We start from the raw sequence: 50,192 nt of genomic DNA on the forward strand, positions 1-50,192 counted from the left end.
TGTACAACTTTTTAATACTCATACGGTTATTTATTTAATTCCGCCAACGGGTTAACTTAGTAATTCTTTTGTAACCAGACTCCCAACAGTTTATCAGCTATTTCATAGTGATTTTGTTCCTGCGAGACTAGATTCTTTTCCAGTAACCCCTTGAGTGCAGCTTGTACGGAACTCGGAGTACTTAGCTTGTATTTTTTTATAAACTTTCCTGAAGTGACTCCGGTTGCTTTTTGTTCTTTTCCGATAGCAATCAGTACTTCTTTCTGTTTTTCCGGAAGGCGGGAGAAAATCTCCTGATATGTGAAGTCCTGCATCTGCAGGATATTGGTCAGGGCAATACTTTGGAGGGAACGATCACACACTTCCCCTTTTCCGGTCAGTATATATAATTCATTAAACATGAGTTGTACATACCAGGTATGTCCTTCAAAGAAATTATATACTTCGTCTATCAGTTCTTCTTCAATACGTTTCTTATTTTCAAGGAAAAGCCTTTCAACAAATGCCCTGTATGCCGTAAGTGGAATGCTCTTTAGTTGCATCATATTGACACTTTGATAAAAAGGTCGGGCCGGGCTGTTGAACATATTCATCATAATGTGTTTCTGGCTTCCGGCAAAGATGAAACGAGCATTTTGGCAATGCTGGACTTTAGTTCTCAATATGGCTTCTACATTCTTCTCTGTGTAATTGCCTATTTGCTGAAATTCGTCAATGGCTACGATACAAGGTTTATCAGCCTGTTCTAAATAAGCGAAGATTTCATCCAGTGTTGTTTCTGCTGTATGGATGTCTCCTAATCCAATATCGAAGGTGGGCTCTCCCGTAACAGAATCCAACTTAAAACCTGCGCGCAGCGAGGAAATGACGGAGAAGAAACGTTCGATAAACCTCATTCCTTTGGGTTTGAGTTTCTCGAAAATCTCTTTTCCCAAAGCGAATACAAATTCCCTAAGGCTGGCTGTCGCATAAATATCAATGAAGAATGTATAGTAATGCTCTTTGATCTCATCCTGATAAAAGCAATGACGAATCAGGCCTGTCTTTCCCATGCGACGCACAGAAATGATAACGACATTTCTTCCATTGGTTATGTTACGTATCAACTGTTCTGTTTCCACTTCGCGGTCACAAAAGTAATGGGGAGATAGGTATCCGCCTACGATAAAAGGGTTATTAACGATTGCCATACTGATTATCATAAATACAATTATTACAAATATAATAATTATGTTTATAATAAATCCGGTTTACCTCCTTTTTTTAATAAACATTGTTTTTCTACCTGCAATAATTTTCTCCTGAAAGCCGGAAGTTTCTGAAAGACTTTTATCTTTGCAGATATAATACATACGGCACTATGAAAAAAGTTATTCTGATTTTTGTGACAATCGTCCTTTCTGGTCTGCTTTATGCAAAAGATAATAAGAGTACCGATGCGTTACTTCGTGAGATTGATGGTATCATTAAAAACCGCCAGACTTATGGAGCGGAAAAGGAGGCACGAATTGCTGACTTGAAGAAATTGCTGGTTGAGGCTGCTTCCGATGAGCAGCGATATGGTTTTTGCGGACGTCTTTTCGATGAATACCGGGCTTATAATCTGGATTCGTCTTTTGTCTATGCCCAAAGGAAAGAGGAACTGGCACACCGTTTAAATAAACTGGACTACTTGGATGATGCTGCCATGAATATGGCGGAAGTGATGGGAACTACCGGAATGTATAAAGAAGCGTTGGAGTTATTGGGAGGAATCGACAAGAGAACACTGCCCGACTATCTATATGGCTATTATTATCATCTATATCGCACTATTTATGGATTGATGGGTGATTATGCCGTTACGGAGAAAGCCAAGAAAGAATATTACCGGATGACGGATTTATACCGGGATTCCCTATTGCAGATTAATGCTTCCGACTCTCTGGGGCATGCATTGGTGATGGCAGATAAGTACATCGTTCATGCCCGATACGATGAAGCGATTGATATGCTGATGGAATATTACAGTAAACCGTCTTTGGATGACCATGCACAGGCAATGATTACTTATACCATTTCCGAAGGCTATCGGTTGAAAGGAGATAAGCAGGGGCAAAAACATTACCTGGCTCTTTCGGCCATTGCCGATTTGAAATCAGCGGTGAAAGAATATGTATCTTTGCGCAAACTTGCTTCTCTTGTTTATGAAGCAGGAGACATCGACCGTGCCTACAACTATCTGAAATGTTCCCTGGAGGATGCCACCCTTTGCAATGCCCGTCTTCGTACTTTGGAAATCTCGCAGGTCTTTCCTATCATCGACCAGGCCTATCAATTAAAAACCAAACGTCAGCAGCAGGAGATGAAAATTTCGTTGATATGTATCAGTCTGCTTTCCATTTTCTTGCTGGTTGCCATTTTCTTTGTCTATAAACAGATGAAAAAGGTAGCTGCCGCACGCCGCGAAGTGGTGGATACCAATACGCTCCTGCAAGAACTGAACGAGGAACTTCACGATTCTAATTCGCAGCTGAAAGAAATGAATCATACGCTTTCGGAAGCCAACTATATCAAGGAGGAATATATCGGGAGATACATGGACCAATGCTCCACTTATCTCGACAAGATGGATTTATACCGTCGTTCCCTGAATAAGATTGCTGCTGCCGGAAGGGTGGAAGAACTATATAAGGCTATTAAATCTTCCCAATTCCTTGATGAAGAACTGAAAGAGTTTTATGCCAACTTTGACGTGACTTTCCTGCAACTCTTCCCCAGTTTTGTGGAGGAATTTAATGCCCTGCTTACCGAACCGATGCAACCCAAACCGGGAGAACAGCTGAACACCGAACTTCGTATCTTCGCTCTCATCCGCCTGGGGATTACGGACAGCACTAAAATAGCGCAATTCCTTCGTTACTCTGTCACTACCATTTATAATTACCGGACCCGTGTCCGTAACAAAGCTGTGGGTGAAAGAGATGAATTTGAGGCTAAAGTAATGCAAATAGGGAAGGTGGAAGAATAAGAAAACCACTACTTTTTTTGTCTGACTTCTATTTTGTAACGTTCTTATATTTAGAGGTTTATACTGTGAGATACTGTGTAAATCACTATATTTTTGCTATCTGCTTTAAGAAGCAGTATGAAATGTGGATACTTTTGTTTCACGGTCATTTCAGCAATGACACAGAGAGTAAAACAAAAGTAACCCTAATATTAACTTTAAATTAATGTACATGAAACAGAGTATGAAGTCGAAAGGCTTTGAACGCCGCCTCTTATTAATAATGTGGGGCTTGTTCCTATCTCTTAGTGCATTCGCACAACAGATTTCAATAAAAGGACATGTCGTAGATGCCACGGGCGAACCGGTGATCGGTGCCAGTGTGGTAGAAAAAGGTACAACGAACGGTACAATTACCGATGTAGACGGTAATTTCTCATTAAGCGTTCCGACTAACAGCACGCTGACTATCTCTTTTGTCGGCTATAAAATGCAGACAGTTCCGGTGAACGGGAAAAACTCTTTGAAAGTAACCTTGCAGGAAGATACGGAAGTATTGGACGAAGTTGTAGTAGTGGGTTACGGAACGATGAAAAAGAGCGATCTGACCGGAGCTGTATCTTCTGTCGGAGTGAAGGACATCAAAGACTCTCCGGTGGCCAATATCGGTCAGGCAATGCAGGGAAAGGTGTCCGGCGTGCAGATTATCGATGCCGGTAAGCCGGGTGATAATGTCACCATCAAAATCCGTGGCTTGGGAACAATTAATAACAGTAACCCGCTGATTGTCATTGACGGAATACCTACCGACTTGGGATTGTCTGCTCTGAATATGGCCGATGTAGAACGGGTGGACGTATTGAAAGATGCTTCGGCAACAGCTATTTATGGTTCGCGTGGTGCGAACGGTGTGGTGATGATTACTAGCAAACGTGGTGCCGAGGGTGCCGGAAAGGTGACGGTAAACGCTAACTGGGCGATTCAGAATGCCACTAAAGTGCCCGATATGCTGAATGCTGCGCAATATGCTGCTTTGAGCAATGATATGCTGTCTAATAATGACGATAATACGAACCCTTATTGGGCAGACCCTTCTTTATTGGGAACAGGAACGAACTGGCTGGATGAAATGCTGCGTACGGGAGTGAAGCAAAGCTATTCGGTTAGCTACTCCGGTGGTACGGAAAAAGCACATTACTATGTGTCCGGTGGTTTCCTTGACCAGTCCGGTATTGTGGAAAGCGTTAATTACCGTCGTTTCAACTTTCAGGCAAATAGCGATGCTCAAGTTAATAAATGGTTGAAATTCACTACCAACCTGACATTCAGTACGGACGTGAAAGAAGGAGGAACTTATAGCATCGGTGATGCAATGAAAGCACTCCCCACCCAACCGGTGAAGAATGAGGACGGCAGTTGGAGCGGTCCCGGACAGGAGGCGCAATGGTACGGAAGCATCCGTAACCCGATCGGTACACTGCACATGATGACCAATGAAACAAAAGGATATAACTTCCTGGCAAACATCACCGGAGAGATTACCTTTACCAAATGGCTGAAGTTGAAAAGTACATTCGGTTATGACGCCAAATTCTGGTTTGTCGACAACTTTACTCCGGCTTACAACTGGAAACCGAATCCGGTAGAAGAATCTTCACGCTATAAGAGCGATAACAAAGCATTTACCTATTTGTGGGATAATTATTTTGTATTCGACCACACTTTTGCGCAGAAACACCGGGTAGGGGTGATGGCAGGTTCTTCCGCCCAGTGGAACAACTACGATTACCTGAATGCTCAAAAGAATATCTTCATGTTCGATAATATCCACGAGATGGACAACGGTGAGAAGATGTACAGTCTTGGCGGTAGCCAGAGTGACTGGGCACTGCTTTCTCTGATGGCACGTCTCAACTATTCTTACGAAGATAAATACCTGCTTACAGCTACTGTGCGTCGTGACGGTTCTTCCCGTTTCGGTAAGAACAACCGTTGGGGAACCTTCCCTTCCGTTTCGCTGGCATGGCGTATTTCCCAGGAGAACTGGTTCCCGAAAGACAACTTTCCGGTGAATGACCTCAAACTGCGTATCGGATACGGTGTGACCGGTAATCAGGAAATCGGTAACTACGGATTCGTTGCTTCCTATAATACGGGAGTCTATCCTTTCGGTAATAACAACTCCACCGCTCTGGTATCTACTACTCTCTCTAATCCGAATATTCATTGGGAAGAAGTGCGCCAGACCAACTTCGGTGTAGACATGAGCCTGTTCAATTCACGTGTCAACCTTTCGTTGGACGCTTATATCAAGAAGACAGCAGATATGTTGGTGAAGGCTTCCATTCCTATCACCTCCGGTTTTGAAGATACTACCGAAACTTTTACCAATGCCGGCAAGATGCGCAACAAAGGGGTGGAGATGACCTTGCGTACCATTAACCTGAAAGGGCTTTTCTCTTGGGAATCTGCTTTGACAGCCACTTATAACAAGAACGAAATTCAGGACTTGAACAGCGAAACTCCGATGTTCATCAACCAGATGGGGAACTCATACGTGACTATGCTTAGAGCCGGTTATCCGATTAATGTATTCTACGGATACGTAACCGACGGACTTTTCCAGAACTGGGATGAAGTAAACCGCCATGCTACCCAACCGGGAGCCGCTCCGGGCGATATCCGTTTCCGGGACTTGAATAACGATGGAGTTATCAACGATGAAGACCGTACCGTTATCGGCAACCCGAATCCGAACTGGTTCTTCTCTCTAAGCAATAATTTCTCTTATAAGGGATGGGAACTCTCTGTTTTCCTGCAAGGTGTATCGGGAAACAAGATTTATAACGCCAACAATGTAGACAACGAAGGAATGGCAGCCGCTTACAACCAGACCACAGCCGTACTGAACCGCTGGACGGGAGAAGGAACAAGCAACTCCATGCCGCGCGCTATCTGGGGAGACCCGAATCAGAACTGCCGTGTATCCGACAGGTTTGTGGAAAACGGTTCCTACCTCCGTCTGAAGAACATCACGCTTTCGTATACACTGCCCAAAAAGTGGATGCAAAAGATTCAACTGGAAAATGCCCGCATCTCTTTCTCTTGCGAGAATGTGGCGACTATCACCGGATATTCCGGCTTTGACCCGGAGGTTGACGTCAATGGTATCGACAGCAGCCGTTACCCGATCTCACGTACGTTCAGCATGGGTTTGAACTTTAACTTTTAAATCAGGAGGAAGAATATGAAAAAGATAACAACTTTGGTCTTTATGTTTGCCATGCTGGCATTGACCTCATGCAACGATTTCTTGGATAAATATCCTAAATATGGCGTCGATCCCGAATCGGAAGTAACGAACGAGATTGCCGTGGCACTGACTACTGCCTGCTACAAGACTCTTCAGTCATCTAATATGTACAACCAGCGTATCTGGAGCCTCGATATTATCGCAGGTAACAGTGAAGTAGGCGCCGGAGGGGGAACCGACGGACTGGAAACAGTGCAGGCTTCCAATTTCATAGCCCAGAGTGATAATGGCTTTGCTTTGTATGTATGGCGTTCTCCGTGGGTAGGTATCGGACGTTGTAATATTGTGCTTTCCAATCTGCCTTCGGCAGCTATCTCCGATGAGGTAAAGACCCGTTGTATGGGTGAGGCTTATTTCCTGCGTGCACATTATTATTATATTCTGGTTCGTCTGTACGGAGGTGTGCCTTTGCGCTTAACGCCGTTTGAACCGGGAGAATCTACGGATATTGCCCGTAATACGGTAGATGAGGTATATGCCCAGATTTTTTCTGACTGCAAGAATGCGGTAAACATGCTTCCTCCGAAAAGCAGTTATGGAGACAGCGATAGAGGACGTGCCTGCAAAGAAGCTGCAATGGCGATGCTGGCGGATATTTACCTGACATTGGCGCCCAATCATCGGGAATATTATAATGAAGTAGTAACTCTGTGCGACAACATTGCTGCGATGGGATACGATTTGACCCAATACAATTATGCCGATAATTTCAATGCCACTATCAATAATGGTGCGGAATCCCTTTTCGAAGTACAATATTCCGGTAGTACAGAATATGATTTCTGGGGCGGTGATAACCAATCATCCTGGCTGTCGACTTTCATGGGACCTCGTAACTCAAGTCTGGTGGCCGGTGCTTATGGATGGAACCTGCCTACAGAAGAATTTTTCAAGCAATATGAGGACGGTGATTTGCGGAAAGACGTAACTGTCTTATATCAAGGTTGTCCTGCTTTTGACGGCATGGAATACAGACGTTCCTGGTCGAATACAGGTTATAATGTGCGCAAGTTCCTTGTGTCGAAGACTATTTCTCCGGAGTATAATACCAATCCCAACAACTTTGTAGTATACCGTTATGCGGATGTCTTACTGAAGAAAGCGGAAGCTTTGAACGAGCAGGGACATCCGGATCAGGCTGCCGAACCATTGAATATCGTTCGTAAGCGTGCCGGACTGACAGAGCTGCCGACCACTTTGACGCAGACCGAAATGAGAGAAAAGATTATTCACGAACGCCGGATGGAGCTTGCCTTTGAAGGACACCGCTGGTTTGATATGATCCGTGTGGATAATGGAAATTATGCATTGACATTCCTGAAATCCATCGGTAAGAATAATGTGACCAAAGAACGTCTCCTGTTGCCTATTCCGCAGACAGAGATGGACTCCAATCATCTGATGACTCAAAATCCCGGTTATTAATCCGTTTTATAATCATTCATTTAGATAAATAATATCATGAAGAAATATATATATCAGTTGTTATGCTCTCTTTTCATCGGCGGAACGATGGTTGCCTGTGCCGAAGATTATATGGAGACAAATAAAGGACATGATACCCTCACTCTTTCGGTGAATCAGCAGGACTTGGTGTTGAACGAAAAGAACCATAGTCAGGAAGCACTCGCTCTCTCATGGACTACCGGAACGAATTATGGAAGTGGTAACCGTATCTCTTATACGCTGGAACTGGCGAAAGCCGGAACGGACTTTGCAAATGCTTATTCGGTAGATTTAGGTACGGGAACGTATCAATGGACTAAGAAAGTGGAAGAACTCAACCAATTCCTGAATATGCGGTTCGGTATCGGTTATGCTGTGAAAGCGGAGTTGGAGGCACGTATCACAGCGGTTGTTGCCGGAATGGAAGAGCAGAAACAAAGTGCGACGACTGCTTTTACAGTGACTACGTATCAGCCGGTTACTACTACGCTTTACCTGATTGGTGATGCTGCTCCGAATGGATGGGCTGCCGACAATGCGACAGCGATGGAGCGTACGGATAACGGACAGTTTACATGGACAGGAAAACTGAACGCCGGATCATTGAAATTTATAACGACATTGGGACAATTCTTGCCGTCGTATAACCGTGACGCCACTGCAGTGGAAGCACTCAAGCTGACCTACCGTACATCGGGCGACCAGCCGGACGAGCCGTTTGTAATCGACGAAGGGGCAACCTATATTGTAAAAGTAGACTTGCTCAATCTGACGTTGACACTGACTGAAACGGAAGATATCGGTTGGAGATTTGACGAGTTCTTCATTGTCGGTTCGTTTACCGGAAATGGTGGCTGGGGATTTGAGGCACTGTCTAAAGATGCTGTTCAGATGGATTTATTCCATTATGGGGCTGTGATTCCTTGGAAGGCAGACGGAGAATTTAAGTTTAGCTCTGTGGCGGATTTCGGCCAGTCGGATGCTTTCTTCCATCCTGCCGTAGCAAATGCTCCGTACACTTCGACGTCAGTAGTGCTTGGAGGCGACGATAATAAATGGCAAATGAAAGAGGCTGAATGTGGCAAACCTTATAAAGTATGGTTCTATACAGGCAAAGGAAAAGAAAAGATGCTGATGCGTCCGTTTATTCCTTACGCAGGATTATATCTGGTGGGTGAGGCAACTCCGAACGGATGGAGTCTGGACAATGCTACACCGATGACTAAGAGTGTCGACAGTCCTTGTATCTTTACATGGAGCGGTACACTGAAAACCGGTGAGATGAAGATTTCCTGCGATAAGAAGGCTGACTGGAACGGAGATTGGTTTATGGCGGATAAGGACGGTAAAACTCCGACGGGTGAAGTGGAAACAGCATTGTTCGTCACTAAATCGGATGCAGAGTTGAGTAGTATGTATCCGGATGCAGATTTGGGTGGTCTGGACTATAAGTGGAATATTCAGGAGGCCGGTTCTTATCAGATTACGATTGACCAGTTGAAAGAGACGATCTCGATTGTGAAACAATAAAACAAGAATTCAAGATGAAAAAAATAATATATCTGGTAGCTGCTTTCCTGTGTATGGCTTGCAGTGATGATAATGAGTCGAACCAACAGAATGGAGGAGCTTCGGGCGGTGTTACCGAAGTGACTCCGGTAACATCGGATTTGAGTGTAGACCTGTCGACAGATAAGGCTTTCTACAAACCGGGGGAGAAAGTGGTATTTACAGCGGATGATGTGTTGCCTGCCGGAACTAAAGTTCGTTATCGTCTTTCGGGTGAAACGGTGGGAGAAGAATCGGTAAATGGTACGAGCTGGACATGGCAACCGCCTACCACTGATTTTAAAGGGTACATGGCAGAGCTTTACCGTCAGGAGAATGGAACGGATGTAATAGTCGGTACGATTGCGGTAGATGTATCCAGTGATCCGGCACGTTTCCCGCGTTATGGTTTTGTCGCTGATTTCAGTCAGGAGAAGACAGCCGAAAAGACACAGGAAGAGATGGAGTATCTGAACCGTCATCATATCAACTGGGTGCAGTTCCAGGATTGGCATAATAAACATCACTGGCCGTTGGGAGGTACACGTACACAGTTGGATGAGGTATATATGGATATCGCTAACCGGGAAGTTTATACAAGTTCGGTGAAAAATTACATTGAAGCGCAGCATCGTTTCGGTATGAAGTCTATGTTTTATAATCTTTGTTTCGGAGCGTTGAAAGATGCTGCTACGGATGGAGTGAAGGAGGAATGGTATCTGTTTAAGGATGCTTCTCACACTACTAAGGACAGCCATGACCTGCCGGGCGGATGGAAAAGTAATATCTATCTGGTAGACCCTTCTAACAAGGAATGGCAGAAATATCTGGGCGAAAGGAATGACGATGTATATGCAAACTTCGCTTTCGACGGTTATCAGATAGACCAGTTGGGACGACGTAGCACGCTTTATAATTATAGTGGTATTCCTGTTAACTTGCGTGAGGGATATGCCTCTTTTATAGAGGCAATGAAGCAGGTGCATCCGGACAAGAGTTTGGTGATGAATGCGGTGAGCCGTTACGGTGCCCGTCAGATAGGGGAGACGGATAAAGTGGATTTCTTCTATAATGAAGTATGGGCGGATGAGGCTGATTTTACCAATCTGAAAGCTATTCTTTATGAAAATGGAGTATATGGCGATTATCAGTTGAATACGGTTTTTGCAGCTTATATGAATTATAACAAGGCGGATAACCGGGGGGAATTTAATACACCGGGTATTCTGCTGACGGATGCTGTCATGTTTGCTTTGGGCGGTTCGCATTTGGAACTGGGAGGCGATCACATGTTGTGCAAAGAGTACTTCCCGAATGAGAATCTGACAATGAGCGAAGAACTGAAAACAGCGATGGTTCATTATTATGACTTCTTGACTTCTTATCAGAATCTGCTTCGTGACGGAGGTACGGAAAATAGTATCACCATGAATTGTACCAACGGGGAAATGAGGTTGAATGTATGGCCTCCCCAACAAGGTTCGGTCACTACTTATGCCAAGCAGGTAGGCAACAAGCAGGTGATACATCTTCTTAACTTCTCGCAGGCAAACAGCCTTAGCTGGAGAGATGTGGACGGCACGATGCCGGAACCGACCTTGATAACGAAAGCTGCTTTACAAATGAATCTGCCGGCCAAAGTGAACAAGTTATGGGTAGCTTCACCGGATGTACATGGAGGCGCTTTGCAGGAACTGGCTTTTACGCAGGAGAACGGGGTCGTTTCTTTCACATTGCCGTCCCTGAAATATTGGACAATGATTGTGGCTGAATAAAACTAATTGCGCATGCTTGCTGAATAAATCGGCTGTGGCAGAATAACTAAAATGATAGGTATGAAGATTAGATATAGGTTATGGGTGTGGGTATTGTGCCTGATGTTTCCAACATGGGTATGGGCGGAAAATGCGGTACATACATGCACTTCTTTTACACAACAAGGACGTCAGGTGACTTTTCACCTGACGGACAGTGCTGCGTTGCAGCTACAGCTTTGTAGTCCTTCGGTAGTCAAAGTTTGGTTTTCGCCCGATGGACAACTGCAACGAAAAAATGCCTCTTTTGCGGTAATTAATGAAGAGTTGGAAGATGTAGGGACCGTCCATGTAGACGAACAGGCAGCCTGTTACGAGATCTTTACTCCGAAATTGCGTATTCGGGTAAATAAATCTCCGTTGAGTCTTCAGATATTTGATAAGTATCAGAAACTCCTGTTTAGTGATTATGCCGACAAGGGGCATGTGAGTGAAGGAACAAAGAAGACGGAATATAAAGTGCTCCGTCGTGACGAGCATTTCTTCGGACTGGGAGAAAAGACAGGAAAAATGGACCGTCGTGGCGAATCTTATAAGATGTGGAATAGCGACAAACCCTGCTACAGTATAGTGGAAGATCCGCTCTACAAGAGTATTCCTTTCTTTATGAGCAGCTATCGGTATGGTATTTTCCTTGATAACACCTATAAGACGGAATTCAAATTCGGAACGGAAAGCCGTGATTACTACAGCTTTGAAGCGCCGAACGGGGAAATGGTATATTACTTTATCTTCGGTAAAGACTATAAAGAAATCATCAGCCAATACGTCGGACTGACCGGAAAACCTATCATGCCGCCGAAATGGGCATTGGGTTTTGCTCAATGTCGCGGTCTGTTGACAAGTGAAAAGTTAAGCCGTGAGATAGCCGAAGGCTACCGGAAACGGGGAATCCCTTGTGATATTATCTATCAGGACATCGGCTGGACAGAATATTTGCAGGATTTCGAATGGCGCAAAGGAAACTATGAAAACCCCAAAAAGATGCTTTCGGATTTGAAAGAGATGGGTTTTAAGGTAGTCGTATCTCAAGACCCGGTAATTGCACAAGCCAACAAAAAACAATGGGAAGAAGCAGACCGCCTGGGCTATTTTGTAAAGGATAATACGAGCGGTAAAAGCTACGATATGCCCTGGCCGTGGGGTGGGAACTGCGGAGTGGTAGATTTCACCCTGCCTGCCGTAGCCGACTGGTGGGGAACTTATCAGCAGAAACCGATTGACGATGGTGTCTCCGGCTTCTGGACAGACATGGGCGAACCTGCCTGGAGTAACGAAGAACAGACGGAACGCCTGGTGATGAAACATCATTTGGGTATGCACGATGAAATCCATAACGTCTATGGTCTGACTTGGGACAAAGTGGTAAAGGAGCAATTTGAAAAGAGGAATCCGGACCGTCGTGTTTTTCAAATGACTCGTGCTGCTTATGCCGGATTGCAACGTTATACGTTTGGCTGGACGGGTGATAGCGGAAACGGAGACGACGTACTGCAAGGTTGGGGACAATTAGCCAATCAGATTCCTGTAATGCTTTCCGCCGGATTGGGATTAATCCCGTTTTCTTCCTGTGATATCACCGGTTACTGTGGGGATATTGAGGATTATCCGGCTATGGCGGAACTCTATACCCGTTGGATTCAATTTGGTGCATTTAATCCTTTGAGCCGTATTCATCATGAGGGAGATAATCCGGTGGAGCCGTGGCTTTTCGGACCGGAAGCGGAAAAGAACGCGAAAGCGGCTATCGAACTGAAATATCGTTTGTTGCCGTATATCTACACTTACGCCCGCGAAGCGTATGATACAGGATTGCCTATCATGCGACCTCTGTTTCTTGAATATCCAATGGATATGGAAACATTTTCTACGGATGCCCAATTCCTGTTCGGTCGTGAATTACTGGTAGCTCCTGTGGTGAAGAAAGGTGCCCGCACAAAGAACGTGTATCTTCCCGAAGGTACATGGATAGACTACAACAACAAGCAGACGATCTACGCCGGAGAGCAATGGGCTACCGTTGATGCTCCCTTGTCCTCTGTTCCTATGTTTGTGAAGCAAGGTTCCATCATCCCCACCATGCCGGTGATGAACTACACCCATGAGAAACCGGTATATCCACTTACTTTTGAAATCTTCCCCGCACAGGAAGGCGCACAGGCAGCCTTTACCCTTTACGAAGATGAAGGAGAAGACTTAGGATACCAGCGTGATGAATTTGTCAAAACACCGATTATTTGCAGCACTCTGGCAAATGGATATGAACTGACTGTCTCTGCTCGTGAAGGAAAAGGATACACTGTCCCCGGTCCGAGAAATCTGTTGTTCCGTATTTATTCTGCGAAAGCCCCGAAAGAGGTAACTGTCAAAGGAAAGAAGATAAAGAAAACTAAACCGGAACGTTTGGAAGATAATTTAGAGAATGATACTGAAACTGTAGCGTGGGATTGGGATAAGGAAGCAGGTGTCTGTAGTGTGAGAATACCTGATAAAGGTGTTGATGAACAGTTGATGATTACTTTTAAATAAACAGGGAGCTGTTGGCAAGCTAATATTCAAAGTTTTTCTTTCGTTTTATATGGATAATGTGTAGATTCGCATGAAACTCATATCAGAAATGTGTAAGTTATCACATTTCTGATATCAAAAGTGTGATTCATTATGAGAAGCTTTTCCAACCCGTTTACCGGATTCGGTATTCAATGCTGAATTTGAAACAAGATGGTAATTTGATTAATATCTCCCTGTTTTTGGCGGATAAGACAAAAGAGCTATTGAAGGATAAAAGTTGAGAGAGCCTTCTGAAGGAATCAGTAGCCTTCTTAAAAAACGGTGATTCTTAAAAAAGGAATATTTAATCATTGGAAGAAGGACCTGAATTGCAGTTTGGTAAAGAAAAGCAGGAAAATGTCCTGCATTTGTAATTACGCGATTCTCTATTTCTGCTGTTTCGAAAATATGCCAATCAAGCTGCGATAGATTTATTTATGCAGTTTATTTTCCGGTTCGTCATTTTCTAATTGGCCATTTCCTTGTATAATATTAAAAATAGAACATTGAAAGTATATATTATTAAGTGTATAATTATTTAAAAGACGCTTATTGATGGAAGGGCGTTCGGTGCTGAATGTTCGGCTAAAGACGGTGGGTGCTTATAATGTAGTATGGATGAAATGCAATTATATAAACAATATCAATAAGTGATTTTTCATTTTGAAGTGGCAGATTGAATAGCGTTTGTTCAAGTTGGAAGAACTTTCCTTTTTAATCAATAGTTAGTGCTTCAGGTAATACAACTTTCTTTTCTTAGTCTTTTTTGCTTATGTTTTTGGAATAAGGTCTTATCTTTGTTCCCGTCTGAAGAAAAGAACGAACTGTTTAGGCTGATAGTTAATATAATATTGAACCATTGAAAATAAATAAAGTCATGAAAAAGATTTGCTTTCTTCTCTTTTTGCTTTGTACTTGCATTGCTCAAGCACAAAATGCTTATTGCACAGACAAAGATATATCTTATGTCTCTGGTTCCGAAACGGATACCTATCGTCTGGAACGTTGTAAACTGGATATTTATTATCCTGAAAACAAGAAGGATTTCTCAACTATTGTCTGGTTTCACGGTGGTGGTATGGAAGGTGGAAATAAATTTATTCCCAAAGAATTGAGAGAACAAGGGTTTGCAGTAGTGGCGGTGAATTACCGTTTGAGTCCGAAAGCAAAAAATCCGGCTTACATCGAAGATGCGGCTGCGGCTGTGGCATGGGTTTTCAAGAATATTGAAAAGTATGGCGGTCGTAAGGATCACATTTTTGTTTCCGGTCATTCTGCGGGAGGTTATCTTTCGTTGATTCTGGCAATGGATAAGAAATACATGGCAGCATACGGAGCAGATGCCGATAGTGTAGCTGCTTATCTTCCGGTGAGTGGTCAGACGGTGACACATTTCACTATCCGTAAGGAACGCGGTTTGCCTGACGGTATTCCGGTGGTTGATGAGTATGCTCCGGTAAATAAGGCTCGTAAGGAAACAGCTCCTCTCGTGTTGATTACGGGGGACAAGCATCTGGAGATGGCGGCAAGATATGAAGAAAATGCGCTGCTGGAAGCTGTCTTGAAAAGTATAGGTAACAAGAAGGTGACTTTGTACGAAATGCAAGGATTCGATCATGGTCAAGTACTCGGCCCGGCATGTTATCTGATTGCAGATTATGTGAAGAGATTCAAATAATATAGTTATAAATAAGAATAGATTGGAAGATGAAAACACGCAGTGATGCTTTTCAGTTTGAGAAAGAATTGGATTGGGAGAAACCGGCTCCGGGAATCCGCCGCCAGATAATGGGGTATGACGGGCAACTGATGATGGTGAAAGTGGAATTTGAGAAAGGTGCCGTCGGTTCTATGCATCAACATTATCATAGCCAGGCTACTTATGTTGCAAGCGGCAAGTTTGAATTGACCATTGGCGATCGGAAAGAAATTCTTTCTACAGGTGACGGTTATTATGTGGAACCTGACCAGCCTCATGGATGTGTTTGTCTGGAAGCAGGTGTATTGATTGATACATTCAGCCCTATGAGAGCTGATTTCTTAATATAATATCTGGCAGGAAGTCAGATATATGTGGTATGAATTTACCACATATATGGTATTTACCCTGAACAGAATCCGCACTATCTTTGTCATATATTAAAACAAGAGAAATTTAAAACAGATATATATGGAAAAGATAGCAAGAAAATTGACGGATTTGGTAGGTAATACTCCGTTATTGGAACTTAGTAACTATAATAAAGGTAATGATCTGAAAGCCCGTCTGATTGTAAAGATTGAATCTTTCAATCCGGCAGGAAGCGTGAAGGACCGCATAGCATTGGCCATGATTGAGGATGCTGAAACGAAAGGCATTTTACAATCCGGAGCAACTATCATTGAACCGACCAGCGGAAATACCGGTGTGGGATTGGCTTTTGTTTCAGCCGCTAAAGGCTATAAGTTAATTCTGACAATGCCCGATACCATGAGTATCGAACGACGCAATCTTCTGAAAGCCTTAGGCGCGGAATTAGTGTTGACTCCTGGTGCGGATGGCATGAAAGGAGCCATTGCCAAAGCAGAAGAACTGAAGGCTGTCACTCCGGGAGCTGTCATCTTGCAACAATTTGAGAATCCTGCTAACCCCGCCATGCATTTACGAACTACTGGTCTGGAAATATGGAGAGATACCGAGGGGAAAGTCGATATCTTTGTGGCCGGAGTAGGTACTGGCGGAACAGTTAGCGGTGTAGGGGAAGCGCTGAAGATGCGTGATCCGAGTATAAAGATCGTGGCAGTAGAACCTTTTGATTCTCCGGTACTCTCGGGAGGAAAACCAGGTCCGCATAAGATTCAGGGAATCGGTGCAGGGTTTGTTCCTAAAACGTACAAGGCTTCTATCGTAGATGAGATTATTCAGGTGCAGAATGACGATGCCATTCGTACGAGTCGTGAATTAGCCAAACAGGAAGGTTTGTTGGTAGGCATATCTTCAGGCGCAGCCGTATATGCTGCTACGGAACTGGCGAAGCGACCGGAAAATGCAGGGAAAATGATTGTTGCATTATTACCTGATACAGGCGAACGTTATTTATCTACCATTTTGTATGCTTTTGAGGAATATCCTTTGTAATAATGCCGCTTTCCTTCAGATAAAAACAACCGCTCCTTTGGGCTCAAACGATTGTCTTTTTTTTGTAGACATACGGTCGTTTGGATCAAGAGGAGCGGTTGTTTAAATTTGGTTGAACAGTCTCAAACGGCTGTTCAACCGGTTAGATGATAATTTGAGTTCACCACAAAGTAACGCAGTGTCTCATAGAGTTATTGTCTGGAGTGTATATATTAATAATGCGCATTTATTTATAAATACCTACTTATAAATGCCTACTTATAAGTAATAGTCAATACTTGATTTCCGCATTGCATACGGAAATCTCCTTGTTCCAGTACCCATTGCCCGTCGGAATTGACAAAAGCCAAGTCGCTGCCTTTGATGGATAGAGTGACAGTTTGGGTTTCACCCGGTTGCAGTTCCACCTTTTTGAAGGCTCGTAACCGGCGGTTTTCGGGAGTAAGCGAAGCCACAAGATCACTGCTGAATAGCATGACAACTTCTTTTCCGGCATATTTACCGGTATTAGTTACATCTATGGAAAAGTGCAAATCATCTCCTGTGGTAAACGAAGATTTGTCCGTTTGGAAGTTGCTGTATTCGAAAGTGGTGTAGCTCAATCCGTATCCGAAAGGCCATTGAACAGAGACTACAGCATTGTAGTCGTAAGCTCCTTCCATTTTGTCCATCTCTTCACTCACCCGATAATCGTAGGTAGTCAGTGCTGCTTCGTGTCGCGGATATGTGTAAGGCATCTTGGCACTGGGGTTCACGTCTCCTGCCAGAATGTTCGCTAATGCATCGCCACCATAGTTTCCGGGTAATAGAATGTCAATAACAGCATCAGCCAATGGCTCCAACTCGTTGATAATGCGGGGACGACCCTCATTGAGTATCAGGATGATCGGTTTTCCCGTAGTGGCAAGTGCCTTTACCAGTTTGCTTTGGTTGGCAGAGATGGTAAGTTCGGAAAGATTACCGGGTGTTTCGCAATATGAATTTTCACCGATGCAGGCGATAATAATATCCACGTTGCGGGCGGCGGCCACAGCTTTCTCAATCTCCGGTTCATTTTCTTCCATGTAAGCACCTTCGGGTTTGTAGGTTACGCCTTGTTCCAGACGGACATGATCGGCTCCGAATTTGTTGCAGATTGCTTCGTAAATGGTGTTATATTTGTCGGCAAATCTGTCGGTCAGATGTCCTTGCCACGAATAGCTCCAACCGCCGTTCAAGCAACGCATAGAGTTGGCGTTCGGACCGGTTACCAGTAGCTTTTTCCCTTGAGGAAGCGGAAGAATATTATCTTTATTTTTTAGCAATACTTCCGATTCTTCGGCTGCATGAAGTGCGATAAGTGCATGCTCCTTGCTGCCGAAAAGAGGATAATCTTTCAATAAAGTGTTCGGATGATCGAACAGACCCAGACGGAATTTAAGTCTAAGCACCCGGCGGACGGCATCGTCAATACGGCTCATGGGCACTTTCTTCTCTTGCACTAACTCTTTTAGTAGTGTACAATAATTGAGATCATACGGTTCCATAGCCATGTCTATACCTGCATTGATTGCCATTTCGATGGCTTCTTTCTTGTTTGCCGCCACATGTTCGCGGGTATAAAGATTGTTGATGTCCGCCCAGTCGGTGATTAACATTCCGTCCCATCCCAAGTCTTCTTTCAACCATTGTGTAAGGAGTTCGCGGTCGGCGTGCACAGGCTTTCCGTTGATGGAACCACTGTTGACCATTATAGTCAGTGCACCAGCTTCCACACAAGCCTTGAACGGTGCAAAACATTTCTCACGCAGTTCGGAAACCGATATATAAGCCGGTGTGCGGTCTTTACCGGTACGTGGCATGCTGTATCCCATGTAATGTTTCACGGAGGTGGCGATTTGGTCGGCGGGAATATGGTTAGGATCATCTCCTTGGAAGCCTCGGACAGCAGTGCTGCCCATAATGGCATTGACTAAACAGTCTTCTCCATAATTTTCCCATACACGTGACCAACGGGGATCACGTGCCATATCGACGGTGGGGGAGTATGTCCAGGGACAATTGCTAGCCCTTGTCTCATAAGCTGTTACACGTGCCGCTTCGTAGGTCAAATCCGGATTGAAGGCAGCACCCATATTGATATTTTGAGGGAAGAGCGTGCCGCCCAATGTATAGGTAGTACCATGATTCTGATCCAGACCGTAGATACATGGAATACCAATCTCCGTCATCGACAGTTCTTGTATTCGACCGATAATCTCGTTCCACTTTTCAGGGCTTTGTGCTACCGGGCCGGGAGCATTGAGAAACGAACCTACCTTGTATTCAGCAATCGCTTTATGGAGTTTTGCCTCGTCCAATTGGAATTCTCCATTTATCGTCTCTCCTAATACATCAATAGCAAGCTCGGTCATTTGCCCTATCTTGGCGTCAAGATCCATCTTTGATAGAAGCTCTTCCACTTGTTGTTCTATTTTTGCGTCTTCAGGAATGGCAGTGGGAACTGCCTGTTTGGAACAGGCAGTCATTGCGATAGATGCGGTCATTAATATAATATTTCTTAGTTTCATTATGATTTGTTTTTAAGTAGCATCGTTTATGTAATCTGTCATTCAGAGGGATTTAACCCGAAGAATGACAGATACTTATGGTATGAATGATTTTTAAACTTACTTAGGAACATTATTTCACGGTTACCAGATCTACATAATAGCCATGTCCTACACATAAGAATCCGTCTTGAGCTTGAATCAAATCCAACATGGCTTGGGTCAGCTTCAGTGTGTATTCTCCATTTTCCGAAAATTCTATTTTATCTGCGAGGCCTGTCCACTGACCTGTGGTAAGCTGTATCTGATGATATTCGGCAGTAGGCTCTATGGAGTAGACTACTTTCAGTGTCGATCCAGCTGTGATACCGGCAAACACGTCCTTTGGAATCAGACCGAAACTCTTGTTGGGGTCACCGTCCGGTTTATCCCACGAAACGTAATGGTGCCCTGACCAAAGTGTTATTTCGGTAGATACGGTAACAGTCTGTTCGGTAGTCGTAACATTGTCGTTTAAGAACTGCACAGCCTCTCCGCTACGGGTTTTGCCTGTCAGCGTATAGCTTCCATCAGACAAATCCGGACAAGTCAGCGTAACTTCCGTAGAAGATTGATTGCTGAATTGAGACACCGTCTGTCCGCCGATGGTTAGAGAAGCGATGTTTTCAAGATTGATACCGGAAATGGTCCAATCTTCGTTGGCAGTAGCCCGGTTAGCCCCCGAAATGACAAGGGAAGCATTGGTCACTTTCACCATGTCGGCTCCATATTGATTGCCGTCGGCATCTTGCAGAACGATACGGTAATCACCTTCGCTTACGCCTGTCGGAACGATGTATTCCAGATAGTTCTCGTCTGCCGATTCAACATAAGTAGGATCGGTAATCGTGTTTCCTCCCAGGAGGATGGCTGTTACGTTCTGTAAATTACTGCCATATAAACGGGCAGTCTTACCGGGAGATACAATTCTCTCAAAGGCTACTTCTTTAGATTGAGGGTCATCAGCCAATGGGTTGACCACCACTAATCCTTCACGGGAAGTCTTCTTCCCTTTCACAGTTTCCACTTCTATTTTCAAATTATACGTACCGGCTTTCAGACTACGGTTGATTTCCTTGTCGGAGTCGGTACCCGATTCTACTTCCTGCCCATCAATGAACCAGGTTACTGTGGTGTAATCTTTCGGAGTCACGGTCAGCGCGATGGATAAGTCCGCATCCCGGCTGATGTTGGCGAATGTAGCCAATTGGCCGTTCGTTCTGTCAGGGAACACTGGGGCAAGGATATGCGGATCATCATTTTCCGTCACCGTAGCGAACGGTTCTTCCTCGGTGCATGCAGTAAATGTGGAGTCTACAGCGAGTAGGGCAAATAGTGCAATATATATCTTTTTCATAATGGATGATTGTTTAATAGTTAGTTTTCAGTATCCCACCACAGAAGGCTGTGCCAATTGTCTGTTCCTCCCATGCGCTCGATGGCTTCATTGTAGCTTTTCTTATTATAGGAAGATTCCAATACAGGATAGCAGAGACGTACCGGAATTTCCGTTCCACCGGTGAGGTATTGTCCGAACCCATATTCTGCCGGTGATTTCAACTTCGGATAACCGGAACGACGCACGTTTGCCCAACATTCGGCAGGATTGGTGAAGTGAAGAATCCAGGCCTGTGTATTGATAGCTTCAAGTTTCTGATTGTCCGTATGTCCGAACGCCCCTTTATCTTGAATGAATGTATCAAACTCTGCATCAGTAGTAGCCGTGCAACCGTAGTTGTCTGTCAGGAAATCCATAGCCGCACGCACTCCTTGTTTGTAAAGATCTTCTGCCAAAGCACTGCCAACGTTCCATTTTTTCACAGTAGCTTCCGCCATCAGCAACTTCACTTCTGCCGAGGTCATCACTACGCCCGGATTGTCGCTTTTTAGGAAATTATTGGCAAGTTTGGGTTCCACTTCACGAGCCATGGTTGCTGTAACGGAAGGGTTGTTAACGGCTAATTCCGCACAAATATCGCTGTCGTACCCTGTAGGCCATGGTTCCCACGAGTAGGCACCCGGGTCGCGCGGACTGAAAGCAATCCCTTTTTCAATCATCTCCTGGGTGATGTCGATACGATTGTCGGGACTGGTGGCACTCATCAGCCCGTCATAATAACAACGGGAAATTTTGAATGTACGAGGGTCACTGGAATTGTATAACTGATTAAAGAAAGTGGAACAGAGGTAACTTGGATTATTAGCGGGGTCGTTGCCGAATAATAACTGTGACAATGAATTTCCGCGATAATCAGAGTAAGCTTCTTGTCCGAAACTAAATGCGATTGTCATGTATTTGATGAGCGCATCGCTTGAGGCGTCCGTTATCACACCCCCATTGGCAGCCAAAGCGTTTTCAAATTCCGTTTGTGCCTTTGTAGGATTGACATTGGAGATTCGCATGGCAAAACGTAGGCGAAGCGAGTTTGCCAGTTGTTGCCATTTAGTTACATCACCGGCATAGATGAGGTCACCTGTCACTTTATCTTTGGTCGGATCGATTTTATTGACGGCATCTTCCAGCTCCAGAAAGAAAGCGTTGTAAATATCTTCCTGTTTGTCATACTTCGGATTGAACTTTCCTTCGAGGAATCCCAGGCCGGCTTCACTGAAAGGAGCGTCTCCGTAAGTGTCGGTGATGATAGACATAAGATAAACCCGATAAATGCGGAGCACAGAGTTGATGTTCACTTTCTCTGCATCTTCGGCTGTGCGATATTGAGCATCAATGATATTCTTCAGGGATTGAGTGTAGAACGATGTCCAGATACGGCTCATTTCATTATTATCTAGCGTATGGCGTCCGCCGTAGTTGGTGGTGTTCCAACATCCCATCAGTTGTTGGGTGAATGCATAATGGTAGTTACGGTAGATTTCCATCATACTAAGGTCTCCGTACGTTTGCAGTTGGGCAGTGGTGAGCTGCGCATTCGGGTCGATGGTAGCGGCCTTGGAAGGGTCGGTATTCATGTTTTCCATGTATTCATCGCTGCAAGAAGCGAAAAACAGGGCACATGCCATCGTGATGATTGTGATGTATTTAGATTGTCTCATGATATATCTTTTTAGAATTTCACATTTACATTAAAACCATAGCTTCTGCGTGAAGGCAACGAACCGTATTCAAGTCCCATACCGGTGGTATTGTTGTAGTTGGAATCCGGGTCGATATTCGGGATATTCTTCCATACGATGAACGGATTGCGGGCAACGAACGAAACGGTCAGTCCGCTTACTACATTCTTCAGCCAGGATTTGGGTACATTGTAACTCAACGTCAGCTCACGGCATTTCACGTATGAGTTGTCGTAAATAAACATAGAAGGTGCATTACGGCAAACGCTCATCCAGTAGTCTTCCGGATTGATGTAGATGTCGTTGGGACGATATGTTCCATCACCGTTGTCGATGACACCCGGAGCAACGAATCCGCCTGTCGGCTTCCAGTTATCGGCTCCTTTTGCAATGCCGGCTGCCAATCTTTCTTCTTCCGAGCGATACCAGGCGTCGCGTCCTGCCAATGTTTCCGGACTTTTACCCGATTCGTAAGCAGCACGGGCAGACATAGAATAGAGGTCGGCGCCTACTTTCACATCGAATACCGCTACCAGCGAAAGATTCTTGTAGGTAAAGTTGGTGAGTAATCCACCTGTCCAGTCCCAAGAGGCATTACCCAATACGTGGTTGCTCTTGTCATATTGCGGCAGACCGGTTTGCGGGTCAATCAGAATATCTCCCTTTTCGTTCCGTTGGAAGTCCGGGCCTACAATAGAACCAAAGTTCTCGCCTACCTTAGCGGCCACCTGAACGTCGAGCCAAGATGCTTTTTCCAGTTCAAACATATCCGATTCGCCATCCAGTTCTTTTACTTTGTTGCTGTTTTTGGAGAAGTTCAGATTAATGTCCCAGGAAAAATCGCGTGTTTGAATCGGTCGTGTGCTAAGGGCAATCTCAATACCTTTGTTTTCTATCTTACCGGCATTAATCAAGCGATAGTTATAACCGGTTGTCCAGGAACTTGCCATTCCCATAATCTGGTTTTTACTGATTTGAGAATAGTAGGTGAAATCCAGTCCGATACGGTTCTTCAGGAATTTCAATTCCAATCCCATTTCCACGGAGTTTGTTTTGGTTGGTTTCAAGTCTTTGTTGGGGATGGTTCCGTTATCGATATATCCGATGGTATATCCGGGATAAGCATATTTGGATTTCGTATAGACGAGTCCCAATTGATAAGGATCGGTATCGCTACCTACTTGGGCCCATGACATACGCACCTTTCCGTAAGGCAGGAGGTCGCCCAGTTTTGTCAGCTCGGAGAATACAAAGCTACCGGAGAAAGAAGGATACACATACATGTTGTTGCCAGTGGGAAGGGTAGACGATTGGTCGCCACGCAACGTAGCATCGAGGTAAAGCATGTGTTTCCATCCCACGTTCACTGCTCCGTAAACCGAATTAATCTGCTTGCGGTAACTGCCGGGCACTACACTGATCTCGTTGAAGCTCGTCAATGAAGGGACATCGCGTATCTTCATGTCTTGAGCGGTGGTAACGGTGGTCTGGTTGTTCACCTTATATACATTGCCGCCTAGCGTAGCGTTGAAATCGAAATCACCCCAATGGTTGTTGTAGAGAGCCAACACTTCAAAGTTGTACATGCGGTTGCGGAAAGCACTGTTTTGAAGTCTTCCGGCTTCGAATCCGGGAGTGGTAGGCGCTTTGTAATCATCGAACGTGAACCAGTTGAGTTCGGCGCCCAACGTTGCCTGAAGTTTCAGATGTGGGTCGATGTTCCATACGGCCTTGCCGTTCATGCGGAACAAGTCTTTCTTGGATTTATTGAAGTTCTTATAGATATCCCAGTACGGATTCACGTTGTAGGGATCCATACCGTTCCAGTTGGAGTATTCGCCGTCGGCAGTCTGATAGGTTCGCAACCATTCCTGGTCGTAGGTGGTGGCAAGGGTCATCAGGTTTTTACCGATATTGGACTTGCTGTCGCCCAGTGCCGGACGGTTTTTCACGTCTTCCCGTGTATAGTTGACACTGAAATCCAAGTCTACCTTTCCTGCAGACGTATTGGCGCGCAGGTTGAAAATGTCACGGCTCATGTGCGTCTGGGGAACAATGTCTTTATTGCGCATATCCGTATAGGTAAAGCGAATTCCGGTTTTTCCGCTGTTCACACCTATGATGGCGGAGTTGGTGGCGGTGATACCTGTGCGGAAGAAGTTGGACGTATTGTCGGGGACAATGAGGAAAGGGCGTTCTACGCCGTCGAAATACTTCAACATGTTTGAACCGTCCGCTTTGGGGCCCCAACTTTTGTTTGTGTTGGATATGGCATCATAGCTATAAGTACCGTTGCTTCCCATACCGTATATCTGTTGCACTTCATCCCATTTGGCAAGTTGGGTGTCGAAAGTCAGCGTTCCGTTATATTCCACACTGACTTTATCCTTGTTGGCTCGCTTGGTTGTAATCAAGATAACACCGTGGCTGGCACGGCTACCATAAAGTGCAGATGCCGCAGGGCCTTTCAATACCGACATGTTTTCTACGTCATCGGCATTGATGCTCGAAATACCGTCGCCCAAGTCGAAGCCTCCGTTTGTACCGGCACTGCCGAAATTGGTGTTGTCCAAAGGTACACCGTCCACTACATAAAGAGGCTGGTTATTGCCGGTCATTTCGGTACTGCCTCGCAGAATGACACGTGTAGAACCGGAAGGACCACCGGCAGTCTGGCTGACTACCAAGCCGGGCACACGTCCTGCCATGGAGTTGATGAGATTCGTCTCTTTGGCTTTGGTCAAGGCTTCACCTTTCACTTCATCAATGCCGTAGCCCAACGCTTTGCGCTCTCTCTTGATGCCAAGGGCGGTGACTACCACTTCATCCAATGCTTTGGCATCCTCTTTCAAGGTGATGTTCAAAGGACCTCTTCCCGCTTTTACTTCTTCGGATTTATAACCCACGTAGCTGACAACGAGCGTAGCTCCCGCTTTTACATTCAAACTGAAATTTCCATCCAGATCGGTAATCGTTCCGTTGGCAGTTCCTTTCTCCACTACGGAAGCCCCAATGATGGGACCTGTGGCATCGCTCACTTTTCCGGTTACCTTGTTGCTTTGTTGTTGAATAGCCTGGGAACTTGGTTCCGTTGCTGCATACACTTGCTGGAAACTTCCCGCTATCCAAAGGGCGAGTGTTCCGCAAAACAGTAGATACTTACATTTTTCCATATTCATAGCATGTATATTTAAGATTCCTATAATATTTTCACCCAGTCGATGTACATATTCACTTTCTGACCGTCTTTCAGGCCCGTCAGTTTATTAATGTCGGTAATTCCTGTAAACGCACCTCCCACGGCGAGGTTGAACAGAATGTAGAAGTTATCGTGGAAGTATGTGTTCGAGCTAATGTCGAACGTATGAAACTTGACGTTGTCGATGGATATTGTCAGGTTGTTTTCATCCCAATCCAGAGAGTAGGTGTGATAATTGCCGTCTTGCAGGCTGTTGGCCACATTGGCTTTGTAGTATTGCTGTTCGTGAGCCGCTACGCTGGGACCATAGTGAATGGCGGTGTTCACTTGTTTTTCCGAATCGCCCGCAGCCATTCCGCTCTGTTCTCCCATTTCCATAATATCAATCTCCCCGCATGCCGGCCATTCTTTGTCGTTATCTCCCATCATCCAGAACGCAGGCCATAGTCCGCCGTTGGTTTTGGGAAGCTTGATGCTTGCTTCTATCTTGCGATACTTGAAACTCTTTTTCCCTTTTGAATTGATCCTGCCGGAATAGATTTTATTCCCTTTGCGTTCGGCGGTAAGAATCAGAACCGATTTATCCCCGTCCTTTCCAACCGATACATGGGCGGCATCGTATGCCTGTAGCTCTTGGTTGGTCCAACCGGGTTCATGAGTCTCTTTCGTCCATACTTTTTCGTCGAAAAAGTTGAAATCGTCTTTAAAAAGAATGTCTTGTGGATTTTCTTCCGGTTCCGTTACAACCGAATCCGATGAACAGGATTGTTGTGCGAAGCAAACGGATAAAAACAGGAATAGTGCTACTTTTTTCATCGTTTTAGCATTTTAAAGGTTAAACGTAATATGTGCTTTATACTTGTAAAGCTTGGTGCAAAGATGCTAATATCCGGCTGAAACGATGGTCAGATTGCTGACATATTAGGTTTGATTGCTGACAAATCTGCTGATTTTTATCGAACTGACGTTATCTTACCCATTCTTTTTCGAAGATTGTTTCTGTGCGGAAATGATCCCAAGATACTATTGCTGACAATAACTCGTCAATATGCAGCTTTTATTTCTTTCTCTTGCTTATATTATTTTTTCAATTGCCTAAGGAGTTTTCGTTTGACAGTTGTTGAACGAACGCTTGACATATGTTGAACTATCGCTTGACATATGTCAAACGAAAACTTGTTAGGCAATGAAATAACTATCAATAGGTAAACGATTGCTTAAAAATAACTAATAAAATCATTAGTGGCAATTGGTTCCAAACCATGCAGTTTTTAGTTCGGAATTTAATTCAGACAGAAGAACATAAGAACAAAAAATAAAATAGCCGTTCAATAAGCAACAGAAATAATTTTCAAAGCGCAGCATTTATGTTCTTTTGTTCTTATGTCTAAAAACAATTTAGCTCATTTCTATATCTTAATGGTTATCTACTTCCCACTATATTTACTTGGCTGCATCCCGAATTGTTTCTTGAACAATGAACTGAAATACTTCGTGTTGACAAATCCGGTTTCGGCGGCGACATCAGTTACGCTTTTACCTTCTTTCAGCAGTTCGGCAGCTTTTTGTAGCCGGATGATACGAATAAACTCTTGCGGCCCTTTTCCCGTCAGTGATTTAAGGCGACTGTAGAATAGTGTCCGGCTCATTGCCATTTCATGGCACAAGAGATTGATGTTGAAATCGGGTTCATCCAAATGTTCAAGAACAAACTGGGTAGCTTGCATGATAAACCGGCGGTCGCCCTCGGCCATTGTTTCGCTTGCTGTCGTTACGTTTTTGTTGTCGATACTTTCATTGTTTTCATTGCTTTCATTGTCGTCACGTTTGCCGCCCGCCTCTACTTGAGCGATGGCTTGCCGCATGAAAAACTGCCGTTGCCTGTTTCGATTGTCAATCAATCCTTGTACTTTCAATTTCAGTATCTCTGTACTGAATGGTTTGGGAATATAATCATCCGCGCCTTTCTTCAATCCTTCCACTATTGCTTCGTGGTTAGCCTTTGCCGTCAGCAGAACGACGGGAATACCTGATGTGTCAGGATTTTCCTTGACCATTCTGCAAAGCTCGTCACCCCGTATGCCGGGCATCATGACGTCGGAGAGGATGATGTCCGGATATTCATTGGCGAGACAGGCGATAGCTTCGTGTCCGTCGGCAACATCAATCACCCGATAGAGGTGTTCAAAGGTCTGGCGGAGGTAGTGACGGAGAGTTTCGTGGTCTTCTACAATGAGCAATGTATTCCGGTCGTCCGGATCTTTCATTTTATCCGTTTCGGGGCTGTTATTATCCGATGTGCCGGCAAGGTGTTCGAGGGATGATTCGTGCGACACGGGTTCGGTTACGGTGGTGGTTCGCGGCAATGTTACGATGAAAGTAGTTCCCTTGCCCTCCTCGGAACAGAAAGTGATTTTTCCATGCAGCATCTTTACAATGCGTTGCACCTGCAACAGTCCGAATCCGGTTCCTTCTTCCTGTGACTGCCGGGCATTTTCGGCTCTGTAAATATCGGAGAAGATATGCTTTTTCGCTTTCTTCGGTATGCCTATTCCGTTATCTTTCAACGAAAGGATGGCTTTGCGTTTCGTGGCTTTCAAATCCAGGCTGATTTCTCCCTGGGGCATGGTGTATTTGCAGGCATTGGAAAGAAGATTGTCGAGTAACATCTCTATCAGGTGTTTGTCTGCCGAAACGAAAACGGATTCGTCGGGTTGGGTCAGATTCAGTGTCAACTGCTTCTTCTCGCAAAAAGACCGGAAGACGGAGACTTCTTTCAGCAAAACTTCATTCAGACAAAGCGGAACCGATGAAGAGGATGGTTTGTGGGCGTCTACCTTTTCAAATTCGAGCAATTGTGTGATGAGCGAATGGAGTTTCCGGGTACTTTCATGGGCCAGATTCAGGTAATAACGGGCTTTGTCCGAGAGATCCTGTTCCCGGTTCAAATCCTCCAGCGGCGCCATGATAAGCGTTACCGGCGTGCGAATGTCGTGCGCCGTGTCAATGAAGAAACGTATTTTGTCTTCGTCGTATTTCTTTTGGAGCTGGTTGCTCTTATATCGCAGGATGAAATAGAAAACGAAGCCTATTATAAATAGGTAAATAGCCCAAGCCCACCACGAGTTCCACCATGGCTGGCTCACTTTCACTTCTAAGGTGCTTTCGGAGATAGTCTTTCCGTCGCTGCGCCGCAGGCTGCGCACCTTAAAAAGATAAGTGTCCGGCGATACCTTGGTGTAGGATGCCTTCCCTTCGGCCGATGGTTTGCTCCAGTCATTGTCATACCCCTCTAAAATATGCTGATAGACAATATCGCGCTGGAAACGATAGTTGATAGATTCAAAAGAAACGGTAAACGAGTTGTATTTATAGCCGAGCCGTACTGCACGGTCGGCAAGCATATCATGAATGGCAGGTTTTAACGATTCTTCTTCCTGGACGTTTTGATAATCAACCGTCAGCCCCGTGAAACGTAGGAGCGTCCAGTAGTCTACGGTTGAAATGTCGAGTGGCATGATAAAGACAGCGCCATCCGTGCTGCCATACACAAACTCGCCGTTCATCAACCGGGCAAATGAGGATTTGTTATATTCCTTGTCTATATTGCCCGCATAGTTGAGGTTCGACACGCGCAGGCTGTCTATCAAGGCAATTCCTTTTCCGGTGCTGACCCACAAGCGTTTCCTGTCGTCTCGCTGCAAACTATATATATCGTTGGACGGCAATCCCTCTTGAACAGTGAAAGTCTTTACCGTCCGGTTTTTCATATCATATAGATTCAATCCTCCCCCTTCGGTTCCCAGCCACACGGTTCCGTCGTCATTGAACAGCATAGAGATGATATAAGCACTGACATTCTGATTGTGAAATTCCTGGGAATTGGCATAGTGCTGTATATTCCCTGTATGTTTGTCCACCAGGAAGAAACCGTTGACGGTAGCCACCGCTACCCGGTTTCGGTCGATCGGTTCAATGGACTGTACCCAATTCACGTCGAAAGACCGTCTGCTGCCTTTTTCTTTTTCAAACATGATCAGGCATCCGTCCAGACCTCCTATCCATAAGTCTCCCTCCATGTCTTGTCTGACGGAGAAAATATAATTGGTGGTCAATTGCCCTTGTTGCTTGGTGAGATGGCGTAACACGCGTCCGTTGTTATCCAGTAGATACACTCCGTCTCCGTACGTTCCTACCCATACGTTTCCATTTCCGGATGTGCAAAGAGAAATGGTTACGATTTCTTTCAGCACGTGTTTCCAAGTGCCTGACAGGGTGTTTCGGATGCTGATTCCATCATCAGTAGCGAACCATTGGTTACCATCCGGGTTTTCTTCGATATCATTCACGTTGTTGCTGATGAGAGAATGGGTATTTCCCTTTTCGTGTGCTAATATCGAAATGGGATGTTTCAGCAGGATAGCCACGGATACACCTCCCGTATAACTACCTATCCAGATGTTGCCCTGGTCGTCTCTGGTTACGGCATATACGCCGTTTCCGCGCAGGTAAGTATCTGTGTCATCTTTGGTATTCATCAGTAAACGGGCTTTCTTAGTGTCCTTGTCTATCGCATACACACCGCCACCGTCTACGCCTATGAGTATGGTATGTACATCATAGTCTGTAATTGCTCGTATCGGATGAAGGAACGTGCTCCCTTGTCCCTCCAGCGCAAGCACTTTGGAAGTGTCGAGGTTCATCACAGACAAACCGCTGCCAAATGTGCCTATCCAGAGTTCTTTTTTCGGTTTGTCGCAGAACAATGTTTGTACATTCCACCCCTCCAGCAGCTGGCGTTTCTTATCCGGCAGGGCGTGTGACAGTTGCCAGACTCCGTTAGAAGTGCCCACAAAAAGCGACTCGCCGGCAAATGCGATGTCGTTGACATATTGTCCTTTCAGCACGGCAACTATACGATGGTCCGCTTCTTGCTTGTATAGTCCTTTATCCGCCCCCATCCACCAGGTTCCGTCACTATCCAAACAGAGTTTGTTCAAGATGACTTCTTCCTGAATCAATTGTCCCAGGTGGAGGACTTGTTCAAAATGATCCAGGATGGTGGAGTATCGGTAAATTCGTCCGGTATGGTCGTAGGCAAACAGTCCTTGTTGTGCGTCGTACAATAAGTAAAGCCTGCGTCCGGCAAGATCGCCATAATAGAAGCTGCCCGGCAAATCATAGTTCTTTACCGTATGACCGTTGTATCTGTCTATTCCGGTTTTTGTAGCAATCCACATCGCACCGTCTCCATCCTCGACAATCGAAAAAACACGTTGACTACTAAGGCCTTCTGCATAGCCTACATGCCTGACATCGAACATCCGGTTGGTCAGTTCGGCTTTGACAGCCATATTTATCATTAGTAGTAAGGTGATAACAAGATTAAAACGAACCATATTCTTTTAATTGTTGACATTACAAAGATAAAGTTTCTTTAGAAAATCCCAACAGAATAGGGGTGTGAAATTAGAAGGAATATTCAGTAAATCTTCCTATGTAAAGTCAATCAGAAAATCAACAAGATTAATATTTCCGGGAATGGCAAGTTTCTTTCTTATTCGGTAACGGGCTGTTTCTACTCCACGAATAGTAAGATTGGTGAACTGCGCAATGTCTTTGGTCGATAGATTTAGCCGTAACAGTGCACAAAATCTCAAGTCACTGGCTGTGAGACTGGGATATTGTTTACGCAGGTTACGGAAGAAATTCTTATGGATCATATCAAAATTCTTGTGGTAAATATCCCAGAATTCTTCCTCATTCAGGTTTCCGTTAATCTGCTTCAGTATGGTGTCTATATCATGTTGATTGATAATTCCTTTATGCTCTTGTTCAGACATAACCTCTTTCAAGCTTTCAACTGCTTTACGCTGGACTACGGCATCGAGAGCCAGGCTGGCTAATTCCTTACTTTTGACCTGTAATTCTGCTTCAAGTAATTGCTCGCGTTGTTGCGCAATGATATGTTCCTGCTCCAACATCTTGAAGTCCTGTTTCATTTTCTCTTTCTCAAACTCCCTATTACGTTTTCTTAGCATTTTGGCAGCATGCCAGCGAGAGTATAAATATACTATTACACTCGCAAGAAGCACATATATTATCCAAGCATATATGGACAGATAAAATGGGCGTGGTTTATTGAAATAATATTCTACGGAACTAAGTACCTGACCATCGACATTTTTCACTGAAGCCGTAAAATGATAATCTCCATACCCTAAGCTACCAAATGTGACTACCGGATCGGCTGATTCTGACATCAGATCCAAGCTACTTCCCGTGAGGTGATAACAAAAACGGAGAGGTTCGTAGTTAAAATTAGGATAAGACAAATGGAAAGTTATATCCCCCCATATTTTCTTGTTGTCTTTCTTTTCGGCAGATACAGGCATTAGATGCAATTGATAATCCTGTGACAAAGAAGTAACTTCTCTAATGAGTAAAGAATTCCTTTGCAGCAAAGTATCTTTTTTCAGATTCATATCCAAACGTCCTATACCATTGTTGAGACAGAAATAAGTGGTGTTCTTGTTTACATATACATTGTTATTGTTTTCATTACATTCAAGTCCGAAAAAAGAGGAAGGAATGAAGCGTTCCATCCTGAAATTGTCATTATCATATCTTATCAGGGTGTATCCGCGATAGTCGGTAAGCCAATAGAGGTTATCATCTACCGGTATAGCCATATTAATCCCGTTTTTGAGAATAGAGTTAAGTTGTACGAAAGGTATGATACGCTGATTGATATCATCATAAGTATACGTTCTTTTGCTGTCCGACAATACCACTCTTCCACGTATCTTCATAACATGCATCAGGCTTGCATTATTCTCTTCGTCCGACAATGATTTGATATACGTGCACTTTTCCACCTTTTTTAAATCCCTTGAAAGCTCTATCTTGTAGATACCGAGACTCATATGTGCTGCCCATATATTTCCACTATGATCGACTTCGAACTGTCGTACCGGATTCCAGAAACCATCAATGGAATGGGAGAAACTCCATTTGCCATTATTTTTATGATAGACCCTAAGGTTATAATAAGAAGATTCAATGAGCACTTCCTGGCCGTTAATGATGCATTTGCGCAGGCATGTGCTACTGGTTTCTGTTTCGGGGATATTGCTGGCGGTAGTTCCCGTTATGATTTTAGTTCCAAAATTGTTTCCCAACAAAATTTGTGAATCAAATGTACTGATATGCCAGTTCTGTCCTTCGGTACCCTGGATAGGAACAATTGTTTGGTCGGCAAAAGAGTACAACCACGCAGACTGATTAGTAGCAATATATAGACTATTATTAAATGCATTGACCCCATATACCATTCCGAATGACTGTGAATTGCGGTCAGGTATCAGAATGGAATAGGGAGAACCGGTATGAATTAACGCAATGCCAATGTCAAGTGCCGCCCATACATTATTATCCCGATCACAGAAAAGCCGTAATACAGAATTGTTATATAAACGATTTTCCATATCATAATGCCACTTCTCTTTTCCTTCTTTGTCAACGGCATAAATACCATTGCGGATCGTTCCGAGTACGATTGTCGAATCTGATGGAATCATTACGGCACGGTTCATCTGCTGACTTTTTAATTCCTTATCAATGGTGGTAGGGTGGGGAGAAAGTGTCTTTCCGTCATAGTCAAAAAGTCCGTTCCACTCGGTACATAGAATCATTTTTCCTCCTGCTGTGGGAATGACTGCAACCACAGAGTCATCTTTTAATGTTTTACGTTTAATCAATAATTTATATTCATCATTTTCCAGAAGATAAAAATCACCGTTGACCATCTGTACATAGATTTGTCCATGCGCTTTATGAAAATACAATGGCAAATGTTGAGAGTTATAGTGTGCGGTTACTTTCTTTCCATCATATTTAAACCATGAACTGAATGATTGGAAATAAATACATTCACCTATTTTGAGTATATTCCATATTTCATCGTTGTGTGTTTCGATATTCTTGAGTTGGCTCCATAAGGAAGTGTATTCAAGTATACCGAGAGAGTTGCGGCTGAAATAGCCGAAATCCTCGTATGTTCCCACATAAATACGGTCGTCGTCAATGAGTATGGATCGCACAAGCTGATTACCGGGCATTTGATATTTACTCCACGTATAGCCATCGAAACATAATAGTCCTGTATTATTGCCAATATACATCTCTCCGTTCTTTCCTTGGGCTAAAGCCCAGTTTTGTAATCCCGCCTGATAGTCTTTGGCAGTATAGTTGGTAACGATGGGCATGAATGTAGATGCATGACTTATTACCGGGGATAAACATCCTCCTATGAAAATAATAAATAAATAGATAAAATCAGTGCGTCTCATAGAATACTCTCTCTATTATAATGATGGAAAATAATTTCAAATATAATACCAAATAATTAAAAAATCCCAAATCAGCGAAAAAACATGCCAAAATAAGTGCCTACAAGCGATAAACGTACTAAAAACGTAGTGTTGTACAGCATAAAAGTAGTAGCGTAGTATGCGTTATTTTGCAAGAATTTTAAAAACTCCATTCCTTTGTTGCATCGATTTTTTAGCAACCTTATTATCAACTAATACGTAAAAAAATGAAGAGAAAGATTACTTTTCTTGTAGTTGCAGTGTTGTGTTTACAGACACTGCTTGCTCAAAACAAAACAATCAGAGGTACTATTGTTGATTCCTTTAGTGAACCGATCATTGGTGCGTCTGCTCATGTAAAAGGTACCTACACTGGTACTATCTCGGATCTTAATGGTAACTATACTCTGGAAAACGTTCCCGAAGATGCTATTATTACCTTCTCTTATATAGGAATGATACCTCAAGAAATTGCTGTAAAAGGGAAGAATGTAATCAATGTTCAATTAAAAGATGATGTTCAGAAACTGGAAGAAGTGGTCGTGATCGGTTACGGTTCAGCCAAAGCCAAGGACTTGACTTCCCCCATTACGGTAGTCAAGGGAGAAGCGTTACTTTCTACTCCTGCCTCTTCACCTATGGCTGCCATGCAGGGGAAAGTAGCCGGAGTGAACGTTACCAATAGCGGTACTCCGGGAGAAGGGCCGAAGGTAGCTATTCGTGGTAAAGGATCATTTTCCAACAGCTCACCTCTTTATGTTGTAGACGGTATGTTCTATGATGATATCAATTTTCTTAACAGCAATGACATTCAGGATATGTCTGTGTTGAAAGATGCTTCGGCAGCCGCTATTTATGGTGTACGTGCTGCTAATGGTGTTGTTATTATCACTACCAAAAAAGGACAGCGTAACCAAAAAGCTAAAATTACCTATAATGGGTACATAGGCGTACAGAAAGCTACAAACGTTTTAGAAATGGCTAACTCTCAAGAGTATTCCACTATGCTTCTCGAAGCTAATTATGATGCGTATGTATCTACCATGAAGGCTTCTATTGATAAATTCGGTGGTGACTATTCCGATCCTGATTTCCATAACTGGAAATTCGATTCGGACACAGACTGGTATAAGGAGTTACTGCGGAGTGCACTTATCACTAACCACAGTTTGGGAATTAGTGGTGGAACAGAGAAAAGCACTTATTCCGTGGGTATGAGTTATCTGTATCAGGACGGTGTAATGGATGTGGAGAATAACTATAAACGTCTCAATTTCCGGGCAGCACTCGATTATGAAGCAACTAACTGGCTGAAAGTAGGTTTTAATGGTGTATTTAGTAACTCTACCCAGGTATTGCCGCAAAATAAAGCTTGGCAGCAGGCTTTTAATGCTCCGGGCATTTATCCGGTTTATGATTCGGCAAATGACAATACTTTCCCTGACAAGTATGGGTCACCTGATGCAGTTGGTTTCACTTCCAACTTCTACAATCCTGTGGCAACAGCCAACTATTATGATTCGCAAAATGAGAACTATCAGGTATTGACTAACTTCTATGCACAGTTCCAACTCTTGCCGGAGAAGTTAAATTTCAGAACAAGTTATAGTTATGATTATTCAGCCATTCGTGGTCGTGAATATATAGCTCCCTATTATGTAAGTAGCTGGCAACAACAGGCCGTTTCAGAATTGACAAAGAAAGATACGAACTATTACAATTACATTTGGGATAATATATTGACCTATAATAATCAGTGGGGAAAACATAACTTTGGAGCCATGTTGGGTTACTCTATGCGGCAACAACAGTACAGATATATGTGGGGAAAAGCTAATAATGTACCGGAAGGAAAAGATGAATGGCTTTATTTGAGTCAGGGAAACGCTGAAGGTGTAACTCTTGGAGATGATGGTTACTGCTATCGCGGTCAGTCTTATTTCACCCGTTTAAGTTATGACTATGCAGGGAAATATCTGTTGACATTCACTATGCGTGCGGACGGTTCTTCCAAATATCAGGAACATTGGGGATATTTCCCATCCGTTGGTGCTGCATGGGTTATCAGTGAAGAAGATTTCATGAAAGATCAAAAGTTCTTCGATTACTTGAAATTGCGTGCTAGCTGGGGACGTTTGGGTAATGACCACGTAGCTGCAAGTGATGGCTTTGCCTCCATAACCACAGGTAATTCTGCATCCGGTGTGTTTGGCAACTCAACTTTCCCAGGCTATCAAAATACAACTTATTTCAGTTATTTGAAGTGGGAGCTGGTAGATGAAACAAACGTCGGTTTGAACTTCTCTACTTTAAAGAATCGTTTGAATGTAGATTTGGACTATTTCTATCGCCTGACGAAAAGAGCTGTTATATCTCCGCGTTTACCGTTCAGCAATGACGTGCTTGCCGGAAACTATGGTAAGATTCTGAATTCGGGTTTTGATTTGTCACTTAACTGGAATGATAATATCGGAAGAGACTTTAAATATAATTTAGGAGTAAACCTTTCATATTTGAAGAATAAGGTGAAAGACCTTGGAGGATTGAGCTCTATCAAGGGAGGAAAGACCATTAATATGGTAGGCAAAGAAATGAATTCATACTATGGATATAAGGTTGTAGGAGTTTATCAGACTCTTGAAGAATGTGCGGAAGATCCGATTGCCGTAGCCAACAATCTTGTACCGGGTGACTTCAAGTATGAAGATGTAAACGGTGATAATGTAATTGATGGTGATGACCGTCAAGTGCTTGGCTCTTACATACCCAACTTTACATATGGTATTAATCTTGGTTTGAACTGGAAGAATCTGGATTTTGAATTGACTACGTATGGTCAAACAGGCGGACAGATATACAACCGTAAGCGTGCTTTGCGTTATGCACAGTCTAATTATAACTTTGATAAAGCACAGTATGAGAATCGTTGGACCGGACCGGGTTCTACTAACTCGCATCCGTCTGCAGCAGCATTGGTAAAGGGCTGGAATGTATCTGACCAAAGAGTGAACTCTTATTTTGTAGAAAGCGCGGATTTTTTCCGTATTCAGAACATAACTCTCGGTTATAGTTTGCGTAATATCAAGATGGGAAATTATACATTGCCGGGTATCCGTTTCTCACTGACGGCAGACCGTCCGTTCACTACGTTTAAGGCGAATTCATTCACTCCGGAGTTGAGCGATGCTGAAGGATGGGATACCGAGGTTTATCCTTTGACATCTACTTATAGCTTTGGAATCCAGATTGATTTCTAATCCGGAATGGCAAAATTAATTTTAATCTAACAAAAGAACAAGAAAATGAGAATACTAAAGAATATCTTAATATATGCGTTGCCAGCATTAATGTTATGCAATACATCATGTGATTATCTTGATAAAGAGCCCGAAAATAAGGTTCCGGAAGAGAATGTAGACTTTACTCAAATTGAGAATATGTATCAAGCGGTTTCCGGAGTATATGCTAAAGTTAGAACAGGCGGTATGCACTGGGTGATATGGCCGTTGTCTGTCGTGCGTGATGATGATGTTTGGTCCGGACGTATAGATGACCAGGCAACCCTTGTTGATATGGGTAACTACAACTATGACAGTTCTTTCTGGGGGCTCAACGAGATGTGGAATCAGTACTATGGTATCATAAAAGTGGCCAATGCTGCTCTTGAATCGCTGGATTCCTACGCAGAAAATATCACGTCGGACGATGATATGACTAATTACCGCTCTTACTGTGGTGAAGTGAGGTTCCTTCGTGCTTATGCTTATTACCGGCTTGTACAGGCTTTTGGTCCGGTAACTATTTTGCGTAGTAATACTCAAACCGACATGACCCGTTCAACGATCAATGCTGTATATAAATATGTTCTTGAAGATCTGCAGTATACGATGGACCATACTCCGAGATTACGTCCGAACGAAATGGCTCATTATGGTGCTGTCACTGCTTTCTCGGCAGAGATGCTTGCAGCAAAGATACATCTGAATCAGGGTAATTATGGAGAAGTTGAAACATTGACAGATGATATTATCGGTAGCAAGAAATTTAAGCTTTATGATGATTACTATAATTTATTCAAGATTCCGGGTAAGGTTTGTGATGAATCGTTATTCGAATGTCAGTGTACTGACTTTGGTCTTGGGTCAGGTGATATGGTAGATGCTGATAACTGGTTTGTATTCCAAGGACCGGCGAACGACGGAAATATTTCAGGCTGGGGATTTATCGGTATATATAAAGATTTCCGTGATTGGGCAGCGGCTCGTGGCGAGACTGTCCGTGCTACGACTTCATTCCTTTTGGCTGGTACAACTACTCCTAGTGGTGATGTGATTCGTCCATTGCAGAATTCGACTCAAACAGATTGTTGGAACGGAAAAGCTTATACACCGACAGATCAGTTAACACCGGGCCGTACCAAATATGGTGCAAATAACAATGTCCGTATATTCCGTTACGCTGATGTATTATTGATGAATGCGGAAGCTAAGGTACGTTTGGGTAAGGATGGTGATGCGTCATTGAAACTTGTACGTGATCGTGCGGGAATGTCCGAGATTGATGGTGCGACTGTAGACCAAATCCTTGATGAACGCCGTATGGAACTTGTTTGTGAGTGGGGAGAACGTTACAATGACTTGATTCGTACCGGTAAGGCTGCTTCTGTGCTTGGTTCCAAAGGATGGACTGAAGATAAAACCTATTATCCGCTTCCTTTCGATCAGGTATCTAATATCCCAAGTCTGACGAACGAACCGATTGACGAGTAATTATGTCTAAATAAAATTAGGAAATGACAGGAATAGTAAAAAAGATATTACTAAGTTCTGGGATAGCGTTCTCTGCCTTGGCAGGGAACGCACTACCACCGGAAGATTCTATAAAAGTAGTAAAAGGACAGGTAAGTGACTACTATATCCCGGTAGTAAATCAATACGAAATAACCGGAACGGTTGTAGATGAACAGGGTAATCCGCTTGAAGGGGCTACCGTTATGTTTTTCTCGAGTCCGGTTCATTGTAACACGAACATAGAAGGCCGTTATACGTTGAAGGCTACTGATAACGATGTGCATCTTTATGCCTATTATCCGGGAAAATCTTTTGCCAATGTAAAACGTGCTGTTGACGACCGGCAAGTGAAAATCGTTATGCAATCAGGGAAGCATAAGTCTGTGCAGCGTCAGCCTGCTCAAGCTACAAGGTGGTATGACCCTGCGCATCCTGTCACTCGTACCTATTGTAATCCTATGAATATTAGTTATAACTATGAACCTTATAACAACAATGTTCAGTCTAACGGATCGTTCAGATCTTCTGCCGATCCGATGGGATTAACTTATAAAGATGAGTATTTCCTGTTTTCCACGAACCAAGGAGGCTTCCATTATTCGAAGAATCTAAGTGACTGGGAATTTGCTCCGGCCTCTTTCCAGCGTCGTCCTACGGATGACGATATGTGCGCTCCGGCAGCATTTGTAAGCGGAGATACGTTGTTCTATACCGGTTCTACTTATGAAGGATTGCCCGTATGGTATAGCACATCTCCCAAATCCGGGCGTTTCAAGCGTGCTATCGAACGTAATACGTTACCTTCATGGGATCCTTGCTTGTTTTTGGATGATGACGGTAAACTCTATCTTTATTACGGTTCGAGTAATGAGTACCCTCTTAAAGGCGTACAGGTCAGTCGTGATGATTTTCGTCCGGTCAGTAAGATTTATGATATCATGATGCTTCGTCCGGAAGAACATGGCTGGGAACGGTTTGGGATGAACAATGATGATGAAGTGACGTTGCGTCCGTTTACCGAAGGGGCTTATATGACGAAGCATAACGGAAAATATTATTTTCAGTACGGTGCTCCGGGAACGGAGTTCAAGGTATATGCCGACGGGGTATATGTCAGCGATTCGCCATTGGGACCGTTTACTTACCAGCAGCATAATCCGATGAGCTATAAGCCCGGTGGATTTGTACAGGGAGTAGGACACAGTGGCACTTTTCAAGATTTGAAAGGGAATTACTGGCATGTGGGCACCTGTATGTTATCCCTCAAATATAAGTTTGAAAGACGTATCGGATTATATCCTACGACATTCGATCCGGATGGAGTGATGTACTCTACCACAGCATTCGGCGATTATCCTTGCTGGAATGCTGACTACGATATTAAAAATCCGTCTGACCGGTTTACCGGCTGGATGCTCCTTTCTTATGAGAAACCGGTAAAAGTATCCAGTACCGACAGCATCTATTCCGCTTCCAATCTTACCGATGAAAATATGCGTACGTATTGGGCTGCTAAAACCGGCGAACCGGGTGAATGGATCGAAATTGACCTTGGTGCCATGAAACATATAAAGGCGATCCAACTCAACTACTATGACCATAAAAGTGTGCAGCATAATCGTGCAAACGATTTATACTATCAATATCGCATCTACTCCAGTGACAACGGGACAGACTGGACACTGGCGGTAGATAAAAGTGATAACGATAAAGATGTACCTCATGACTACATCGAATTGGGTGAGACGCTGGATGCCCGTTATCTGAAACTGGAAAACATTCATGTTCCATCCGGCAATTTTTGTCTTTCGGAGTTCCGGGTATTTGGTTTTGCCGATGGAGAGAAACCTCTGCCTGTACGAAACTTCAAGGTGGTACGTGACAAACAGGATAAGCGCAATGCAATGATTTCGTGGAATCCTTCATCCGGTGCCTACGGCTATAATATTTATTATGGCATTGCTCCCGAAAAGTTATATAACTGCATCACCGTGAACGGTGCGGATCATTATGACTTCCGGGGACTTGACCTTGATACGACTTACTACTTTGCCATTGAAGCTTTGGATGAATCGGGACGATCGGCGTTGTCGAAAGTCGTGAAACAATAATTATTAATCAGAAGAAATACTTTATATGATGATGGAATGGACAAGAATCGGCATATTTATTACTCTACTCGTAGTGATATGCGCATGTACACAAAAGAACAAGACAGTGACCGATGCGGAGCCTGATCGTCCCGAGGCATTTGCGAACGACGATGAACTACTCGACTATATTCAAAAGACGCATTTCAACTATATGTGGGAAGGTGCGGAAAAGACTTCCGGACTGGCCTGCGAACGTATACATCTTGATAACGTTTATCCACAACAGGATCAGGATGTAATTACGATTGGAGGTAGCGGATTTGGAATTGCCGGCTTGTTGGTGGCTATCGAACGAAACTTTATCAACCGGGAAGAAGGTGTAGCCCGGTTGACAAAGATTGTAGACTATCTGGCAAAAGCCGATCGTTTTCATGGAGTGTGGCCGCATTGGCTCCATGGTCCTACGGGCAAAGTGAAACCGTTCGGAACAAAAGATGACGGTGGCGACCTGGTAGAAAGTAGCTTCCTTATGCAAAGTCTGCTGTGTGTACGGCAATACGTAAAGGATGGCAACGAGAAAGAAAAAGCACTGGCAGCTAAAATAGACGAACTGTGGCACGGGATGGAATTCGACTGGTATCGCAACGGCGATCAGAATGTATTATACTGGCATTGGTCTCCTAACTATGGCTGGGAAATGAACTTCCCGCTCGAAGGCTATAATGAATGTCTGATTACCTATATCCTTGCCGCCTCATCCCCTACACATTCCGTTCCGGCAGCCTGTTACCATGAAGGATGGGCGCGTAGTGGTGGCATTAAAAGTGCTTCCAAACCTTACGGTTACCCGCTCGAACTGAAGCATAATGGAGCAGAAGAGAAAGGCGGTCCCTTATTCTGGGCACACTACTCTTACATCGGCCTCGACCCGCGTAACTTGATTGATCAATATGCCAACTACTGGAATGTGGTACGCAATCATGCGATGAGTGATTATCAATATTGTGTCACTAATCCGAAAGGCTACAAAGGATATGGACCTGATTGCTGGGGACTTACAGCAAGTTACTCCATAAATGGCTATTCAGCCCACATGCCCGACAATGATCTCGGTGTGATTACTCCTACTGCCGCTTTATCCTCTTTCCCTTACACACCGGAAGAGTCGATGGCCGCCTTGAAAGGTTTCTATAAACAAGGATCATGGATTTGGGGGAAATACGGATTCTACGATGCGTTCTCACCGAACGAGAAGTGGACTGTTCCGCATTATCTCGCCATCGACCAGTGTACGATTGCGCCAATGATAGAAAACCACCGTACAGGACTGCTTTGGCGGTTATTCATGAGTTGTCCGGAAATTCAGGACGGACTGAAAAAGCTAGGTTTCACTTCTACAACAGCCGAATAAAAACAGAAGAAAGAATAATATAAATACAAAACAGAATATGAGAATAGGTAGATTTTTGCTAACTGCAGTGATTACGGCGTCTGCTGTCACTGCTATGGCTACACCGCAAGCCGATAAAGGTAAAATGGATCAGTTTATTGACAACCTGATGGGGAAGATGACTTTGCAGGAAAAGATCGGTCAACTCAACCTTCCTGTGTCGGGTGAGATTGTTACCGGACAAGCTAAGAGCAGTGATGTGGCCGGAAAGATAAGGAAAGGTCAGGTCGGTGGTCTTTTCAATGTAAAAGGAGTGGAGAATATTCGGGAAGTCCAAAAGATTGCCGTGGAGCAGAGTCGTTTGAAAATTCCTTTGTTGTTTGGTATGGATGTCATTCACGGATATGAGACTGTTTTTCCTATTCCTTTGGCACTTTCCTGTAGTTGGGATATGGAGGCTATCAAAGAATCCGCCCGTATAGCGGCAAAAGAATCCAGTGCCGATGGTATTTGCTGGACTTTCAGTCCTATGGTCGATATTTGTCGCGATCCCCGCTGGGGACGTATGGCTGAAGGCGGAGGCGAAGATCCTTATTTAGGTTCGGAGATTTCGGTTGCCATGGTAAAAGGCTATCAAGGTGATGACTTGACTGATAAAAACACCATCATGGCTTGTGTGAAACACTTTGCCCTGTATGGCGCACCCGAAGCTGGTCGTGACTATAACACAGTAGACATGAGTCACTTAAGTATGTTCAACAATTATTTCCCTCCTTATAAAGCAGCAATTGACGCTGGTGTGGGTAGTGTGATGACTTCTTTCAATGTGGTTGACGGTATTCCTGCTACCGGCAACAAATGGTTGATGACCGATGTCTTGCGTGACCGTTGGGGATTTGATGGTTTTGTTGTGACAGACTATACAGCTATTTCCGAAATGATTGCTCACGGGATGGGGGACTTGCAACAAGTATCTGCCATGTCACTTAGTGCCGGAACTGATATGGATATGGTTGCAGACGGTTTCCTTACTACTTTGGAGAAATCTCTAAAAGAAGGGAAAGTGACAATGGCTGAAATAGACAAAGCCTGCCGTCGTATTCTCGAAGCGAAATACAAGCTCGGATTGTTTGATGATCCTTATAAATATTGTGATGCAAGCCGGGTAAAGAAAGATATCTTCACTGCGGAAAATCGTGCTGTAGCCCGTAAAATAGCTACCGAAACATTTGTGCTTCTGAAGAATGAAAATAACCTGCTCCCATTGCAGCGTAAAGGTAAAATAGCTTTGGTTGGTCCGTTAGCTAATACAAAGGCCAATATGCCGGGTACATGGAGTGTGGCAGCTGCCTTTGATAAATACAATTCTCTGTATGAAAGCATGAAGCAATCATTGGCAGGCAAAGCAGAAGTACTTTATGCAAAAGGATCGAATCTGATGTATGACGCTCAAAGAGAGGCGGAAGCTACCATGTTCGGTCGTGAGATGCGTGATCCGCGTAGCGCACAGGAATTGTTGGATGAGGCTGTGAATATAGCTTCGCAGGCTGATGTAATTGTAGCAGCTGTCGGTGAATCGTCTGAAATGAGCGGTGAATCCAGTAGCCGTACTAATCTTGAAATGCCGGACGCTCAGCGCGATCTTTTGATAGCATTGAAAAAGACAGGCAAACCGATTGTTTTGGTCTATTTTGCCGGTCGCAGCACTGTGATGACTTGGGAACAGGAAAATTTCCCGGCTATACTGAATGTATGGTTCGGAGGCAGTGAAGCAGCCGACGCGATTTGTGATGTAGTATTCGGAGACGTTTCCCCAAGTGGAAAACTAACTACGACCTTCCCGAAGAACGTAGGACAAATTCCTTTGTATTACAATCATCTGAATACAGGTCGTCCTTTAGAGGCAGGAAAGTGGTTCAGTAAATTTCGTAGTAACTATCTTGATGTAGACAATGATCCTCTTTATCCATTTGGATATGGATTGTCATACACCACATTCCGTTACGGTGATCTCCAACTTAGCAACGACTCAATGAATGAAAAGGATAAGATAACCGCCTCTGTCACTGTCACCAACACGGGCAACTATGATGCTGATGAAATCGTACAAATGTATATTCGTGATATGGTAGGGAGTGTAGCACGTCCGGTGAAAGAATTGAAAGGCTTCGAACGTATTCATTTGAAGAAAGGGGAAAGCCGCACTGTCTCTTTCGATATCACAGCAGAACAACTGAAATTCTATAACAGTGCCTTGAATTGGGTGTGTGAGCCGGGAGAATTTGAAGTGATGGTTGGCGGAAATAGCCGTGATGTACAAACAAAGAAATTTAGTTTGCAATAATACATATATGCTAAAATGATGTTTTCATTAAGGTTAGTCTAGGTATATTCATCAAATATGGTCAAACGATAGAAAGAGAATGAAGTCTCAATTTATTGTTTGACCATATTTTTATAAGTATTTTAAATCTGAAGTTGCTTTATAAATTCAAGGCTTTTCAAATACTCTTTTCTTTTTAAGTCATCCGGTACAGAATTATTAGTGGTTACTTTTTAGTCTATTCAAGTTTATTGGACCTCAAAACTCCCCTTCAGCCGTATGTCCTGTGAAGAAGCTCCCACCATCACCGAGAAACTTCCCGGCTCTACCGTAAATTGATTATTCTTGTCCCATAATCCCAAGTCTTGAGGAGTAAGGGTAAAGCTGACGGTTTGTTCTTCACCCGGTTGCAAATGAATACGTTCGAAACCACGCAATGCTTTATCGTAGGTGGTAACACTGCTAAAATCATCACGGATATAAAGCTGGACTACTTCGTCTCCTGCTTTCTTTCCTGTATTCTTCACAGTGCATGAAAGAGTGATATTTTCCTGCGGACCGATCACCGGTTTAGATATTTTCAAGTCTGAATATCCGAAGGTCGTATAGCTTAAACCATATCCGAAAGGATAAAGTACACCGTCTACACGGACTTTCCCTTTAGAGTCAGAACCCGGCTTGAATGGGAATGCAAAAGGAATCTGTCCCACAGATTTCGGGAAAGTGACAGCCAGACGTCCTCCCGGATTATAGTCTCCGAAAAGAACTTTAGCGATGGCATCCCCCATAAATTCTCCGGGGAACCAGGCATGAATAATGGCAGGAATGTATTTGTTTGCCCAGTTGATGGTTGCTGCTCTTCCGTCCACCATCACTAGAACGACAGGTTTACCTGTTGCATAAACCGCTTCCAATAATTGTTGCTGCCGTCCGCAGAGGTCAAGATTGGTACGTGAAAACTCTTCCCGAACCGTTTTCTCATTTCCACCCAGTACAAGAATAGCGATATCCGAAGCTTTTGCTAATTCTACCGCTTCCTGAATCATCGCCTGCTCTTGTGTATCTAATGGAACATTGTACAGTTCGCTCTCCGGGAAATACTTATCAATAATGTCACAGCCTTTTGCATAGCGAACTTCCGAGTTAGGCAGATATTCTTTGATTCCCTGATATACAGTCTTAATAGACGCATTGGCAGGACCATATCTGCAAGTCAGTTCCTTCACTTCTTCCGCATTCGGACCAATCACAGCTATTTTGCTGAAGTCCTTGGATAACGGAAGCATCTGATTCTCATTCTTCAAAAGAACGACAGACTCCAAAGCGGCTTTCATAGATACTGCTTTATGAGCGTCATTGTGTACGACTGTCTCCGGACGACGGTCATCACCGGGATACGGATTATCAAAAAGCCCCATCATAAACTTGACACGCAGAATCTCACTGACGCGTTGATCGAGCGTATGCAAAGAGACTTTACCTTCGTCGATAGCACGACGCAACGGGAGAATGAAATCTTGCGGGGGAGTAAAGTTGGTACGGATATTCAATCCTGCATTGACCACTTGTGCCGCCATCTCTTCTTCAGTCGGGGTGATACGATGTTTGGTGTGCAGAAACTCTACCGCTTCACTATCCGATACTACATATCCTTTGAATCCCCATTGCTGACGCAGAATCTCCGTGAGGAAATGATAACTTCCGGAAACTGGCTCTCCGTCATAATCATTATACGAACTCATCACTCCTAAAGCACCCGCTTCCTGAATACCTTTGCGGAAAGGTTCCAGATAAAGAGTCTTCATCTCACGCGGGGCCACGTGCGGATCCGTACGCGTACCTCCGTCGCGTCCACCGACCGGGATGCTATACACGGCGAAATGCTTGGGAGTAGCAACGATACCTTCGCTTTGCAGACCGAGGATCATCTGTTTTCCCAATTCGCCCGCCAGATACGGATCTTCTCCGTAACTTTCTACCACACGTCCCCAGCGAGGATCTTGTGCAATATCCAGAATAGGAGAATAAATATTGGTATATCCCAATGCTTTTGCCTCATTTGCAGTGACTTTCGCAATTTCCCGGATCAGTTTTTTGTTCCACGTGGCACCTTGCCCGCATTGAGCGGGAAACATGGTAGCCCGGTCGTGACATAATCCGCGTATTCCTTCATTGGTGAAGTCCACCGGAATACCCAGTCGTGTCTGTTCTACAAACCAGCGTTGAATGGTGTGCCGGTTCTTTACACTGTTGGCATACGGATAGGAGATTTCAGAACCGAATTTACCCAGTCCGTTCGCCTGCTCATCAATATTTCCGATACCGTCCTTCCAAATTTCCGCTGACCATCCGGCAGTAGGCCATGCATCTTTCAATACCCGTCCCGAACCGTAGAGAGTAGCCATCTGACAGGTTTTCTCTTCCAGCGTCATTTGCGAAAGCAAATCCGCGATGCGGGCTTCGATAGGAGCGGAGGGATCTTCGTATACATCCTTTATACCGTTTTTATTGAAGTCGATCCAGGTCTTTTTGTATATGTCCTTTGAGTTGTTGCCGGATTTGTTATCAGTAGGTTTGTTGTTTGCCGCGATGCTGCCGGAGTAGATACTTCCGGCAGATACTAACAGGGCGAGACATAGCAGTTTCTTCATAATCTATTTTTTTGCAAGAGTACTTATCTATTTTATTTATGTTGCAAGTATACAAAAAGAATTTGATATGAGAGGATAGAATAGTCTTTATAATCACCTTTACCCTCACACCTGTAATGCCGATGGATAAAGAGATACAGACAGTGGTGAGGGTAAAAGTGATCTAAACATTTGTTTAGAGAAATTAGTTTGGAAATACTCTACAATGCTTGTTGAATACTCTACTCAAGTATTGTCAAAAGCCGGAAAACCGCTTCATGGCTTTTCGTTGGCTCGCAGACCGAAAACTTTTCCTGTCATCTGATCGATACGTACTTGCCATACTTTGACATTGCGTACCGCAGGATCGGAATAGTTGAACTCACTATCCGTGTAATGATGCATGATAATATCCAATGCACGGCGTTTCTCATCTATTTCTTCGATGAATTCTACTTGCCCCCGACACATCGCGCTTTCCGAACGCATACTGTAACTGCAGGCTACCTTTTCGTGTTGGTAGACAAGTTTATGTCCAACGCTGAAAGTGATGCATACATTATTATTATGTTCCAGCATCTCCAACTTGCTGCCTTCAGGACCCGAATGAAGATATATGATGCCATTCTCATAACCGAAGTTCATCGGAACTACGTAGGGATTACCTTCCAAATCAGTAATGCCTACAAAACAGGTATCGCAATGGAGAATAATGGATTCGATTCGTTGTTTATCTTCAATAATGACAGTTTTCATAATGGCTGTTTGGCTTACCACAGAGTACACGAAGTCTTTTTACTTCCTGATTTCTTAGCGTACTCTGTGGTGAATTTACTTTTCTATTAATTCAAAATCCAATTGTTTCTTTTCCAGATTGGCACGAGCTACCCGAACAGTAATAGCGTCTCCCAAACTGTATATTTTGTTTTTGCGGCGTCCGCGAAGATAATAGTTCTTCTCGTCGAATTCGTAGTAGTCATCATCCAGGTCACGAACAGGAACCAGACCTTCACATTTGTTTTCGTTCAGTTCTACATAAAGTCCCCACTCGGTTACGCCGGAGATAACGCCGTCATAAATCTGTCCCAGACGTTCGCTCATAAATTCCACCTGTTTATATTTGATGGAAGCACGCTCGGCATTGGCTGCAATTTGTTCCATGTTCGAGCTGTGGTCGCAGAGGTCTTCGTACTTAGCTTCGGATACACTGCGTCCTCCATTCATATACTTCGTCACCAAGCGATGTACCATCATGTCCGGGAAACGGCGGATGGGTGAAGTAAAGTGGGTGTAATATTCGAATGCCAGTCCGTAGTGACCGATGTTGTGAGTCGAATAACGAGCTTTTTGCATGGCACGGATAGATACTGTTTCAATCAGGTTCTCTTCTTTCTTTCCGTGTATGTCGTCCAGCAAGTGGTTGATGGATTTTGAAATATCCGTCTTCGTTCCGCTTGTACGTACTTTGTAGCCGAAGCGGGCGATGAATTGTGACAGATTCTCCAGTTTCTCCGGATCGGGAAGGTCGTGGATACGGTAAGGAAGCACTTTGGGCTTTTTATTTTTAGGAACTTTACCGACGAATTCTGCCACTGTTCTGTTGGCAAGCAACATGAATTCTTCTACCAGTTTATTGGCGTCTTTTGATTCTTTGAAATATACGCTGATCGGTTTTCCTTTCTCGTCAATTTCAAATTTCACCTCGTAGCGGTCGAAGTTGATGGCTCCTGCTGCGAAACGTTTTTCACGAAGTGCTTTGGCAATGGTGTCCAGTGTGAGTACTTCTTCTTTGTAGTCTCCTTCTTTGGTTTCAATAATCTGCTGCGCCTCTTCGTAAGTGAAACGGCGGTCGGAATTGATGACTGTGTGCACGATACGTGAGTCTCTGACTTCTCCTTTTTCTGTAATATCGAAGATGACGGAGAAAGCCAGTTTTTCTTCGTTCGGTCGGAGTGAACAAATGAAGTTACACAGCCGTTCGGGAAGCATCGGGATGGTACGGTCTACCAGATAGACGGAAGTTGCCCGCTTTTCTGCTTCCTTGTCGATAATTCCTCCTTCTTTTACGTAATGTGTCACGTCGGCGATGTGTACACCCACTTCCCACAATCCGTCTTTCAGTTTACGGATGGAAAGTGCGTCGTCAAAGTCTTTGGCATCTTTCGGGTCGATGGTGAAAGTCGTTACCTTACGGAAATCTTCGCGTTTGGCAATCTCTTCTGCTGAAATCTCAGCAGGAATCTTATCCGCTGCTGTCTCTACTGCTTTCGGATATACATACGGCAGACCGAATTCCGCAAGAATAGCGTGCATCTCTGTGGTATTGTCACCAGCCTGACCTAATATATCTATTACTTGTCCGATAGGATTCTTAGCCTTGTCCGGCCATTCGGTTACTTTCACAATGGCTTTATCTCCAGTCTTTCCGCCTTTCAGCTTATCTTTCGGAATGAAGATATCATTGGCCAATGTACGGTTTTCCGTCACTAGGAATGCGTATGACTTAGCTACTTCCAGTGTGCCGACGAAAGTATCGTTGGCACGTTCCAGTATTTCTATCACTTCTCCTTCTGCCTCTCTGTTTTTCCGTTTGGCATAGAAAGTGATTTTTACTTTGTCATTGTTCATGGCATGTGCCGAATTGCGTTCGGCTATAAATATCGGCTCGCCTCCTCCTTCAGGAATAAAGGAATTCTTACCATTGCTTTTCCGTTGGAAAATGCCTACCATCTCTGTTCCATGATTGGTGAGACGGAATTTTCCTTTTTCTATTTCAGAAATATAATCGTCAGCTAAAAGGTCATGTAATATATCGACGCATAACATTTTTTGCGGATGGGTAGTGAGACGCAGTTCCGAAAATATATATTTCATACTCAAGGTCTCGCTGGATTTGGCATGGAAAAAGTCTATTAATAACGCTGCCAGCTCTTTCTTACTCATTCTTTTGCCGGCCTTTTTCTCTTTCTTTTCTT

Annotated in this window: 25 protein-coding genes; 14 read left to right on the top strand and 11 right to left on the bottom strand. The window is 44.0% G+C overall.

Annotated features, from left to right (window positions below; genetic code table 11):
- Nucleotides 1-56: 56 nt before the first annotated feature.
- Nucleotides 57-1,190, bottom strand: coding sequence for an AAA family ATPase (locus ACT8YW_RS06655; RefSeq protein ID WP_444104443.1), 1,134 nt, complete (start codon nt 1,188-1,190; stop codon nt 57-59).
- Between the two features lie 170 nt (nt 1,191-1,360).
- Here ACT8YW_RS06655 and ACT8YW_RS06660 point away from each other — a divergent pair, with 170 nt between their 5' ends.
- The 9 genes from ACT8YW_RS06660 (at nt 1,361) to cysK (ending at nt 16,778) form a co-directional block, all read left to right on the top strand.
- Nucleotides 1,361-3,010, top strand: a complete 1,650-nt coding sequence (locus ACT8YW_RS06660; protein ID WP_444104423.1) for a DUF6377 domain-containing protein — start codon at nt 1,361-1,363, stop codon at nt 3,008-3,010.
- Between the two features lie 211 nt (nt 3,011-3,221).
- Entirely contained in the window at nt 3,222-6,221 is a 3,000-nt protein-coding gene (locus ACT8YW_RS06665) for a SusC/RagA family TonB-linked outer membrane protein (protein WP_117932917.1), read from the top strand.
- Between the two features lie 42 nt (nt 6,222-6,263).
- Nucleotides 6,264-7,727, top strand: a complete 1,464-nt coding sequence (locus ACT8YW_RS06670; protein WP_444104444.1) for a RagB/SusD family nutrient uptake outer membrane protein — start codon at nt 6,264-6,266, stop codon at nt 7,725-7,727.
- 36 nt (nt 7,728-7,763) lie between these two features.
- Nucleotides 7,764-9,278, top strand: a complete 1,515-nt coding sequence (locus ACT8YW_RS06675; protein WP_444104424.1) for a SusF/SusE family outer membrane protein — start codon at nt 7,764-7,766, stop codon at nt 9,276-9,278.
- 14 nt (nt 9,279-9,292) lie between these two features.
- Complete coding sequence (locus tag ACT8YW_RS06680) at nt 9,293-11,071, top strand: glycoside hydrolase family 66 protein (RefSeq protein ID WP_444104425.1); 1,779 nt, start codon at nt 9,293-9,295, stop codon at nt 11,069-11,071.
- A 51-nt stretch (nt 11,072-11,122) separates the two neighbouring features.
- On the top strand, nt 11,123-13,639 hold the full coding sequence (locus ACT8YW_RS06685; protein WP_444104426.1) for a glycoside hydrolase family 31 protein: 2,517 nt from the start codon (nt 11,123-11,125) through the stop codon (nt 13,637-13,639).
- 898 nt (nt 13,640-14,537) lie between these two features.
- Nucleotides 14,538-15,338 (top strand): alpha/beta hydrolase, encoded by an 801-nt coding sequence (locus ACT8YW_RS06690; RefSeq protein ID WP_444104427.1) that lies wholly within the window; start codon nt 14,538-14,540, stop codon nt 15,336-15,338.
- A gap of 29 nt (nt 15,339-15,367) precedes the next feature.
- Entirely contained in the window at nt 15,368-15,709 is a 342-nt protein-coding gene (locus tag ACT8YW_RS06695) for a cupin domain-containing protein (RefSeq protein ID WP_004298587.1), read from the top strand.
- 121 nt (nt 15,710-15,830) lie between these two features.
- Nucleotides 15,831-16,778 (top strand): cysteine synthase A, encoded by a 948-nt coding sequence (gene cysK / locus ACT8YW_RS06700; RefSeq protein WP_444104428.1) that lies wholly within the window; start codon nt 15,831-15,833, stop codon nt 16,776-16,778.
- A gap of 254 nt (nt 16,779-17,032) precedes the next feature.
- Here the strand turns inward: cysK and ACT8YW_RS06705 are convergent, their stop codons facing one another.
- From ACT8YW_RS06705 to ACT8YW_RS06735, 7 genes are all read right to left on the bottom strand, one after another.
- Nucleotides 17,033-19,327, bottom strand: coding sequence for a glycoside hydrolase family 3 N-terminal domain-containing protein (locus ACT8YW_RS06705; RefSeq protein WP_444104429.1), 2,295 nt, complete (start codon nt 19,325-19,327; stop codon nt 17,033-17,035).
- A 112-nt stretch (nt 19,328-19,439) separates the two neighbouring features.
- The gene (locus ACT8YW_RS06710; RefSeq protein ID WP_444104430.1) at nt 19,440-20,702 is read right to left on the bottom strand and encodes a hypothetical protein; all 1,263 of its coding nucleotides are present in this window, start codon (nt 20,700-20,702) and stop codon (nt 19,440-19,442) included.
- A 20-nt stretch (nt 20,703-20,722) separates the two neighbouring features.
- Nucleotides 20,723-22,399 carry a SusD/RagB family nutrient-binding outer membrane lipoprotein gene (locus ACT8YW_RS06715; protein ID WP_444104431.1) on the bottom strand — a complete coding sequence of 559 codons (1,677 nt, stop codon included), beginning with the start codon at nt 22,397-22,399 and terminating at the stop codon, nt 20,723-20,725.
- An 11-nt stretch (nt 22,400-22,410) separates the two neighbouring features.
- A complete protein-coding gene (locus tag ACT8YW_RS06720) occupies nt 22,411-25,599 on the bottom strand; it encodes a SusC/RagA family TonB-linked outer membrane protein (protein WP_444104432.1) in 3,189 nt (1,062 codons plus the stop codon).
- Nucleotides 25,600-25,619: 20 nt separating this feature from the next.
- Nucleotides 25,620-26,435 (bottom strand): glycoside hydrolase family 16 protein, encoded by an 816-nt coding sequence (locus ACT8YW_RS06725; RefSeq protein WP_444104433.1) that lies wholly within the window; start codon nt 26,433-26,435, stop codon nt 25,620-25,622.
- Between the two features lie 611 nt (nt 26,436-27,046).
- The gene (locus ACT8YW_RS06730; protein ID WP_444104434.1) at nt 27,047-31,018 is read right to left on the bottom strand and encodes a hybrid sensor histidine kinase/response regulator transcription factor; all 3,972 of its coding nucleotides are present in this window, start codon (nt 31,016-31,018) and stop codon (nt 27,047-27,049) included.
- Between the two features lie 96 nt (nt 31,019-31,114).
- Nucleotides 31,115-33,970, bottom strand: a complete 2,856-nt coding sequence (locus ACT8YW_RS06735) for a helix-turn-helix and ligand-binding sensor domain-containing protein (RefSeq protein ID WP_444104435.1) — start codon at nt 33,968-33,970, stop codon at nt 31,115-31,117.
- Between the two features lie 248 nt (nt 33,971-34,218).
- On the opposite strand from ACT8YW_RS06735, the gene ACT8YW_RS06740 reads away from it, so the two are divergent.
- The 5 genes from ACT8YW_RS06740 to bglX are packed head-to-tail and all read left to right on the top strand — an operon-like array spanning nt 34,219 to nt 44,608.
- On the top strand, nt 34,219-37,248 hold the full coding sequence (locus ACT8YW_RS06740) for a SusC/RagA family TonB-linked outer membrane protein (RefSeq protein WP_444104436.1): 3,030 nt from the start codon (nt 34,219-34,221) through the stop codon (nt 37,246-37,248).
- A gap of 45 nt (nt 37,249-37,293) precedes the next feature.
- The gene (locus ACT8YW_RS06745) at nt 37,294-38,760 is read left to right on the top strand and encodes a RagB/SusD family nutrient uptake outer membrane protein (RefSeq protein ID WP_444104437.1); all 1,467 of its coding nucleotides are present in this window, start codon (nt 37,294-37,296) and stop codon (nt 38,758-38,760) included.
- A 23-nt stretch (nt 38,761-38,783) separates the two neighbouring features.
- Entirely contained in the window at nt 38,784-40,892 is a 2,109-nt protein-coding gene (locus ACT8YW_RS06750; RefSeq protein WP_444104438.1) for a family 43 glycosylhydrolase, read from the top strand.
- A 28-nt stretch (nt 40,893-40,920) separates the two neighbouring features.
- Nucleotides 40,921-42,285 carry a glucoamylase family protein gene (locus ACT8YW_RS06755; RefSeq protein ID WP_444104445.1) on the top strand — a complete coding sequence of 455 codons (1,365 nt, stop codon included), beginning with the start codon at nt 40,921-40,923 and terminating at the stop codon, nt 42,283-42,285.
- A 37-nt stretch (nt 42,286-42,322) separates the two neighbouring features.
- Nucleotides 42,323-44,608 carry a beta-glucosidase BglX gene (bglX, locus tag ACT8YW_RS06760; protein WP_444104439.1) on the top strand — a complete coding sequence of 762 codons (2,286 nt, stop codon included), beginning with the start codon at nt 42,323-42,325 and terminating at the stop codon, nt 44,606-44,608.
- A 227-nt stretch (nt 44,609-44,835) separates the two neighbouring features.
- Here bglX and ACT8YW_RS06765 read toward each other — a convergent pair whose 3' ends face one another.
- The 3 genes from ACT8YW_RS06765 to rnr form a co-directional block, all read right to left on the bottom strand.
- Entirely contained in the window at nt 44,836-47,238 is a 2,403-nt protein-coding gene (locus tag ACT8YW_RS06765; RefSeq protein ID WP_444104440.1) for a glycoside hydrolase family 3 N-terminal domain-containing protein, read from the bottom strand.
- 255 nt (nt 47,239-47,493) lie between these two features.
- The gene (locus ACT8YW_RS06770; RefSeq protein WP_444104441.1) at nt 47,494-47,973 is read right to left on the bottom strand and encodes a pyridoxamine 5'-phosphate oxidase family protein; all 480 of its coding nucleotides are present in this window, start codon (nt 47,971-47,973) and stop codon (nt 47,494-47,496) included.
- Nucleotides 47,974-48,048: 75 nt separating this feature from the next.
- A partial coding sequence (gene rnr / locus ACT8YW_RS06775; protein ID WP_444104442.1) for a ribonuclease R occupies nt 48,049-50,192 on the bottom strand: 2,144 nt, incomplete at its 5' end.

It is taken from the genome of Bacteroides sp., from assembly GCF_052357945.1.
GTDB lineage: Bacteria > Bacteroidota > Bacteroidia > Bacteroidales > Bacteroidaceae > Bacteroides.

What these genes read in the sequence shown, in the direction of transcription:
- ACT8YW_RS06745 (WP_444104437.1), top strand. Translation starts at nt 37,294, where the DNA reads ATGAGAATACTAAAGAATATCTTAATATATGCGTTGCCAGCATTAATG.
- ACT8YW_RS06660 (WP_444104423.1), top strand. Translation starts at nt 1,361, where the DNA reads ATGAAAAAAGTTATTCTGATTTTTGTGACAATCGTCCTTTCTGGTCTG.
- ACT8YW_RS06755 (WP_444104445.1), top strand. Translation starts at nt 40,921, where the DNA reads ATGATGGAATGGACAAGAATCGGCATATTTATTACTCTACTCGTAGTG.
- ACT8YW_RS06655 (WP_444104443.1), bottom strand. Translation starts at nt 1,190, where the DNA reads ATGGCAATCGTTAATAACCCTTTTATCGTAGGCGGATACCTATCTCCC.
- ACT8YW_RS06725 (WP_444104433.1), bottom strand. Translation starts at nt 26,435, where the DNA reads ATGAAAAAAGTAGCACTATTCCTGTTTTTATCCGTTTGCTTCGCACAA.
- ACT8YW_RS06720 (WP_444104432.1), bottom strand. Translation starts at nt 25,599, where the DNA reads ATGAATATGGAAAAATGTAAGTATCTACTGTTTTGCGGAACACTCGCC.
- ACT8YW_RS06770 (WP_444104441.1), bottom strand. Translation starts at nt 47,973, where the DNA reads ATGAAAACTGTCATTATTGAAGATAAACAACGAATCGAATCCATTATT.
- ACT8YW_RS06690 (WP_444104427.1), top strand. Translation starts at nt 14,538, where the DNA reads ATGAAAAAGATTTGCTTTCTTCTCTTTTTGCTTTGTACTTGCATTGCT.
- ACT8YW_RS06680 (WP_444104425.1), top strand. Translation starts at nt 9,293, where the DNA reads ATGAAAAAAATAATATATCTGGTAGCTGCTTTCCTGTGTATGGCTTGC.
- ACT8YW_RS06705 (WP_444104429.1), bottom strand. Translation starts at nt 19,327, where the DNA reads ATGAAACTAAGAAATATTATATTAATGACCGCATCTATCGCAATGACT.
- ACT8YW_RS06665 (WP_117932917.1), top strand. Translation starts at nt 3,222, where the DNA reads ATGAAACAGAGTATGAAGTCGAAAGGCTTTGAACGCCGCCTCTTATTA.
- ACT8YW_RS06740 (WP_444104436.1), top strand. Translation starts at nt 34,219, where the DNA reads ATGAAGAGAAAGATTACTTTTCTTGTAGTTGCAGTGTTGTGTTTACAG.
- ACT8YW_RS06675 (WP_444104424.1), top strand. Translation starts at nt 7,764, where the DNA reads ATGAAGAAATATATATATCAGTTGTTATGCTCTCTTTTCATCGGCGGA.
- ACT8YW_RS06695 (WP_004298587.1), top strand. Translation starts at nt 15,368, where the DNA reads ATGAAAACACGCAGTGATGCTTTTCAGTTTGAGAAAGAATTGGATTGG.
- ACT8YW_RS06750 (WP_444104438.1), top strand. Translation starts at nt 38,784, where the DNA reads ATGACAGGAATAGTAAAAAAGATATTACTAAGTTCTGGGATAGCGTTC.
- ACT8YW_RS06735 (WP_444104435.1), bottom strand. Translation starts at nt 33,970, where the DNA reads ATGAGACGCACTGATTTTATCTATTTATTTATTATTTTCATAGGAGGA.
- ACT8YW_RS06765 (WP_444104440.1), bottom strand. Translation starts at nt 47,238, where the DNA reads ATGAAGAAACTGCTATGTCTCGCCCTGTTAGTATCTGCCGGAAGTATC.
- ACT8YW_RS06710 (WP_444104430.1), bottom strand. Translation starts at nt 20,702, where the DNA reads ATGAAAAAGATATATATTGCACTATTTGCCCTACTCGCTGTAGACTCC.
- bglX (WP_444104439.1), top strand. Translation starts at nt 42,323, where the DNA reads ATGAGAATAGGTAGATTTTTGCTAACTGCAGTGATTACGGCGTCTGCT.
- ACT8YW_RS06670 (WP_444104444.1), top strand. Translation starts at nt 6,264, where the DNA reads ATGTTTGCCATGCTGGCATTGACCTCATGCAACGATTTCTTGGATAAA.
- ACT8YW_RS06715 (WP_444104431.1), bottom strand. Translation starts at nt 22,399, where the DNA reads ATGAGACAATCTAAATACATCACAATCATCACGATGGCATGTGCCCTG.
- ACT8YW_RS06685 (WP_444104426.1), top strand. Translation starts at nt 11,123, where the DNA reads ATGATAGGTATGAAGATTAGATATAGGTTATGGGTGTGGGTATTGTGC.
- cysK (WP_444104428.1), top strand. Translation starts at nt 15,831, where the DNA reads ATGGAAAAGATAGCAAGAAAATTGACGGATTTGGTAGGTAATACTCCG.
- ACT8YW_RS06730 (WP_444104434.1), bottom strand. Translation starts at nt 31,018, where the DNA reads ATGGTTCGTTTTAATCTTGTTATCACCTTACTACTAATGATAAATATG.